We start from the raw sequence: 51998 nt of genomic DNA, 5'->3' as shown, positions 1-51998 counted from the left end.
AGCCGACGGTGCGGGAGAGGTCGGCGCCGTCGACGACCTGTTCTTCGCGGCCGTGACCCTCCAGATCCACGGTGACGTCGCTCGCCCCGCGCCAGCGGGCCACGGCCAGCGCCAGCGCCGTCAGCAACACGTCGTTGACTCCCGCGCGAAACGCGGCGGGCACCGTCGTCAGCAGCGGCTCCGTCCACCGGGCCGGCAGCGACGTCAGCCACTCCCGCTCGGTGTCGGCGGTGTCCACCGCCGGATCCAACGCCCGCTCGCCGAGCCGCACCTCGGACGAGGGCAGCTGACGCTTCCACAGGTCGAGCTCCGCACCGACGCGACCGGGGTCGGTCGCCGCCGACTGCAACTGTCGCGCCCAGGTGCGGAAGGACGTCCCCACGGGGTCCAGCGTGATCGCGGCCCCGGTGCCGGCCTGCTCCCACGCCGACGCCAGGTCCGGCAGCAGGATCCGCCAGGACACCGCGTCCACGGCGAGGTGGTGCACGGCGACCAGCAGCCGACCGTTCACGTCCGCCCCCGCATCGAACCACACCGCCCGCACCAGACGGCCGTCCTCAGGCGAGAACCACCCGCGCACGGACTCGCCGTGCGTCTCGATGAGCGCCGCCAGACCGTCCCGCCCGACGCCCTCGGCATCGACGCGCAGCAGGCACTGCGCCGCGTCCACCGCACCCCGCGGCTCCACGGTCCAGGCGAGGCCGGACCCGGTGCGCAGCAGCCGTGAACGCAGCACGTCGTGATGGTCGACGACGGCTTGCAGCGCCCCGGTGAGCCGCTCCACGCCGGCGCCGGCCGGCACCTCGACCACGGTGGACTGGTGGAACTGGCGCCACGGCCCGGCCGCGTCGGTGTCCAGCACGATGGGCGTCGCCGGCACCTCACCGACGCCGGCCCCGGCCTCCTCGACCAGGGCCGTGCGGGACGACCCGACGACCGCGGCCAGCGCCTCGACGGTCTTGTGGAGGAACACGTCCCGCGGACTGACCGCCACCCCCGCCTTGCGGGCGCGGCTGACGAGTTGGATGGAGACGATGCTGTCGCCGCCGAGGTCGAAGAAGCTGTCGTCGATGCCGACCTGCGGTACGCCCAGCACCTCGGCGAACACCGCGCACAGCACCCGCTCCACCTCGGAGCGCGGACCGCGCCCGGACCGGTTCGCCAGCGCGCCGAGGTCCGGCGCGGGCAGCGCCCGCCGGTCGACCTTCCCGTTCGCGGTGAGCGGCAGCGCGGCCAGCTCGACGAACGCCGCCGGTACGAAGTAGTCCGGCAGCCGGGACGCCAGGTACTCCCGCAGCTCACCGCCGATCGCGCCACCGGGCTCCACGGGCACCACGTACGCGGCCAGCATGGTCGCACCCGAGTGCTCCAGCGCCACCACGGACGCCTGAGCCACGCCCGGATGGGCGGTGACGGCGGCTTCGACCTCCCCGAGCTCGATCCGGAAGCCCCGCACCTTCACCTGGTCGTCGGTGCGGCCCAGGAACTCCAACTGGCCCTGTTCGCTCCAGCGCACCAGGTCGCCGGTGCGGTACATGCGTGATCCTGCGGGGCCGTACGGGTCGGCGACGAAGCGCTGCGACGTCAGGTCCCGACGGCCCAGATAGCCTCGGGCCAGCCCGCCGCCGGCCACGTACAACTCGCCGACGACGCCCCGGGGCACCAGATTCAGCCCGGCGTCCAGGACCTGCACCCGCACGCCCCCGACCGGGCGCCCGATCACCGGCCGGACACCGGAGGTCACCACGGTGGACGTGGCGTCCACGGTGGTCTCGGTGGGGCCGTAGAAGTTGTGGACGGCCAGGCCGTCCAAGGCCGCGAGTCGCTGCCACAGCGCCGCTCCGAGGGCCTCACCACCCACGACGAGCACCTCGGGGCGGCCCTGACCGCCCTCGAACAGGCCCGTCTCCACGAGGTGCTGGGCGAACGACGGAGTGACGTCCAGCAGGTTGATCCCGTGCGCACGGGCGTAGCTGCCGAGCGCGTCCGGATCGCGCCGGGTGTCGTCGTCGACGAGGTGCAGCTCGTGGCCCGCCCACATCCACAGCAGCTCGTCCCACGCCGTGTCGAAGCCGACGGCGGCCGTGAGCGCCACGCGGAAGCGGTCCCGTCCGCTGCGCTCCAGGCAGCTGCGGAAGAAGTCGACCCGATGGGCCTCAAGGAGGTTCACCACGCTGCGGTGCTCCACCACCACCCCCTTGGGGCGGCCCGTGGAGCCGGAGGTGTACATCAGATACGCAGGGTGGGACGACAGCAGCGCCGAGGCGCGTTCGCCGTCGGTCAGATCGCCCGCGTCCAGCGCCGCGAGGCGCGCCGCGGTCTCGGCGGCGTCCACCTCGATCCGTCGCGGACCGCCACCCGCGGACAGGTCCGGGGTCGCCGCGTCCGCCACCACCGCGACGGGCGCGGCGTCCGCCACCACGTACGCCAGACGCTCCACCGGCTGCCCGGGGTCGAGCGGCAGATACGCGGCGCCGGACTTCAAGACGGCGAGCAGCGCCACGACCAGCTCGGCCGAGCGGGGCAGGGCGAGCGCCACCGTCCGCTCCGGACCTGCACCGTGCTCGATGAGCAGCCGAGCCAACCGGTTCGCCCGCTCGTTGAGCTGCCGGTACGTCATGGACGTGGAACCGAAGACCAGCGCCGTGTCCTGCGGACGCGCCGCCGCCGTCTCCTCGAACAACCGCGGCAGCGTCACCGGGGAGGTCGTGATCGCGCCACCCCGGCCGGCCGCGAGGAGCCCGGCGCGCTCCTCGGCGTCGAACAGGTCGACGTCGTCGATGATCACGCGGTGATTGGCCGCGACCGTGGTGAGGATCCGCACCAGCCGCGCCAGCAGGCCGCGCACGCTCTCCTCGTCGTACAGATCGGTCGCGTACTCCAACTCGCCGTGCAGACCCGCGGGCGCACCGTCCGCGCCGTGGCTCTCGGCGAGGCTCAGCGTGAGGTCGAACTTCGCGACCGTGTTGGCCTGCCGGTACTCCTCGACGACGAGCCCGGGCAGGTCGACGCCGGGATATTCGCTCGTCTCCCACGACAGCATCACCTGGAACAGCGGATGCCGGGCCAGCGAACGCACCGGGTCCACCAGGTCCACCACCCGCTCGAAGGGCAGCTCCTGATGTGCGTAGGCGGCCAGGTCGGCCCGCCGGACCCGCCGCAACAGCTCGGCGAACGAAGGTCGGCCCGAGGTGTCCGTGCGCAGCACGAGCGTGTTGACGAACACGCCGACGAGGTCGTCCAGCGCCTGGTCGCCCCGCCCGGCGACGGGGGTGCCGATCGGGACGTCCGAGCCCGCGCCCAGACGTGACATCAGTGTCGCCAGCGCGGCCTGCACCACCATGAACACGGTCGCGTCGTGACCCCGGGCGAGGCGGGACAGCTCCGCGTGCAGCCCGGCGTCGAGGGCGACGCGGACGCTGCGCCCGCGGTGCGACGCCGCAGCGGGCCGCGGCCGGTCCGCCGGCAGCGTCGCCTCCTCGGGGAGTCCGTCGAGCGCCTGCGCCCAGTACGCCGCCTGCCGGGCGATGACGCTGTCCGGCGCGTCCTCACGGCCCAGCGCGTCCTGCTGGGCGACGGCGAAGTCCGCGTACTGCACCGGCAGCGGGGTGAGGTCGGGGCGCTCGCCGCGGCAGCGCGCGGCGTAGGCGGCGGCGAGGTCGGTGGCCAACGGCCCCATCGACCAGCCGTCGGCGGCGATGTGGTGCAGGACCAGGGCGAGGACGGCCGTGCCTTCGCCGGTCACCCCGAGCCAGGTCCGCAGCGGGGGCTCGACGGTGAGGTCGAAGGCGTGCCCGCAGACCGCGGTCAACAGCTCCGGCAGCTCCTCCTCGGTGGTGTGCACGACCTCCAGCTCGCCGGCGCGGTCGGTCACCAACTGCCGCGGCTCGCCGTCCGTCTCGGGGAACACGGTCCGCAGGCTCTCGTGGCGGGCCACGACGTCCGCGACGGCGGCGCGCAGCGCCTCGTGGTCCAGCTCGCCGGCGAGTCGCAGCGTCAGCGGCATGTTGTACGTCGCGCTCGGCCCCTCCAACCGGTTCAGGAACCACAGCCGGCGCTGGGCGAACGACAGCGGAACGCTCTCGGGGCGCGCCACCGGCACCAGCGGCGCCCGGCGCGCCGTGCCCGGGGCACACCGCGCCGCCAACGCGGCGACCGTCGGCGCCTCGAAGACGGACCGGACGGACACGTCGGCGCCCAGGGAGGCACGGATCCGCCCGATGAGCCGGGTCGCGGACAGCGAGTGCCCGCCGAGGTGGAAGAAGTTGTCGTCGACCCCGACGGAATCCACCCCCAGGACCTCGGCGAAGGCGTGGCACAGCAGCCTCTCCACCTCGGTGCGCGGACCACGGCCCGACCGCGGCAGGGCGGCGGCGAAGTCCGGCTCGGGCAGCGCCTTGCGGTCCACCTTGCCGTGCGGCGTCAGCGGCAGCTCGGGCAGCCGGACGACGAGGGGCACCATGTGGTCCGGCAGCCGCTCACCGGCGTGGGCGCGCACCTCGGCGACGTCGGCCCCGGTCACCGCGTAGGCGACCAACTGCCGCTCGCCCCGGGCGTCCTCGCGTACGACGACCGCGACCTGTGCCACGGACGGATGGCTGCCGAGGACGGCCTCGACCTCGCCCAGCTCGATGCGGAATCCGCGGATCTTGACCTGGTCGTCGGTGCGGCCCAGGAACTCCAGCTCGCCCTCGCCGCTCCAGCGCACCAGGTCGCCGGTGCGGTACATGCGCGCACCCGCCGGGCCGTACGGGTCGGCGACGAAGCGCTCACCGGTGAGCCCGGGACGGTCCAGATAGCCGCGGGCCAGGCCGGCGCCCGCGAGATAGAGCTCTCCCGCGGTCCCCGGGGGCACCGGCCGCAAGGACGTGTCCAACACCCGCGCGCGCATCCCCGCGACCGGGCGGCCGACGACGGGCTGGGAGCCCGGCGTCACCCGTGCGTAGGCGGCGTCGACGGTGGACTCCGTGGGGCCGTAGAAGTTGTAGACCTCCCGCGGGCTCGCCGCGAGCTGCTCCCACAGCGGCCCGGGCACGGCCTCGCCGCCGACGACGAGCACCCGCGGGCACGGGCCGTCCAACAGCCCCTGGGACACCAGGTACTGGGCGTAGCTGGGCGTCACGTCGAGCAGGTCGACCGCGTGCGCCACGGCGTAGCGGTGCAGGGCGTCCGGATCGCGCCGGGTGTCGTCGTCGACGAGGTGCAGCTCGTGGCCCGCCCACATCCACAGCAGCTCGTCCCACGCCGTGTCGAAGGCGATCGAGGCGCTGAGGGCGACGGCGCAGCGCCGGCCCGCCGACGCGGTGGCGAAGAACCCCGCGCGGTGCGCCTGAAGGAGGTTCACCACGCTGCGGTGCTCCACGACGACGCCCTTGGGGCGGCCGGTGGAACCGGACGTGTAGATGGTGTACGCCACGTCGACGGGGCGCAGCGGGGCGGTGCGCTGGGCGTCGGTGACGTTCTCGTCGGACAGCGCGGCCAGCTCCGGGAGGTGGTCCAGCACGACGGTCCGCGGCGCCGCGCCGCCCAGTGCGTGCACCGTGTCGACGGTGGCCAGGGCGAGCGCCGGCCGGGCGTCCGCCAGCATGAAGGCGATGCGCTCCGCCGGGTACTCCAGGTCGATCGGCAGATAGCCGGCACCGGACTTGAGGACGGCGAGGAGCCCGGTCAGCAGTTCACCGGTGCGCGGCAGGGCGAGGGCCACCAGGGAGCCGGGGCCGGCGCCGTCGGCGATGAGGCGGCGGGCGAGCCGGTTGGCCCGGGAGTTGAGTTCGGCGAACGTCAGGGGGCCGTCAGCGCCGACCGACGCGATGGCGTCGGGGGTGGCGGTGACCTGGGCCTCGAAGGCGTCGACGAGCGTGCCGGTGGACAGCGGAGGTACGCCCTGTTCCTGCCAGCCGTCCAACTGGTCGCGTTCGGCCGCGGTCAGCACGTCCACGGCGGCGACGGCACCGGCCCCGCCCGCGCGCACCAGCCGCCCCAGCACCTGGACCAGGCGCTCCAGGTGGGCGGTGAGTTCCGGCGCGGCGTAGAGGTCGGGGTTGGCGTGGAGGTCGATCTCCAGGCCGTTGCCGTCGCCCCGGTCGCACACAATCACGGCGAGATCATCGACGGGACCGATGGACAGGTTCTGCGCCCTGGCCGGTGCACCGTCGAACCTCAGGTCGTAGTCGAAGACCATGATGTTGACCGCGGGCCCGATCAGGTGCTGCTCGTCCCCGACCATGGCCAGATCGCGCCGTAGGTCCTCGTAGCGGTACCGCTGGTGGCGCAGCGCCGCCCGCATCTGGTCGGCCGTGCGCCGGCCCAGTTCGGCGACGGTCGACTCCGGGCGCACCGCGAGGCGCAGCGGCACCTCGTTGGACGCCATGCCGGGCGTCCTGCGTGCTTCGGGGCCGGTGCGGGCCGTGACCGGCAGCCCGAGGAGGACGTCGTCGGAGCCGGTCATCCGGCTCAGGTACAGCGCCACGGCGCCGACCAGGACGGGCTGCCAGGGCAGCCGCATCTGTCGGGAGACGGAGCGCAGTTCGGCCACGTCGTCCGCGGCGATCCTGCTGCTGACGCGCCGTACGCCACGGGCCCGCGCACGCCGTCCGTCGGTCAGGCCCACCGGCTCGGGCCGATCGGCGAAGAGGTCGTTCCAGTACGCGCGGTCCTCCTCGAACCGCGGGGACGCCCGGTACTCCTGCTCGCCCTCGACGAGGGTTTCGAGCGGCGCGAACGGGGCCGCGCCGACCGGCTCACCGCGGACCAGCCCGGTGTAGACCTCGGCCACCCGTCGGGCCACGAGCGAACCGGTGAAGCCGTCCATCACCAGGTGGTGGTACCGGTGGAGCCAGATGTGGCGCTCGGGGGAGAGCTGGAGCAGCGCGAAGGTGAACAGCGGGCCGACCGCGGGGTCGATCACGCGCTCGGACTCCGTCTCCAGCCAATCCTCGGCCGCGGCACCCGGGTCAGCTGCGCCCGTGAGGTCCACTCGTTGCAGTTGCACCGAGACGGCCGGCTCGATCACCTGGACGGGACCGCCGGCCCCCGGCTCGAACCGGGCCCGCAGCGCCGGAGCCTCGTCCACCACCTGCTGGAGCGCCCTCTGGAGCACGTCGGCGTCGACCGCGCCATCGATCTCGAAGTACTCGGCGATGTTGTAGGCGGGATTGGCCGGATCCAGATGTTGTGCGTACCAGATACCCGCCTGGGCCGATGTGAGTCGAAGGTGATGGCTTGGCCGAGCAGACACTAATTCCCCCTACGGCGTGCGCTTGAAAAAATTCATGCGAAAACCAAACCCGGCCGCCCAGGAAAGGGCGTGGCAAGGAATTGGTGAAAATTAAATGAGCAATGGAGAAACCGTGGCGCAGTGGGGCACGTCAGGTGCACGACAAGCGCCGGGCGCCGTGGGGGCGCGGCGGTCCACGTCGTGATCTTCGATGCGGTCGGAGGCGTGAAATGGCGCCTGAAGCGGCGTCAGTGCCTTGGAATCACATGCTGCCTGGCCTCGTTGATGCTCTATCTACGGGAAGAGCAACAAGATGGCGTCACCTTACACACAACCAAGAACCCCCTTACACGGCAGCCTCGATGGTCAATCGCGGCTGCCCCGTGGTGTCACACCATGCGGTCAAAGAAGCGTGAGAGCGCATCATGACGGTCGTCGAGCGCAACGCTTCGGGCAATGACCCCGTCACGCTAGGCGCCTAACGATCAATCGTGCAGTGACCCAGCCCACAGTGGCTGAATTTAAACACGGTTGCTTCCTCATCCATTTGTCTGCGAGGATCGCCACCGCACCAGGGGACACGGGGATGGCTGACCGGCAGGCGTGAAATCGTAGGGACCCGCCATAGCGGATCGGGCTCGTACGCCTGTCGAGGAACGGCCCCCATCGGCGTGCCCCAGACCCGGTCGGGTCCAGCCGTCGCACGCACCCATCCGTAGGAGTAAGGCGTGAACCAGCCCGTGAAGGCGCAATCAAGATCATCTTTGCGGGTGTTGGTGAGCTTGCTGGCGCCGTTCCGCTTCGTCCTGCTGGGGGTCTTCCTCCTCCAGCTCGCCGCGCACGGGACGGCCCTGGTCCAACCGCTCGTCGCCAGCCGGGTCGTCGAGGGCGTGCAACAGGGCGGGAGCCTGATCGGCCCGGTCGTGGTGCTCGGCAGCCTCGCCGCGATCGGCATGGTCCTCAACTACGTGGGCGTGTACGTGCACGGGCGGGTCGGTGAGAGCTTCGTCCTGCGCATCCGGAGCCAACTCGCCCGCAAGCTCTTCGGCGCCCGCGTGCCGAAAATCGAGAGCAGCTCGACGGGTGACGTCCTGTCACGCGTCGGCGCGGACACCACACTGCTCCGGCAGACCGTCATCAGCAGCACCGTCGAGCTGCTCATCGTCCCCTTCACCATCGTCATCGCGGTCGTCCTCATGGTCGTCATCGACCCCGTGCTCGCGGTGACCGTGGTCGTCATGCTCGCCGTGGCCACCGTCGTCGAGACCTGGGCCTTCCAACGGGTCAGCGAACAGACCGAACGCGCTCAGAGCTACCTCGGCACCATGACGGGCGTCATGCAGCGGGTGCTGCTCGCCTTCCGCACGGTCAAGGCGTCCCGCACCGAGAAGCACGAGGCCGAAGCCTTCGACAAGGAAGCCCGCGGCTCCTATCGTGCGGGGATCAGCGCCGCACGCACCGAAGCCGTCGCGGACACCGCCGCGCTCGGCTCGGTCGAGGTCACCTTCCTGCTCGTCCTCGGCATCGGCGCCATCCGCGTCAGCGCCGGGGAGATGAACATCGGCGACCTGGTGGCCCTCCTGTTGTACGTGGTGTACATCCAGGAGCCGGTGGGCTCCCTGGTGACCTCGGCCGGTCAACTGTCAGAAGGTCTGGCCGCCGCACGGCGGGTGGACGAACTCCTCCAACTGGAGTCCGAAGCCCCCGCAGCCGCACGGGCCGCCCACCGGACGTCCGACCCGGACGCCGAGCCCGGCGTCCGACTGGACGGCGTGACCTTCGGCTACTCCAACCGGACCGTCCTCAAGGACGTCACCATCGACGCACCCAAGGGACTCACCGTCCTGGTCGGACCTTCCGGCACGGGCAAGACGACCGTCCTCAGCCTCATCGAACGCTTCCTCGAACCCGACGGCGGACGCATCCTGCTCAACGGTGCCGACATCCACGAGATGGACCTGAGCGAACTGCGCGAACGCGTCGCCTACGTCCAACAGGAAGCGCCGCTCCTCGGCGAGACCATCCGAGAGGCAGCCTCCTACGGCGCACCCGACGTCGACCCCGACCAACTCGCCGTCATCCTCAAGTCCGTGGGCCTGACGGACTGGATCACCGGCCTGCCGGACGGCCTCGACACCGAGGTGGGGGAGCGCGGCCTGCACATCTCCGGCGGACAGCGCCAACGGCTCGCCGTCGCCCGCGCCCTGTTGAGGCCCAGCGAGGTCCTGCTGCTCGACGAGGCGACGTCCCAACTCGACCCGCACAGCGAACGCGTCCTGCTGGCGTCCCTCGCCGAACACGCCGGCGACAAGGTCGTCATCGCCGTCACCCACCGACTGCCCATCGCCCTCCAGGCGGACCAGGTCATCATGATGGAAGGCGGCCAGGTGCACGCCGCGGGCCGACACGACGAACTGCTGGCCACCGACGCCAAGTACCAGGACCTCGTGGCGGCGGCGTCGTGATCCGCAAGGTGAGGAACATCGCGGGTGCGGTGCTCGCCGCCTTACTGGTCGCCGCACCGAACCCCGTCACGACGGGACGCGGCGCGGACGACGGCGTCGCCATCCGCTACACCGAACTCGGCGTGCCCCACATCAAGGCCGACACCTACCACGGCCTGGGCTACGGCTACGGCTACGCAGCCGCCAGGGACAACGTCTGCGTCCTCGCGGCCACGTACCTCACCGTCGGCGCCGAGCGCTCGCACCATCTGCCGGCCGACGCCGCACCCGAGGACGGCGCGGCGGACGCCGCCTTCGCCCGAGCGCGCACCAACCTCGACAGCGACCTCTACTACCAGCACGTCAACGACTCCAAGGTCGTGGAGAACGCGCTGCGCGGCCCGTCAGCGCCCCGCAGCGAAGTGCGCGACATCGTCCGCGGCTACGTCTCGGGCTACAACCGGTACGTGAAGGACAGCGGGGTCGACGGGATCTCCGACCCCTCCTGCCGCGGCGCCGACTGGGTGCGCCCGATCTCCGAAATCGACTTCTACCGACACTTCCACGCCCTGGCCACCGTCAGCGGCCACGGCTCGATGATCAGCGAGATCGTCTCCGCCGCCCCCGGCGCCCGTCCGGCGGCCGACGCCCGGCCGGCCGCCCCGGAAGAGCCCCGGGCCGCGCTCGGCAGCAACGCCGTCGCCGTCGGATCCACCGCCACCCGCACCGGCCGCGGCATGCTCCTCGCCAACCCGCACTACCCCTGGCAGGGAGCGGAACGCTTCTGGCAGGCCCAACTGACGGTGCCGGGGAAGATGAACGTGTCCGGCGCGAGCATCCTCGGCATCCCCCTGGTCCAGATCGGCCACACCGCGGGCGCGGCCTGGAGCCACACCGTCTCCACCGCCGCCCCCTACGGCCTGTACCGACTGCGCCTCAAGCCAGGCTCGCCGACGACGTACCTCGTCGACGGCCGACCGGAACGCATGACCGCGCAGAAGGTCACCGTGCGGGTGAAGAACGCCGACGGCAGCATGTCCCGGGTCCAACGGACCCTGTGGTCCACCCGCTACGGCCCCCTCACCTCGGGCGCCGGCACCGAAACCCTCCCCTGGGGGAAGGACACCGCCCACGCCGTACGCGACGCCAACCGCGGCAACCTCCGCGGACTGAACACCTGGTTCGAACTCGGCCTGGCCCACAGCACCGAAGACATCAGCCGGGCACTGTCGAAGCACGTGGGACTGCCGTGGGTGAACACCGTGGCCACCGACGACTCGGGCAAGGCACTCTTCGCCGACATCCAGGCCGTCCCCCACATTACCGACGACCTCGCCGCCCGCTGCGGGGTGAACCCCGACGCCTTCGACGCCACCGGCATCGCCGTGCTCGACGGCTCACGTGGCAGCTGCGCCTGGGGCAGCGACCCCGACGCCCCGCAGAGCGGCATCTTCGGCCCCTCCCGGCTCCCGCAGACCGTTCGGCGCGACTACGTCGCCAACTCCAACGACAGCCCCTGGCTGACCAACCCGAAACAGCCGATGACCAGCTATCCACGAGTCGTCGGCGACGTGCACACCGAGCGCACCCCGCGTACCCGCAGGGGCATCACCGCCGTCGAGGAACGCATCGGCGCCGGACGGAAGATGTCGACCGAGGCCCTACGGGAAGCCCTGTTCGACAACCGCAGCATGATCGGTGACCTCACCGCACAGGGGTTCACCGACCTGTGCACCGCACTGCCCGGCGGCAAGGCACCGACCTCGGCCGGCGGATCGGTGCCGGTGGACGAAGCCTGCGACGTACTCGCCGACTGGGACCGCGCCTTCACCGCCACCAGCGCGGGATCCCTGCTCTTCAACACCGTCTGGACGAAGGTGACGGAGGCCGCGGCACCCGACGTGTGGAAGACCCCGTTCGACCCCGAACACCCGGTGACCACCCCGCACACGTTGGACACGTCCCACCCCGCGGTGCGCACCGCACTGGGCGACGCCATCGGTGAACTGCGCGCAGCACGCATTCCGTTGACGGCTCCCATCGGCGAGCGCCAGTACGTCACCCACCAGGGCAAACGCATCCCCGTACCTGGGGCCGACGAGCCTCTCGGCGTACTCAACATGATCGTGAACGCCCCCGATGACCAGGGCGAACCCGACATCGTCCATGGATCGAGCTTCATCCAACTCGTCACCTTCAACGGTACCCAGTGCCCCGACACCGAGAGCCTGCTGACCTACTCGCAGTCGACCAACCCCGTGTCCGCACACCACGCCGACCAGGCCGAACCGTTCGCCGAGGGGGAGCTGGTACGTGAACGCTTCTGCGAGTCCGACATCCTGAGGTCACCCAAGCTGCGCACGGTGCGTCTCTCCCCGCACTAGCTAGGCCCGCTCTTCCGGATCTTGCCGGGCTCGCGTGCCCTGGCACCGCTCCCCCTGGGCCTTCGGCCCGGGAGGTACCCCCACGCCGCGTTGTCGGCGGTCGCCAATAGCCCCCTGTGCCCTGCGGGCACGGTGGTACCCCCACCGCATTGGCTCCCTCCTCCGCCTTGAGATCCACGGCACCAGACCCCTCCCCCTACGCCCGGAGGGCGTGGGGGCACCCCCACCCTGATCCAGCCCGATCCGTAAGACAGGCCCGAACCCGAAACCAGCCCTCATGACCGGCCCGCACCGACCCAAGTGTCAGTGGCCCGTGAGCAGAAGCGGGGCAAACGCCCGTATCATCACTGCGCCAAGACCCCGTCCGGAGCCCCGCGCGCCCCTTAACTCGATGACGGGTGCCCGGCGCGCCTCCGGTGGCCAGTGATTCAAGGAGAAAGATGTCCGACAACACGACGTCGAGCACCGAGTTGAGATCCCAGTACATCAACCAGGTGGCCAGCGACCTGGAACGCAACACCAAGGAGCAGGAGCGGATCACGGCCGAGATCACCGCGCTCCAGGAGCAGTTGACCACCCTGCAACACGACCACACCGTACTGGTCAACATGCAAGGTGCCCTCGGCGTCCCCGCGAAGGCGACGGAGCCCGCGGAGAGCGGCAAGGCCACCGTGCCCGCGCCCCGCAAGCGCAGCACCGCGGCTTCCGGTACCCGCAAGGCGGCGAAGAAGTCCCCGGCGGCACGTCCCGCAGCCAAGGGCGCAGCCGTGAAGAGCGCAGCGCCCAAGGCTGCCGCGCCCAAGGCTGCGGCGTCGAAGGGTGCAGCTAAGAAGGGTGGAGCCGCGAAGGAGTCAGCGGCGAAGAGCGCTGTTCAGCCGACCCTGGTCGAACTGATCCGCCTTCACCTGGTGGAGCAGGGCGAGCCGCGCTCCGCGGCCGAGGTCACCGCAGCCCTGAGCAAGGTGCACCCCGACCGCACCATCAAGGCGACCGTGGTGCGCACCACCCTCGAAGGGCTCGTCGCCCGGAACCTGGCGCACCGCAGCAAGCAGGGCACCTCCGTCTTCTACACCACGCCCGACTCCACGCAGCAGCAGGAGTCCGCTGCCGCCACCGGGCCCGAGGGCAAGCCCGAGGCGTCCGCGGAGTGACACCGCGCACATGAGGCAGTCGAGCTCACGGGGCTTCGCCCGGTGGGCTGCTGCCGGTCGTCCGGCCCGTGGTCGTGGTGCCGTCCGCACGCGACCGCACCGGCCCGGACCGGGCCTCCTGCGCCTGGCCGCCGTCCGTGATCGGCGGCGACCCGGCGACGACGGGAGGGGAGTTGCGCGTCTTCCACGCGATCCACAGCCCCAGGATCACGGTGAGGGCTCCCGCGAACAGAGCCAACTCCTCGAACGTCCGCTTCACCCAGCCGTAGGAGTCGACGAGCCAGCCGAAGGCCCCGTCGTCCCGCGGCGCCTCCTCGACCTTCGCCTGCGCGACGACGGGCGGCTTCTCGTACAGCACCGTCTCCGTGCCTTCGTAGTACGACGTCACGGTCAGCGCGAGGTTCACCCGTCCGGCCTTCTTCGGCGTGACCTCCCAGAGCCAGGCCGTCGCCTCCTCGGCGTCACGGCCGTCCGTCACCGGTTGGCGCCGGGAGGAGATGAGCGTGCAGGAGGCGGCGCCCGAGCAGTGGAGTTTGACGGCCACCTGACCGCCGACCTTCACCTTCGCGCTGGCTCGGCCATCCTGCTGCGACGCCCGCCACTGACCGAACACCTCCGCGCGGAAGTAGGCCGGCTCCCCGGCGGTCAGCGTCAACGACGCGGGCTCGGTATAGACCAGGTCGCCGGTGAAGAGTTCGGCGCGAGCGCGGTCCAGCTTCTCGACGAAACTCCGATCGGTGCGCTGCGGCGCCGCCCTTCCGTCCTGCGACGACGGCGAGGTCATCCACTGCACCCCGAGGGGGACGACGGCGAGCAAGGTGCCCACGACGACCAGGACGCGACTGAGACGTAAGGGGGCGACGACGGACCACGACCGACCGAGCCGCCGTCTTCTTCGCGCAGCGCCAACGGGACTGCGCGGGTGTTCGTCGTCTTCGCCCGGGTGAACCATGCGCCCCCTCTGCCGGATCCTGGCCGGCGGGCCGATCAGCGTCCGTGACGCATTTTACGGTCCGTGCCGCTCCGCCCGTCGTCTCGTCGCTGAACCCGAGCGTCGTGAAGCATCCGTGCCCACTACGGAACGATTCCGGCAGTTCGGACGTGTCGGACAAGGCGGTGCCGTGAATTCCAGCCATGTGCGGATCGTGGCCCCGACGTCGCGACGCCCCGGCGCTTCCCGCAAGAACTTCACACAGGTGATGCTCTCGCGGTGGAATCTTCACCTCCATGATCAATGAGTCGTGACGGACGGTGAGGCCGTTGCCTAATGCACCTTTATGGCCTGCGAAGACGTGTCCATATGCCAGCCAACCGACGGTCGCGCACTTCTGTGGTCGGCCCGACACGGGTAGTCATGATCGCCGCGGCCCCGCGACTGCCAGGGGGCCGCTTCGGCCACGTACCTCCCGGAGGTCCATCCGTCATGTCCAGACTCACGCGTCGCCAGGTGATCGGAGTCGTCGCCGGCGCGGCGGCGGGCACGGCGCTCGTCGGCGCCGCCACCGCGAGCGCCGACAGCGCACCGGCCAGGGCCGCGGCACCCGGCGGCAGCCCCGCGCCCTTCGACGAGGTCTTCCAAGGCCGCCGCATCCAGGGCACGGCTGCGAAGGCCCACGCCCACGCCGACCACGGCACCGGCTACCGCGTCATGATCGACGGTCGCGAACTCCACGTCATGCAGCACGGCAAGAGCGGCTGGAGCAGCTCGATCAACCACTACGAGAGGTTCGAGAACCCGCTCGACGCCGCCCGCACCGCGGTCGTCACGCTCAAGGGTGCCGACGTCGTCCCCTTCTATCCCACCGTCTGAGCCGGGAGCAGCCGCCATGACCGTACGGAAGAACCAGGCGACGCTCACCGCCGCCGAGAAGAAGGCGTTCGTCGACGCCGTGCTCGAAGTCAAGCGCATCGGCGTGTACGACGAGTTCGTCGCCGCCCACCGGCTCCGGTTCTCGCTCGACATGAACACCGGGATATACGTGGGCCACTTCGGCCCCTCCTTCCTGCCCTGGCACCGCAAGTACCTCATCGACTTCGAGAAGGCGCTCCAGCAGGTCAACCCGGCGGTGTCGATCCCGTACTGGGACTGGACCGTCGACAACACCGCCGCCTCGTCCCTCTGGGCTCCGGACTTCCTCGGCGGCACCGGCCGCGCCCTGGACGACCAGGTCATGGACGGCCCCTTCGCGTACTCCGCCGGCAAGTGGAACATCACGGTCCTTGCCGACTCCGACCCCTTCCTCAAGCGCAACCTCGCCTACCGGGTTCCCACCCTGCCGACCCGGGCCGAGGTCGACGCGGCCCTCGCCATCCCCACGTACGACTCCGCCCCCTGGCGCGACGCATCGGCGGGCTTCCGTTCCGAGCTCGAAGGCACGTCGGGCTATCTGAGCATGCACAACCGGGTGCACAGCTGGGTCTGGGGGCAGATGCAGACGAGCGTCTCCCCGAACGACCCGGTGTTCTGGCTGCACCACGCGTTCGTCGACAAGCTCTGGGTCGACTGGCACGCACTCCACCCCACCAGCGCCGAGTACCTGCCCGCCGGGACCACGCCCGACGTGATCGACCTGAACGACCCGATGCCGCCCTGGACGAACGCCACCCCGCAGAGCGTCCTGGACCACACCCCGCACTACACGTACGCCTGACCCGGCTCCGCTCCCGCTCCCGCACGCCGCGGGAGCGGGAGCGGAACGCGCGGACGCCGCCGTTCGACTGAAGCGCCGTCACGTCGGATCGCGCGAACGGCCCGGTTGCCGATCCCGCCTCCGACGTTCCTGCATGATCACCAGCCGGATAATCGCACCCATCGCGAAGGGTCTGGCATGTACGGCAACAAACTCGCCCACACGGGCATGGGCACGGTGGCGATCGACGGACTGACCGTCGCGGGGGAGTGGCTGGTCGTGGTGGCGGCGCTGCTGGTGGTCACCGGCACCCTGCTCGTCCGCCTCGGCTTCCGCCGCGAGCGGCCACAGCGGTGATCGACGCACCAACGCCCCTGCTCCCGCCCCCACTCGTGCCGGTCGTCGGCCGGCACTCCGGCGTCGTGATCGCCGCTGCGGCACTCCCCCTGCTCGTCGCCGCCGTCTGGGCCGCGCTGCGCGGCATCGAGGCGGCCGGCTGACCGAAGGGCCGGGGCTGGCGCACGCCTGGCTGTGGGCACCGGTCGGCGCGCTCCTGGTCGTGCAGACCGTCCTGTTCGCCTGCGAACGCCCGCACCGCGCACAGCAATCCGCCACCGAATCCTGGCACGTCGCGGTCCTCATGCCGGTCTACAACGAGGACCCCGCCTATCTGCGCGCCGCCCTCACCGCACTCGCCGCCCAGACGCGCCGCCCCGACGCCGTCCACGTCGTCGACGACGGATCGGCGCACGACTACACCGAGGTGCGCACCTGGTGGACCGAGCACGCCCGCGCGGCGGACATCCGCACCACCTGGCAGCGCACCGCGAACCAGGGCAAGCGCCACGCCCAAGCGCAGGCGCTCAAGAGGGCCGGGACCCCGGACATCGTGGTCACCGTCGACTCCGACGCCAAACTCGCCCACGACGCCATCGACGAGATCCTCCAGCCCTTCGCCGACCCCCGCGTCCAGGGGTGCGCAGGACTCGTCCTCGCCGCCAACCACCGCAACACCCTGCTCTCCCGCTTCACCGACCTCTACTTCGTCGCCAACCAACTCGTCGACCGCTCGGCGCTGTCCCCCTCGGCGCGGTCACGGTGTCCCCGGGCAGCCTCGCCGCGTACCGCGCGGCCGTACTGACCGACAACCTCGACACCTACCTCACAGAGCGCTTCCTCGGGCGCCGCGTCCAGTTCTCCGACGACTCCCTGCTGACGCTCTTCGCCCTACTGAGGGGGCGCGTCGTGCAACAGCCCACCGCGGTCGTGCTCACGGCGATGCCCGAACGACCGGGACACCACCTGCGCTGGATACGCGGCTCCACCATCCGCTCCCTGTGGCGCGCCCGTTACCTCCCCCTGAGCCACCCCGCCTTCGTCGTCCAAGTCCTGCGCTGGTTCCGCCAGTTGCTGTGCACCGGCGCGATCTGCTGGCTCGTCGTCCTCCACCTGCGCCACGGTACGGCCCCCTCGCCCTGGTTGATCGCCGTCCCGCTGGCCCTCGGCTACGCCCAGGCCCTGCGCTACCTCACCGTGCGCCGCGACGACGAGACCTCCACGTACCAGATCGCCACCTGGCTGCTGACGCCCCTGGCCCTGCTGTGGGCCGGCACGGTGCTACGGGCGGTGCGCTGGTACGCGATCGCCACCTGCGGCAACACCAACTGGGGCACCCGCGCCGCCGGCCCCGAGGTGTCCCTCACACCCGGCTGAGGTCACCGCCCGCCCGCGCCCGAGCCCGGTCGACGCACCACGCACCCAACCCCACCAACACGGCCGCGCCCGCCGCGTACACCGGCAGCCACAGGGTCGTCGTCGCGGACAGACAGTCGGCGACGGCGGCCTGACTCCCGGACTCCTGCGCCTGGGCCAAGGCCGCACCGTCGCGACCGGCCAGGTCCCCGAGCTGCGCCTCCGTCCGTACGCTCTCGTACGCACCCAGCAGCGGACAGCGCGTCCGCGTGCCGGGCATCGGGAACAGCCACGCCCAACGCTGCATCATCGGAGCCAGTGCGATCGCCACGCACAAGCCGACGACCAGCGAAAACGCCACGAGATTACGCACGTACCCAGACCGCAGCCCCGGAGCCCACTCCGGCAGCCGGTACAGGGAGAAGACCACCACCAGCAGCGTGATCCCGATGTACGTGGCGAACCACTGCCACGACCCCTGCGCGAACGTCGCCGCCAACACGGCGGCGAGCGCGATCCCGATGACCCCCGGCTGCCCGGTGACGCCGCGCCCCGTGCCGGCGCCCGCCGAACTCCGTGCCCCTCGGCCGCTGTGATCGACCACGGTCCCTCCTGCCTGGTTGCGGCTCCCAGCATCCAGACGCCCCGCCCGATCACCCGCCGCCATGCCGGACCGGGCCACCAGCCTGGCCCGATCGGCGGCGCCCCCGGCCGACCTGTGACTACGTGCCGGCCCGCCCCGCCGGCGCGTGGGCGAGGTCGAGCAGCATCGTGTCCGAGGACCCCTCACGTCCCACGGCGAGGAAACCGCGGGTCATGTACAGGCGCACCGCCGCGTTGCCGTCCTCCACACTCAGGCTCAGCCCCTCGACGGGCTGCTCGATCGCGGCCTTCACCAACGCGTCCAACAGAGCGCTGCCGACGCCGCGCCCCCGGTACGCGGGCACGACGCCGAGGGTGAGCTCCGGCACCCCCGGGCCGACGTATCCGTACCCCGGGTCGTCCGCCGGAAAGACCCGCGCCCAGGCCGCGCCCACCAAGCTCCCCGCCGCGTCCTCGGCGACGACGCCGAAGTCACCGGGTCTCGACCAGTCGGTGACGTAGTGCGCGATGTGCGGCGTTCCGAGCAACTCGTCGCGGGTGAACCGGGGCCGGTCCCAGTTGAACGCCGCCAGCAGCATCTCCGTCAGGAAGTCGGCGTCCTGCGCCGTCGCGGGGCGCAGCCGTGTGCCGCCACCGGGTGTGTTCGTCGTGCCCGTCATCGCATCTGTCTAACAACGCAACGCGTCGCCCGCCACCGAGTATCCACCCCCGGCCGCGTCCGCCCGGGGCCGCGGCTTTCGCCGAACTACTGACAGACGCTGCCGCGTTTGCGACCATGGCCGACGCACCTCGAACGTTGCGTTGCGTACGCGCGGACCGGCCTCCACGACCTGCGCGCCGTCACGATCAGCGGACACGGAGGCGGGATGCCGACAAACGGGGGGATGCGGATCGGTGCGCCGCGGGCGCGGAGGTCCGGAGCGGTCGTCACGGTGTTCTGTGTCCTGGTGGGCTGGCTGCTCACCGCCCTGGGCGAACCCAGAGCGGCGTCCGTACTCGAACTCGACCCCGGCCTGGTGTGGCTGGCCAGCGACCCGCCCGGCCTGTTCACCTCCGTCGACCCCTCCTCCGCCCGGCCCGTGGCCCACGTTCCCTTCCCCGAAGGCGCGTTGGGCAGCGGCGGGCGCGTCGAGATGCACCAGGGGGACGATCGGGCGGTGGCACAACTCGTGCCCGGGCGTGAGCAGGGAAGACCAGGCAGCGCGGTGGTCCTCGACAACCGGCTGCTCGCCACCGACCCACGGGTGCTGCGGCTGCCGCTGCGAGTGTCCGTCGCCGCTTCCGGTACGAACGTGTTCACGCTGGACTCCGTCTCGGGCCGGGTGGCGGTCGGCGAGAGCCCGCGCGTTCCCCGGGCCGAGGACTTCGCGCTGGGCGGCCGGATCGGCGCCGTGGTCGAGGACGGAGCAGGGGGACTGTGGGCGCACCTGCCGACGACCGGGGAGGCCCGCAGAGTGGGGCGCAGCGGTGTCGACGGGACCGTCAGGGTGTCGCAGCCCGGTCATGACGTGCGACTGGTCGGCGGTGGCGGCGGGACAGCGGCGGCCGTCGACACGAAGGCCGGCACGTACGCCGTCCTGACCGGAGGTGACCGCGGCGGCCCGGTCTCGCTGCCGCTGGCCGCCGGTGAGCGCGTGGCCGCCGTCGGCCCCGGGGCGCGGGGTCGCCTGCACGTCGTGGCGGAACCCACCAACACCCTGGTGACCGTCGACACGGCGACGGGCCGTGCCGCGGCCCGATTACGGCTGCCGGACGAGGAGGGAGGGCAGTTCGGCGACCCGGTCGAGCACGGCGGGCGCATCTGGGTGCCCGACCGCGGCACGGGGCGGATTCTCGCGTACGGCCCGGGCACCGGGCGCGGCGGCGAAGCCGCCCGACTGGCCGACGGACCCGCCCCCGGGCTCACGGCCTTCGCCCGCGGCGAGTGGATCTGGGCCAACGATCCCGGCGGTCCGCTCGCGATGGTGGGCGACGCCAGGGAGGTGCGGGTCCTGCGGAAGTACCCGAAGGAGCGGCCGGCACCGTCCGCCTCGCCCAGCGCGTCGCCCTCCTCGACGCCGTCCGCGTCGCCCAGCGCGTCGCCGTCACCCGCCCCGAAGCCCACGGCTGAGCCGACCCCCTCCCGTACTCCGAAACCCAGTGCGAGCGGCGCGTTCGCCCCCGTTCTGACGGGCACGCTCGCCGCACCGGCCGGCCGGCTGAGCTTCGCGCCCGACGGCCGGGCCATCGCGGTGCACACACCGGCGAGGGACCGGATCGACGTATGGGTCCGCCGGGGCACGGGCTACGCCAGGAGTGGCAGCGTGCCCCTGTTCGGGGCCTCGGAGTCATTCGGGATGGAGTTCACCCCCGACTGGCGTTCGCTGTTCCTCGCGGTGGCCAACGGCGACGTCGGCGTCTACGACATGACGAATCCCCGCGCCCCACGGGTACGCCACCACTGGCCGACGTTCTTCGTCCCCTCAGGGGCAGTGACGCACACGGCGGTGGACGCGGCCGGCTCGCTGATGGCGATGGCCACCACGGACCGTTCGGCACGGGGCGAGCTGACCGTGCTGGACTTCTCGGACCCCGACTCCCCTCGGCGCATCGACACCGGAGCTGCCGTCGGCGGTCCGGGGGTGCTGCTCGCCAAGCCCGTGTTCAGCCCCGCGGCACCGCTCCTCGCCGTGCCCGTCATGAACATGGGCCGTGAGCCGTCCCTGGTGCTCGTGGACCTGACCGAACCCCAGGCCGCGCGCACCCACACCACGTCCCTGCGGACCTCCGTGGTCCCGGACTTCACGGCCGACGGCCGGTGGATGGTCGCCAGCGGCACGAACGGGGCCCTCTCGGTGTGGGACGTCTCCAACCCGTCAGCTCCGAAGGAACGCCCGGTGCCCGGTGCCACCACCGCCGGAGCCGTGGCGATCAGCCCGGACGGGCGGCTTGTCGCAGCCGGCCCCGCGCCCCAGCAACGCGGACCGGTGACCATGTGGCGCCGAACGACCGACGGCGGCTTCCGCAAGCTCGGCACGGTCCCCGGTGGCGACGAGGCCGTCCGGACCGTGGCCTTCGGCGAGGGCGGCCGGGTGCTGGCGTTGGGTACGGACAAGGACGTGCGCCTGTGGAGGATGCGGTGATCGATCGGCACGGCAGGTCAACGGACGAGGTACTGACGGGCTTCCGCGACCGCTTCGACCTGGCTGCCGATGCCCTCGGCCACGTGCTGCGCGGCAAGGACGCCGTCGTGCGGCACGCGTTGGTGTGCCTGCTCGCCGAAGGACACCTCCTGATCGAGGACGTTCCCGGCGTGGGCAAGACGTCCCTGGCCCGTGCACTCGCAGCCGTGTTCGGGGTGTCGAGCGGGCGCGTCCAGTTCACCCCCGACCTGATGCCGTCCGACATCACCGGCGTTCAGGTGCACCGGGGCGGCGGCGCCTTCGTCTTCGTGCCCGGGCCCGTCTTCGCGCACGTGGTCGTCTGCGACGAGATCAACCGCGCCTCGCCCAAGGCACAGGCCGCGCTGCTGGAAGTGATGGAGGAACGTCAGGTGTCGGTCGCGGGGGAGACCCACCGGGTGCCGACCCCCTTCATGGTCGTCGCCACCCAGAACCCGGTGGACTTCGCCGGCACCTACCCCCTGCCCGAAGCCCAGGTGGACCGGTTCCTGATGCGCGTGGGCATCGGCCCGCCCGACGTGGCGACCGAGAGCGAGATCCTCGCCAGGGAGCACCAGGAGCCGTTGGGGGCCGCGTCCGTGACCGGCGTCCTCGACGAGGACACCCTGGTCGAGATGATCGCAGCGGCGCGCCGGGTCACGGTCGCCCCCGAACTCCACCGCTACATCGCCCTGCTGCTGCGGGAGACCCGCTCCCCGGAGCACCGCGACACCCTCCGACTGGGCGCCAGCACCCGCGCCGGCCTCCAACTCCTGCGGGCCGCCCGGGTGCACGCCCTCGCCCTCGGCCGCTACGGAGTCATCCCCGACGACGTCAAAGACCTGGCGATGCCCGTCCTGGCCCATCGGCTGCTGCTCACCGACCGGGCCGTGATGTCGGGGGTGAGCGGGGCGGAAGTGCTGCGGAAGATCCTCAAGACCGTGCCGGTGCCGCGGTGAACCGGCTCCGGTCGCTCCCCGTGCCCACGACCCGCGGAACGGCGCTGCTGCTCTGCTCCCTCGCCCTGGGCGCCGCCGCACACACCCTGGCGACCCCGGTGCTCGCGGCGCTGGCGGCCTGCGGCCTGCTCGCCGTCCTGACGGCGCTCGGGACCCTGGTGGCCGCTTCGACGGGTCGCCGACGAGCGGTGCGGGTGCGTGTGGAACACGCAGTGGTCGAACGCGGCGAGCCCCTGCGCCTCCTGCTCGCACTGCCCGCCGGGCCGCGCTGGCTGCCCGCCCCGGAAGTGGGCCTGGCCTCGCCCGCGTTCGGCCGCACGGCCGTGCCCGCCGAGCCGACGCCCGGCCCGGCGGAAGCCGGCTACCCGCTTCCCACCACCCGCCACGGTCCCTTGCGCATCGACCCCGTGACGGTGCGCCGCGTCGACCCCCTGGCGCTGGCCCGTACCACCACGGTCCTCGACACTCCGCTGACCGTGCTGGTGCTGCCCCGCGTCCTGCCCGTGCCCCTGCGTGACGTCCGCCGCGCCCCGGCCCCCGACGGACGCGCCTGCGCGCTGTCCGCACCGGACGGTACCGAGGTCGAGCCGTACGCCCTGCGGGAGTACCGGCCAGGTGACGACGTCCGACGGGTGCACTGGGCGAGCAGCGCACGGACCGGCACGCTCCTGGTGCGTCAGGACACCGCCCTGGACACCCCCAGCCGCTACCTCTGGCTGGACGCCCGCCCCGGCGCCTACCGGTCGGCCGAGGCGTTCGAGGAAGCGGTCGACACGGCGGCGTCGCTCGCCGTGGACGCCGTCCACGGCGGGGAGTCCGTACGCCTGTGGACCTCCGCCGGCGCCGACCTGCACTGCCCCGCAGGACGGCCGGCCGCGGCCCGGGTGGTCGACTTCCTGCTGCGGGTCCCTCTCGACGAGCGGGACCCGCGCACTCCGCCTGCCTCGCCCATGGCGCCGATCGCCGCCCGCGGCCTGCTGACCGTCCTGACGGGGGACGCGGACTCCGCGCTCCCTCTGCCCGGCCGGCCTCCGGGCCACGGACGCGCCGTCGTGATCCACCTCGGCCCCACGGCCCCGGACGGCCCTGGCGGCTCTGACGGGACGTCGGGCCACACCACGGATCGACGGGACGGCACGGGGTTCGAGGGCGGAGAACCGGTCCGCCACCGGCACGCCGCGGACGCCGCCCGCGCGCTGCTGCTGTGGAGCGTGGCCGCGCGCACCCACACGACGATCCGGAGCGGGAACCTCCGGAGCGGGCGCTGATGACCGGGCCGCGTCGAGCCGCGCCGTCCCACGCCGTCCCGGTGCCGTACGTGCGACTGCTCGCCGTGTTCGCGGCGGCAGCCTCCTGCGGCTTCGTCTTCCACCAGGCCGTCGGACTCCGGACGCTGCTGGTGCCCGTCACGATCGCAGCACTGCTGCCGGTCCTGCTGCTCCTCCTCGTCCGACGACGGCTGCGACCGCTGGAAGTGACCCTGCCGCTGTCAGCCGTCCTGTGGCTACCGGCCGCCGCCGTCACCGTCCACGGCGCGACGTCCCCGGCCGGGGTGCCGACTGCCGTGTCCGACGCCCTCGACGCGGCGGCCCAAGGATGGGGCACGCTCCTGGACACCCCCGTGCCCACCGAGGCTGACCCCGTCCTGACGACCGTGCCCTTCACCCTCACCTGGCTGGCGTCGGCCGCAGGGGCCGAGCTGGTCCTCAGGACACCGGGCATCGCCGGGGCGCTCCCGGGGCCCGCCGCCTTCGTGTGCGCGGTCGCGGCCTGCCTCCCCGGCAGGGGCACGCTGGTGCCACAGGCCCTCGTGCTCGTCGCGGCCGCGACCGTGCTCCTCGCGCCGGGACCCGCACGGGCGCCAGGGGCCGCCGCGCGCCGCACCGCAGTACGGCGCCGGCTGCACGCGGTGGCGTGGACCGTCCCGGTGGGCGCCGTCGCCTTCGTCGCCGTCGTCAACCTGTGGCAGCCCGGCAGCGCCCCGTACGACCCGCGTGACCACCGGGCCTCCCGCACCCGCACGCTCACCGCGGGCCACCCCATGGCCCGACTCGCGGACTGGGAACGCCACCCCCGCCAGGAGCTGTTCCGGGCCTCGGCCGCACCGCCCGGTCGCTGGCGCTGGGCCACCCTCAGCGCCTACGACGGGCTGCAATGGTCGCCCTACGGCCCCTTCACCACGGTCGCCGGCCCCCTGCCCCCACCCGACGACGACACCCCGACACCCCCGAGCGATCCGCTGCGCCTCCAGGTGGAACTCACCGGACTCACTGGACCCTTGCTGCCGCTCCCTGAACGGGCGTTCGACCTCGCGGCCCCAACCGGGACCGCCTACAACCGGCACGAGCACGCCGCCCTCGCCCCCGGCGAACAGACCCGCTACCGCGTCAGTGCCGTACGGGCGGAGCCCCCTGCGCCCGCGACCCTGGCGCGGCAGGCCCCGGCCAGCGGCGGGAGCCATCTGGAACAGGCACGGCAGACTCCCGTCACCGTCCCCGCTGCCCTGACCGAGTTGGCCGACCGCACCCGCAGCGCCGCCCCCTCCCCGTACGGCCGGCTGACCGCCCTGCGCAACGCGCTGCGCGACGACGGCTACGTACGGCTGCGGGGCGCGCCCTACGCCCAGTCGACCGGTGCGCTCGCCCGCTTCCTGGAACAACGCCGGGGCACGGCCGTCGACTTCGCCGCCGCCTTCGCCCTCGCCGCACGTCTGCACGGCGTACCCAGCCGCATCGTCATCGGCTTCGACACCGGCGGCCAGCGGAGCACGATCGTCGCGGGCGACGCCCGCGTGTGGGCCGAGGCCGCCCTCGCCGGTGCCGGCTGGGTGCCCTTCGACCCGGCGCCGCCCACCACCGTGCAGGACACCGACCACCCGCCGCCCTCGGCCGCAGCCCGGCCCGACGCCCCCAGCCCGACGCCCTCCGGCCAGACCCCGACGACCGGCGAGACACAGCAGAGCCAAGCGAGCGGCACCACCCCGCACGCCCCGAAGACCGCCGTCCCCTGGCTGAACGTCGCCCTGTGGTCCCTCATCGGCCTCCTGGCGCTCGCCACAGCCGTGCGGACGGCCACCGTCCTCGTCGGGCCCGCGCTGCGACAGCGCCGGGGCCGCCGGTCGCCGGCCCCCACCACCAGAGTCCTCGCCGCCTGGCACGAAGCCGTCGAGGACTACCGGTACAGCGGAGCCGCCCCACCCGCACGCAGCGACACCTACGTGGAATCGGCGCGGACCATGGCAGCGCACCGCAACCCCGCCACCGAACCCGCCGCCGTCGCACTCGCCCTGCTCGCCTCCCGCGCCCGCTACTGCGAACCCGCCCCCGCAGGCACCGGTACGCCACCGGGGCCCGGTGCCTTGGACGCAACCGACGCCGAACTGGCCTGGCTGTACCAGGAGTCGATCCGCGCGCAACTGCTGCCCGGACGGACGCGGGCCAGAGCCGTACTACTCCGCCTGGTCCTGCCCCGTAACGCCAGACGACCGAAAGCAGCCTCCGACCGACTCCCCGCCCGCGCCGCGAGGACGGGGGAGGGGACACACCGATGAACGACGCCCTGCCCGGCCTCGCCACCCCCGGATCACGGGCGCTGCTCATCGGCACCGCCGGCACCGCCGACCCCGACGAACTGCCGCCCGTCGACGCGGTGCACCGCACCCTCGCCGACCTGCGGGAGGCGCTGCTGACCCACTGCGGTCTGCACCCGGAACGCCTGGACGTCGTGGTCGACCCGACCGACCCGGCAGCCCTCGCCCGCGCCGTCGCCCGAGCGGCACGGGCCACCACCGACACCCTGTTCCTCCACTACGTCGGCCACGGTCTCGTCGGCCCCCGCAACGAACTGCGCCTCTGCACCCGGTCCACCACCGGGGCTCAGGACGAACTGCGCTTCACCACCGTCTCCTTTGCCGACCTCCTCGACGTCATCCGGCCCCACCGCCCCGATCGACTCGTCGCCGTCCTCGACTGCTGCCACGCCGAACGCGCCGCCGACGAGCCCGTCACCGGCCTGCGCCACCACTACCTGCTGCCCGCCGCCGCCCGTGATCAGGCCGCCCTCGCCCCACCCGGTCGAGCCCACACCACCTTCTCCGGCGCCCTGATCGACCTGCTGAACGACGGAGTGACCGGAGCGCCGCACCTGCTCACCCTGGAAGACGTGCAGCACGCCCTGACCGGCCGGGGCATGAGCCCCCGGGCCCGGCTGGACTCCACCAGCGCGAGCTTTCCCCTCGCCCGCAACACCGCCCCCACCGTCACCCCGCGGGAAGTCCGTGCGAACCGGGACAGCGGAACGTGCCCCTACCCCGGACTCGCCGCCTTCGACGAGACCAACCACCGCTGGTTCCACGGACGCCAGGGCCTCGTCGACGACCTGCTGCACACCGTGACCAGACCTCCGCACCCGGACCTGCCGCTGATGCTGCTCGGCGTCTCCGGCGTCGGCAAGTCCTCCCTGCTGCGCGCCGGTCTCCTGCCCGCGCTGCGCCGAAGCTCACCGGACGCCGAACGCCCCGCCCGGACCTGGACGACGGTGCTGGTGACCCCTACCGGGCGCCCTCTGCGCGTCCTCGCTAACGCCCTTGCACCGCTCACCGGCGCGGACGGCCCCGCTCTCCAACGCCAGCTGACCACTGCTCCCACCCGGGTCGCCCGCGCCCTGCACCGCCCCGGGACGGCCGTCCTGATCTGCGTCGACCAGTTCGAAGAGGTCTTCACCCTCTGTGACGACGAAGCCGAACGCACCGCCTTCCTCCGCGCGCTGACGACCCTCGCCGGCCCGGCCGCGGCCCCCGGCCCCGTGTCCGGCTCGACCACCGGCCCCCGCACCACACTCCGCGTACTGCTGTGCGTCAGCGCCCTGTACTACGCCCAGTGCGCCGAACGCCCCGAACTCACCCGTGCCCTGTCGCACCAGCAGACCGTGGTGCCACCGCTGGACGCCGCAGGCATCCGCGCCGCCGTGCTCGACCCCGCCCACCAGGAGAACCTCCGGGTCGAGGACGGCCTGCTCGAACTCGTCCTCGCCGACCTCGGTCACGACCGCAACGGCTGGCACGGCCCGGACCCCGACACCGGACCACCCCGGCCTGCCCAGGGGGCACTCGGCTCCACGGTCCACCTCGCCCAAGCCCTCGCCGCCACCTGGCAGCGGCGCGAACACGGCACCCTCACCGTCCGCGGCTACCGCGCCACCGGCGGCATCGTCGGCGTCCTCACCGCCACCGCCGACGCCGTCTTCGCCGACCTCACCCCCGACGAACGCATCCTCAGCCGCCACCTGCTGCTGCGCACCGTACGCCCCGGCCGCCCCCTCGAAGGCGTGCCGCCGACCCGCCAACCAGTAGACCGGCACGCCCTGGTACGGGAACTCTGCGGCCCCGACCCCCAACGCCGCGCCACCGCCGACGCCCTCGTCGACCGCTTCCTGCGCGCCGGTCTGCTCGTCCCCTCCGGCGACCTCGTCCAACCAGCCCACGACACCCTCCTGCGGGACTGGCACCTGATGCGCGGATGGCTCGCCGACGACCCCCACTGGCGACTGCGCCACGGCCAGGTGCGTGCAGCGACCGAGGCGTGGCGGGTCTCGGGCGAACGCGCCGACGACCTCTACCGGGGACACACCCTGGCCGAAGCCCTGGACCTCGTCCGCGACCGACCACGGCTCGACGTGGGGGAGGACGTGGCGCGGTTCCTCGACGCATCGGTACGCAGCGAGCGCCACGGCGCGCGTCGGCACCGGCTGCGCGGGCGGCTGGGGCCGGTGCTCGCCGTCGCCACCGCGGGCAGCCTCGTCGCGGCGGTCGTCCTCGGCACGACGGGAACGCGCGCCCAACGCGACGCCACCGCCGAACGGGAGACCCGACAGGCCCGCGACCAGGCCCGTGCCGCCATGGACCTGCGGGACCTGGAGCCGGCGCACGCCGCCCGGCTGGCCCTCGCCGCACGGCACCGCGGCGGCGACGAAGCGTGGTCGGCCCTGATCTCCCTGTCCCGAGGTCCGCACCCCCTGCCCCAAGCAGCCACGGCCGCGACGCGCCTGCCCGCGGTGACGGCCGCGTCCTTCGCACCCCGGGAACCGCTGGTGGCCCTGGTGACCGGAGGCCGCGTACGCCTGTGGAGCACCGTCACCGGTCGCGGCATCGGCACCCTCACCCCGCGCGGCGACCGGCGCACCCCGCTCGACGTGGCCCACTCAGGAGACGGCCGACGCGTCGTGGTGCTCACCACCGGCCCCGGCGGAGCCGAGGCACACGTCTGGGATGCCACCTCCGTGGAGGGACAGCCCGCCCACGTCCTCGCCGTGCGCCCCTCCCCGGGGGAGACCTGGAGGGTCAGCCTGTCCAAGGACGGCTCCACCGTGGCCGTCACCAGCGAGGAGGCCACCGAACTCCTGCCCGTCACCCCCGCCGGCGAGCGTCGCATCCTTGACGGCGAGAGCCTCGCGTACGTCGCGGGCGGCACCCTCCTCGCCGGACTGGACCGCGACCGTCGGCCCACGGTGCGCCAGGGCACCCGATCCGCCGTCCCGCTGCCGGGCGCCACCGGCAAGTACGTCGGACTGCCCGCCGTCGCCCCCGACGGCACCGCACTGGCGGCCCGGCGCGCGGACGGCACCGTCGACCGCTGGCAGCTCGACAGCCCCACCGTCCTCCGGATGGACCCGCTCACCTCCACCGCCACCACCGGGCTCCTGGAATTCTCCGGCGACAGCCGGTTCCTGGCCGTGTCCGAAGGCAATGGCCGAGTCGCGCTGTGGGACGCCCGAGTCCCGGCCCGGCCCACCCTGACGACGGTCCATGAGTGGCGCTCAACGCCGAAGTTGCTGCTGTTCGGCCCGCCATCCGCCCCGGGCCATCCGGCGCTGTTCGTCTCCGACGGCGTGACGAGCGGCCTGTGGAGTGCGTTGCCGTTGCGCCAGCCGGCCGCCCGCACGGAACTGCCCGTACCGGGTCCCGTCGCGAGCGCCTTGTCCCCCGACGGCACGCTCGTCGCGGTGGGAACCCACGAGGGCGCGGTGCGGATCCGTGCCGCGGCCGGCGCTGCCGAACCCGTCGACCTGGGTGGCGGCACCGGCAGCCCCGTGACGGACTTGGCGTTCCTGCACGACGGGCGCACCGTGATGGTCGTCCGGGGCAAGGGCGTGGAACTGTGGGACGCGGAGGACGGCGCAGCGTCCCGCCCCCTGGCCACCCTGCCCGGCGTACGGGCGGCTCCCGCGGCCGGTGCAGCACGGCTGCTGGTCTCCACGCCGGAGCGAAGGGTCGTGCTGTGGGACACCGACCGTCCCACGAACCCACGCCGCATCATGGACGTCGCAGCCGCCCCGCCCCTCCCCACGGAACCGGTCGCCCTCTCTGTCGACGGCACCCTCGCATACGCCGGAAAGTGGTGGGATCTCACCCACCCCACACCGCGCGCCGTTTCCGGTACGCCCACGACGGCGGCACGAGCCGTCCCTCTTGCCTCCGCGGCCCCGAAGCCGGCCGCGGACCAGCAGCGGCTCGTCACGGGCGGCGACACCACCCTGCTGGTGGGAGCCAGCAACGCCGCCGAGGACGTACGCAAGTCCGAAGGACGGGAACGTGACGTCACCGCACCCGGTACGACCGTCACCGCCGCGGCCCTCACCCCCGACGGATCCCTGCTGGCGCTCGGCGACGCACGCGGCAGCGTCCGGCTCGCACGCCGGACCGCGACCGGCGACTGGCACACGATCACCACCCTCCCCGCCCGGGAGGGCGCCATCACGGCCCTGGCCCTCACCTCGAAGGCCGACCTCGCCGTCGCCGCGGCGGACGGCACCGTCCTCGTCTCCGCACTCGCCCCCGACCACCTCGCCACCGCCCTGTGCAGCCGGCTGCGCACCCAGACCCCGCCGGCAGCCTCCGACCTGCCGGAAGTCGCCGGTCCGTCGAACGAACAGCTCTGCGGCGACGACTAGACGAACCCATCCCCCGCCCCTGCAACGGAAAGGCCGACAGCACCGTGCGCCTGATCTTCTCCACGGCGTCCCCGGACGACATCACCCCCGACGACTGGCGGGACCTTCGCTCCCGACTGGAAGCCGAACCCGACCTGGGCCGCATCGAGGAACTGCGGCGCCCCGTCGCCCGGGGCGAGCTGGGAGCCGACCTCTACGGCCTGGCGATCGAACTCGGCGTCGTCACGGTCGCGGTCCTCGGTGTCGCCCTGGAGTCCTGGCTCCGCTCACGGACCGGGCGCTTCACCGTGACCTGGGAGAGCGACGAACCCAACGGCCGCAACACGATCACGGTGGAAGCCGACAACACCCACGGCGTGCGCGCGGCCCGAGCGGTGGTGGAGGACCTGACACGCGCCCTCGAAGGTTTCCGTAGCCCCGATGCGCCGACGCCGACCGAGCCCCCACCGTCACCGCCCTCCGCTCCGGCAGACCCTTCCGACCGACCCGACGACCCCGACTCGTCCGACACGGAACCGTCACGTCATGGCGATACCGACCGATGAGTTTGATCAACTGGGGCAGTCCTATCTGTCACGATGAACCGTCCGAGGAGGAGCACGTGCCCCAGTTGCTGAGAGTGCAGAACTTCAACGTCTCGACGGACGGTGTCGGAGCCGGCGAGCACCAGAGCCTTGAGCGTCCCTTCGGCGACCTCGACCCCGAGAAGCTGTTCGCCTGGGCCGGTGCCACCGCGAGCTGGCCCCGGCGCACCGAGCCCGGTGGCACCCGGGGCCTCGACGACTACTTCACCCGCGACTTCGCGCACAACATCGGTGCCGAGATCATGGGCCGCAACAAGTTCGGCCCCCAGCGCGGGCCCTGGCAGGACCACGAGTGGCGCGGCTGGTGGGGCGACGAGCCCCCGTTCCACACCCCGGTGTTCGTGATGACCCACCACGAGCGGCCGTCGTTCACACTCTCCGACACCACGTTCCACTTCGTCTCCGGCGACCCGAGCGCGGTCCTTGAACGGGCGCGCGACGCGGCGCAGGGCAAGGACGTCCGGCTCGGCGGCGGCGTCACCACCATCCGTCAGTTCCTTGACGCCGACCTCGTCGACACCCTGCACGTGGCGGTCGCGCCGGTGAAGCTCGGGCCCGGACTGCGGCTGTGGGAGTCCCCCGAAGAACTGCTCGACCGCTACCACCTGGAGGTCGTCCCCAGCTCAAGCGGCGTGGCCCACCACCTGTTCTGGCGCAAGTGAAAGGCCCCCGGGCGCCAGCTCAACCCCGTTGGCGGGTGTTGATGCGGGCGGCCCGCCGGGTGAGGTGATCGCGTTCGGCGAGGTTGGGCGCCCGGCAGGCGGCCTCGGCGTACAGCCGTGCCGCAGCCTGGAGGTCGCCGTCGCGTTCGTGGAGGTACGCGGCCACCGCGGCGTGACGAGGGACGGACGGGTCCACCAATGCCAGGGCCGCCAGCCCGGCGCGCGGCCCGTCCGCCTCGCCGACGGCCACGGCACGGTTCAACCGGACGACCGGGCTGTCGGTCAGCCGCACCAGTTCGTCGTACCACTCAACGATCTGCACCCAGTCGGTCTCCTCCGCGGTGGGCGCATCGGCGTGGAGCGCGGCAACGGCTGCCTGCGCCTGGTACTCACCCAGTCGGTCGCGCGCGAGGGCCGCCTGAAGGACTTCGACGCCCTCGGCGATCGCAGCGGTGTCCCAACGGTCGCGGTCCTGCTCGGCGAGCGGCACCAGCCTGCCGTCGGGCGCGGTCCGAGCCGCGCGACGGGCGTGGTGCAGCAGCATGAGCGCGAGCAGCCCCGCGACCTCGGGGTGGTCGATCCCTGCCACGAGCTGCCGGGTCAGCCGGATCGCCTCCGCGGCGAGGTCGACGTCGCCCGTGTAGCCCTCGTTGAAGACGAGGTACAGCACCCGCAGCACGGTCGCGACGTCACCGGGCTGGTCCAAACGGACGTGGGTGACGGTGCGCTTCGCACGGCTGATGCGCTGCGCCACGGTCGCCTCGGGCACGAGGTACGCCCGGGCGATCTGCCGGGTGGTGAGCCCGCCGACGGCGCGCAGCGTCAGCGCGACCGCGGACGACGGCGTGAGCGACGGATGGGCGCACAGGAAGTAGAGCTGCAACGTGTCGTCCACCGCGGGCGCGAGCCCCGGCGGCGGCTCGTCGTCGACGAGGTCCTCACGCCTGCGGCGGGCGGCGTCCGCCCGCTGCGCGTCGAGGAACTTGCGCCAGGCCACGGTGACCAGCCACGCCTTCGCATCCCGCGGCGGGTCGGCAGGCCAGGTCCGTACGGCCTCCATCAGCGCGTCCTGTACGGCGTCCTCGGCCGCCGCGAAGTCGGCTCCGCGGCGGACGAGGATCCCGAGCACGCCCGGCGTGAGGCTTCTGAGCAGCGCCTCGTCCATCGACGGAGTCACTCGGTGATGCAGGGCGCCGCGCCGAGGAACGGGCGTACTTCCAGCCACTCGTGAAGGGGCCTCCCACCCGCCCCGGGCGCCGCCGACAGCTCTCCGGCCAGCTCGACGGCGCGCTCGCTGCTGTCGACGTCGATCACCATCCAACCGGCGATGAGGTCCTTGGTCTCGGCGAACGGCCCGTCGGTGACGGGCGGGCGGCCCTCCCCGTCGTACCGGACGAACATCCCCTCAGGAGCGAGTGCCTGGCTGTCGACGAACTCGCCGGTCTCCTCCAACCGTGCAGCGAAGTCCTGCATGTACTGCACGTGGGCCGAGATCTCCGCGGGCGTCCACCGGTCCATCGGCACGTCGTTGACCGAGGCCGGAGCGCCACGGTAGTGCTTGAGCAGCAAGTACTTCGCCATCGTGTTTCTCCCTGAGCGCTGGTGCGACCCATTGTGGTCGCCTTCACTACGGGGACGGAGCCAGGCACGGATTCTCGACATCACCGCCCGCACCTTCCTCACCCGAGCGGACGAGCCCGCCCGGGGGACGACCGAGCGGCCACGGGGGACGCCCCGGTCGACCACACCGCCACCGACCTCCCAAAGGGCCACGTGATGAGGAGCGACGAGCACGAGCGAGCCTCCTGCCCAGCGCTGGCCCGGATCCCCCCGCCCCCTGAGCTGCGGCGGAACCTACTGGAGCCACGAGGGCGGAGACGGCGGCCACGTCACCCTCAACGGAGTCACCGAGGACGGCAGACGAAGCGCCGCGGTCTCCATGTCCGAAGCTCGCGGCGACACCCTTGAGCACGTCCTGGAACAGGAGAACGCGGCGAGCACACTGATCGGCCACGCGCTGTGCGCCCGGTGAGCGGTCCCATCGGCGCGCATGCCCTGGGAAGGCTCGGAGACGGATCAACCACGGGGTCAAGCCCCCATCGGCGGGGCGCAGGTCAAAAGCCCAGGCAGCCCGTCAGGCGATCCACACGAGTAGCCCCTGCCGAAGGCGGGCCGTCGTCTGGAAGAACGCCCTGAGGTCCTGGTAGGCGATGGCCGTGTCGTCCAGCCGTTCCCCGGGGTCGGACCCGGAGTACGGATAGATCCCCGCATCCGCGAGCTCAGCTGGCGCGACTCCCTCCACGAGACCCTCCGGGGTGATCGCCCCCATGGCCCGGGCAGCGGCCTGCACCTGCTCCGGGCTGATGGTGCGAGGCGGTCCGTACCCCCAGTCGTCCGCGCCGGGAAGCTCTTCCTCGCCGTGCACCACGTTCACCTCGACCCCGCGGAGCTTGAGCAGGTACTCCAGCGCGTGCCACATCTTCCCGGTGCTGTGCAGACGGCCTCCGGCGACGGGCGTTCCGTCGCCCGGATCCGCGGCCAAGTGCTCCTCGACGAAGTCCCAGGCCCAGTCGGGTTCCTGGATCGCCCGCTCCCATTCCGCGGGGGCGAGGCGGGCGTACTGTCCGATCATGCTCATGGGCGGATCGTAGGTGCTGCCACTGACAGCTCCCGCTGCTCCGGACGATCAAGCCCGGTCGGCCGGGAAGACGCACGGCGACAGTCGAGCCCCCTCGTCCTCAGCGTCCGCTGCGCCGTCAGCTCCCGGCCGGTGGCGATGGATGAGGTTCGGTACGCACGTGCGTACGCACCCCCTGCACGCTGAACAGGATGAGAAGCTCGACCGCGCCGCCGTCGGCACTGCCCAGCCAGTGAGGCAGGGACGTGTCGAACTCGGCTGCTTCACCGGGCGGCAGTGTCAGATCACGCTCGCCGATCACCAGCCGTAGACGCCCGCTGAGCACGTAGAGCCATTCGAAGCCCTCGTGGGTCTGCGGGGTCGGTTCGAGCGGTTTCGGCAGTGCGGGAATGATCATCTTGAACGCGTGCACCCCGCCCGGCCGCCGGGACAGCGGGACGAACGTCATCCCGAACCGCTTGATCGGCTTGAGGTGCATCCGCGGGTCGCCCGTGCGTGGGGCACCCACGAGGTCGTCCAACGGAACGTCGTAGATACGGGCCAGGGGGAGCAGCAGTTCGAGGCTCGGCCGGCGTAGCCCGCTCTCCAGCCGGGACAGGGTGCTCTCCGAGACACCGGTCGTCGCCGCCAGCTCGGCGAGGGTGATGCCGCGGTCACGACGCAGCGCACGAAGGCGGGGCCCCACCGCGTCGAGTACGTCGTCGTCCGTCTTGCGATCCATCAGGCCATCTTGCCGTAACCGCAAGAATCCGTGCCACGCCATGGCGCCTTGGCAAGACTGACGCACGGCCGGACCGCACCGCTCCCAGCACCCGCTGGGACCCTCACCCACACGTTCAAGGAATCCGGCCGACACCCATGCCACGTGAGCGTCCTCCGCGAACTCTTCGGCGGCAAATCACCGGCCACCGAGCCACCTTTCCGGAACGGGAACACATGATCACAGCACCCCAGCAGCTGCCGCGCCCCGTCCACCGATCCGCGCGCACGGTGGCGATCGTCGTGCTCGCCCTGCTGCTGACGATCGCCACCGCGGCCTGTTCCACACCGTCGGCAGACGGCGACGTTCCCGCCCACGCCGCAGCCACCCAGAACGACCCCCGGTTCACGGACACCTTCCGGCACGAGTTCGCCGACGTCGACGGCGTCCGCATGCACTACGTGACCGGCGGCAGCGGCACACCGGTCGTGCTGGTCCACGGTTGGCCGCAGACCTGGTACGGCTGGTGGCCGATCATGCCGGAACTCGCCAAGCACCACACCGTCTACGCCGTCGACCTGCCCGGGCTGGGCGACAGCACCGGCTCACCGACCGGTTACGACAAGGCCACGCTCGCGCGGTACGTCCACAAGCTGATCGCGGATCGGCTCGGGATCCGCGACGCCCGTGTCGTCGGGCACGACTTCGGCGCCGCGGTGGCATTCCAGTACGCCAGCCAGTTCCCCGCCGACACCGCCCGCCTCGGCTACCTCGACCTGCCGCTGCCGGGGCCCGCGATCGACGCGCCCACCTACCGAACACTGAGCTGGCACATCGCCTTCCACTCCCAGCGGCGAGTGCCCGAGACGGTCGTGGGGGACGACGTCCGTGAGTACCTGGCACTGTTCTACCCTCAGGTCTCCTTCGGCGGCACGGCGTTCGGCGGGACCGCCACCCGGTCTCCGTTCACCACCACCGAAGTCAACGAGTACGCACGCACCTACAGCCGACCCCAGGCCCTGGCGGGCGGCTTCGAGCTCTATCGCGCCCTCGACAAGGACGTCCGCGACACAGTCGCGGCAGCACCCGTACGTGCTCCGGCCCTGCTCATGACCGCTCAAGGGCAGCTCGACGCGATCCGGGGCACAGTGGCCCCGCGCATCACCAACGTCGTGCGGGCGACGGACGTCCCGAAGGCCGGCCACTGGCTCGTCGAGGAGAACCCTCAGTTCGTCACCGCCGAACTCCTGCGGTTCCTTGATGGATGACCATCCGCGCAGGCGATGGGGGAAGCCGTTCGGCGCAGGCCCGCACCAGACCGACATCCACCTGGCCGGAAGGCCGTCCACCACCACTCACAGGAGCTCTTGACCATGCACGCGTACGACGTCACCGTGACCACCTCCGCCCCGCCGGCAGTCGTCTGGAAGCTGTTGGTCGACGCCGCGAGCTGGCCGCTGTGGTCCAAGGTGGACAGCCTGGACACCACCCGCTCCGTCGGCCTCGACCCCGGCGGCGACGACGGCGTCGGCGCAGTCCGGGCCTTCCGGACGGGGCGCACCGTGACCGGGGAGCGGCTGACCGAGAAGGTCGAGCAACGCCTCCTGGCCTACGAAGACGCGTTCATCTCGACGATGCGCAACTATCGCGCGCGCATCGAGCTCACACCGACAGCGAGCGGAGGCACGGTCATCCACTGGCACGGCACGTACGAGACGAGCTGGCTGCTGCGCTGGATCATGCCGCGCTACCTCCAGAAGTTCATGCAGGGCATGGCGGAAGGTCTGGCCCGTTACGCCGAGGAGGGCAAGCCGGCTTCGTGACGTCCCACGCCATCTGTTCTGGCTCGTAGCGCACTTGATGCATGCGGCGGGCTTATCCTGCTGCAATGTTCGGTGCGGTTGGCTCTGGCGCATGAACTTTGCAGGGAAGTGGAGAGCAGGAGCAGGGCGTCGTCGGGCGCTGGTGACCATAGGGACCGGAGCAGCCATGGTGCTGGCGGGGGCGGCTCCCGCGTCAGCCATCAGTGGCGGTGAACAGGCCGCCGAGGTGTATCCGTTCATGGCGTCGTTGCAGGAACGCGCTGATGGCGAGCACTTCTGCGGCGGCACGCTCATCGATCGGCAGTGGATCGTCACCGCCAAGCACTGCCTGGTGGACGTCGACGGAAACCTCAAGTACCCCCGGTCCGTCCAGGTGCGGCTGGGCAGCAACAACCGGACCGAGGGAGGCGAGGTCCGCCGTGCGGTGCGGTTCGAGGCGACGCCGGGAGCCGAGATCTCCGGGCAGGACGTAGCGTTGATCAAGCTCGACTCCCCGGTTCGGGCCACCCCCGCGGCGCTGCCCCAGAGCGAGCTGGACCCCGGTGACGGGGTACGCACGATCGGTTGGGGCGACCATGAGATTCCGGAGCCGGGTAATCCCTGGCTTCCGTTCCCGACCATGCTGCGACAGCTCGACACCCACATCACCGACCCAGAACGCTGCAAGGGGTTCAGCGGCGAGCCGATGGCCCCGAACGAACTGTGCGCAGCTGCCCTGCCCGGCAAGGGCAAGTGGCCGCAGACCACCCGCGCCGGCGATTCCGGCGGCCCGCTGCTGACCGAGAAAGACGGCACCTGGACCGTGCACGGAGTGGTCTCGCGCGGCACGGCACCAGAGCAGAACGCCATCTTCGGCTCCGTCCATGACGCACGGAAGTGGATCGTTCACGTCACGTCCCGGTGCTGAATTCCAGGGGCGGCGGGCTTGGCCACGGGCCTCGCGCGGGTTTAGCCCAAGGCTACTGCGGTGCACTTGGGTAAGCCCATCTCCTGGGATCTTTAGATGTTTTTCCGGGCCCTACTGAAGGGCGGCCTGCTCCCGGCGGAGCAGCAGAACGCCCTGACCACGACCGTGTCGATCGACTCCCAGCGGCCGGAGTACCGCTACGGCCTCGGAATCCTGTCTGCTCGGCTTTGCTGTGGCTGGGTGGTTTGGGGTTGTGGTGGAGGGATTTGTGGCTTTTGGTTTGTGGTGTTGGTTACCGGGGGCGGGTGCTATTCGTTGGTGCTGGGTTTCTGTGGCGGCTGGGTGACGGGGGGAGTGGTGTGGTGGTCGAGGTGGTGTTTGCGGGTAGCTGCCGCGAGCGATCTGTCCTTGCGGGGAGGGCTCTGCCTGGTCCGTGCCGGGGTGGTGTTTCCTCGTGTTCACTGCGGGTTCTACGGCACCGCGAGTGTGTCATCAAGGGGGCTGCCTGAGCATGTCACGCCCTGGTAGCCAGCTGCCGCCCGATCCTAATCTGATGTCATGACGGATAGCCGCTTACTTGGGGTTCCGCACGTCCCTGCTTGTAGTCACCGCCGCTTACTTGGGGTTCTGTGTGTCTCTGCTTGCAGTCATCCTTTTCATCACCGTCGGTTTTATCGCCGCCCTCGCCGTGGTTGAGGCTGTCTACGGCCTGTCGGTTGTCTTTCACTTCTCGGGTTTTAACTGGTGGGCTGGCAGCCTGTGTCTGGGTAAGGGACGGTGTTTTCAGGGGCGGTGGTGTCTCCCTTCTCTGGGGAGGTCGTTTCCTGAACCTGGGCGACGTCCGGGTGAACGGCCAACTGATCGCCTGGTCCAACGACGTCGGCGTCATGTGCCACGGGTACCGGCGCGCGAATTACTGTGGTGCATCGTACGAGTTGAGGAGCGGCTACCGCATCAATCTGCCCGGCAAAGAGTACGACACCGCCTCGTCCGTGAGGTGTGGTGTCTGAGCTCGACTCCGCCGGGGATTTCGGGTCGGCTGAAGCCGATGTCTGGGAGTTCGCCAAGGGACAGAGGGAGTAGTTGTTTGGTGGAGGCGGCGATTACCGGACGCGGTCCGGGTGGTCACCGAGCACATGGTGACGCTTGGCTGCGTCGAGCGCAGGCATCACGGAAGTGACTGACCGCTGCGGAACACGGCTGCGCGCCCTCCTCGCCACGCCCTGAAGCCGCTGGAGGAGACCGGGTTCCGCGCCTGGCTCGGTCCGCGGTACGCGGCGAGAGCAGGCGGCCCGCCGCTGCGTCGCAGCATTACGTAGACATTGTTGAGTTGCCCGATGGCCTGGGTCGACGTGTGTCGGGTGTCGTCGAGGAGGTTGCCGCCGCCGTGGCGGTTCCGGAGACGTGACCCCCTGGATTCACGCCGTTCCGGCGTTTGCGCCGGGTAACTCCGTCACGTCGTTCTTCCCGTGACGGGGGGCGCCGGTCATGTACGTCCGCACCGAGCAGAGCCCCGTACGCATCCATCCGAAGGGTTCCTTGTGTCGCATTCCCTCACGACGACCCCGCCCATGGCCGTGTCCGCTGTGGACGGCGGTTTCGTTCCGCTGCCGTACACGCCCAACTGCCGTCGGCTCCTGCGGGACGCCGACCACCTGCTGATCGGGGTGAGTCCCGGCAACGGCTACTTCAGCATCCCCACCCTCACCCGGATGTTCCGCTGGGCCTGTGCCTCTTTCGAGCGGGTGGACGTCATCGTTCCCGACCGTTCCCTGGCGTCCAACTACCGCGCGCAGGGCTATGCGGAGCAGGCGGCGCGGAAGAAGGCGCGGACGGAGGTGTCCTGTGTCCGCAGGCGCATCCGCCGTGCCTGGGAACGCAGCGAGGTCCCCGAGGAACTCCAGCGTACTCACCTGCTGTCCGACCTTGCGCAGTGCGATGCCTACCGGCACCTGCACGCGCGTGTGCAGGACGCGCTGACCACCGACGAACGGGTCCGTGCCATCTGCCGGAACATATCCGCCCGTGCCGTCCCGACGACGTCAGCGGGCACCGGGACGGCAAGGGAACCCGGGGCTTCAGCCGGGCGGTCCGAGGACGGCGCCGCGATGCCGGGGGCTTCGGGCAGCGATGCCACTGCCCTGGCCCTGGAGTACCTCATCGACGAGCTGCCCTTCTTCATGAACACCCCGAGCATCCTCGGCGTCCCCTCGTCATTGGTCAGCTACCACGCGCCCGTGGGGTTCGCCGATCTGCTCTACACCGAGGCCGGTCCCCTGCACGCCGCGGCGAACCAGGGCTTCATCCTCCTTGAGGACCACGCGTCACAGCACTGACCCGACCGCACCCCGCACCCTCACCGGTACCGGTATCGGCGGACCCGCGCCCCGTCAGGAGGAGCGGGCCGCGCCTCGTACGCGAAGGAGTGTTGCACTGTGACCACTGCACCAGGCCCCCTCACCTTTCCCTTCCACGACTGGAGTCAGGAGCTGTCTGCGCACCACAGACGACTACGTGAAGCCGATGCGCCGGCTTGCCCCGTCGTCTCCGAGTACACCGGGGACCAACTGTGGCTCGTGACCCGGTACGCCACCGCGAAGCGGCTGCTGGAGGACCCGCGGTTCAGCTCGACGGCTGCGATGGCTCCCGGCGCGCCCCGTCAGGAGCCGGTGGAGCTGCGTGCCCCTGGGACGACCGGTGACGGGGTGTCGGTGCTGAGCGAAGCGGGCCTGCGTTCGGTCTTCACCGAGGGGCTCGGGGAGCGCGCGGCCCGGCGCCACGAGCGGTGGCTCCGCGATCGGGCCGACGCACTGCTGGGCGCCCTCGCCGAGCGTGACGGCCCGGTCGATCTCGCGGCGGACTTCGTGTTGCCGTTAGTGGTGGGGATGACGTCCCGTGTCCTGCTCGGTGAACTCAGCGCTGAGGAAGCCGCACTGCTCCGCGACCGGACTGATCTTGCGTTGCAGTTCTGCGGGGCGACCGCCGAGGAACAGCGCCAGGGCCTGATCGACATCCACCGGTTCTTCACCACCCACGCCCGCCGGCTGGCCGGGGGCCCCGGCGACCACCTGCTGAAGCGGCTCGCCGAAGCCCCGGCGAAGGCCGGCCCGCTCAGCGATGCCGCGCTCTCCGAGATCGCCGCGCTTCTGCTGATCGCGGGATACCCCACGACCTCGGGGTTCCTGTGCGGCGCTGTGATCACCCTGTTGCGCCACCCGGAGGTCGTCGCTCGGCTGCACCGTGACCCCGAGCTGATCCCGGGCACTGTGGAGGAACTCCTGCGCCACACGCCGCTGTCGACCGGGGCTGCCAAACGGATGGCCATCGAGGACGCGGACATCGACGGCGTGCCGATCCGGGCGGGAGAGGTGGCGATGGTCTCGCTGGAGGCCGCCAACCACGACCCGGACGCCTTCGGCGACCCCGACAGGTTCATCCCGGAGCGCCAGGGTCCGGGACACCTCGGCTTCGGCCACGGCCCGAACTTCTGCCCCGGGAACCGCCTGGCCCGCTGCCTGATCGACGCAATGGTCCGCGCGGTGTCCCACCAACCCGGCCTCCACCTGACCGTGGGACCCGAGGAGATCCGCTGGCACGAGGGCCTCTTCTTCCGCCGCCCGAAGACGATCCCAGCGTCTTGGTGACACGCACGCGGCGGCTCGTGGCAGGCGTCCGTCACCGTGCCGGTTGCTGGGCGACCGGCACGGGCGGTGTGTGCGTCGAAGAGGTACGGGCGTGACGAACGAGGCCCCGGGCGCCGTCAGACGGTCGACCTGACGGCGCTGTGGACTTTGACCGTCCCGTACGGACGCGGAGGCCCTCGCTCGCACGGCCGAGCGGCTGCGGTGCTTCCAGGACGCGTTCATCAAGGGGACCGACGCCGCTCAGCATCGAGCTCGCGCCCTTGTCAGGGCCGCCCGGCTCTCATTATCTTGATGTCAAGATTCTATGGCGGGGGGAGAGACGTGACCCAGACAACGCTCGGATACTCCTTGAACGGCCTGCATCACATACAGCTTGCGATCCCTCCGGGCGCTGAGGAACTCTGCCGAGAGTTCTGGGGCGACACCCTCGGCATGACCGAGCTCGAAAAGCCGCCAGCGCTCGCAGCTCGCGGTGGATGCTGGTTCCGAGGCGGTGGCCTGGAGGTCCACCTGGGCGTCGAAGAGGACTTCCGCCCGAACAGGAAGGCGCATCCGGGCATCCTTGTGACCTCGCTCCAAGCTCTCGCCCAGCGGTTGGAAGACGGGGGAGTGAGCGTCACCTGGGATGACCACTTTCCTGGCTACGACCGCTTCCACACGTTCGACAAGCTGGGCAACCGACTCGAATTCCTTGAGCCTGTCCGAGAGCCCTGACCTTCACGTCAGTCGTTCCGTGATGCCGGGCGGCTGGCCTGGCCGGAGACCGCAGGTTTCAACGGGGCGTGCGAGCGGCGAAGGTTACGGCGTCGTCGTCGTTGGGACGGGTGGCGCTGGTTCTCGCGGCCTGTGGCGCACCGCTGCCCACATCGTTCTGGGACGGGCTGGCAGGTGCCCCAGCTGCGGGTGCGTGAAAGGGTGAGCACACGGCGTTACTTGGCTCCCACGGTCACGCGCTCGGCTGCCTCGCCCTCTGCCGGCGAGCATCCCGCCCCCCACCCGCTTCAATATCCGACCGGTAGCACAACGACTCGAAGCGTCGTTTGTGTTCGGCCGGCGCCGCTATAGAGCCGGCGGCATCGCAATAGAGCCTGGCGGCGTCGCTACAGGGCCTGGCGGCGTTGCCGTCGTGCGTAGACCACCCCGACGACCGAAAGCGCCAGGAAGAGCAGAGCGGCCCCACCCGAGACCATCGCCAGCACGGTGGCGCCGCCGCCCCCTGTGTCGTCCTCCCGGGCGGCGGACCTCGGGTCTTCGGCGTGGTACCGGACGGCCATCCGGTCACCGACGGAGCCCTTCCCGCCGCCACTACCCACAGGCAGATCCGACACCACGGTCTGTCCGTCGACTTCGAACGCGACCTGACAGTTCCCGATCATGCACGACCCACTCCTGTGCAACGTCGCGGAGGCCCGTTCCCCTCCCTGGAACGAACGGAGATGCTGGGCCGCCGGAAACATCACCAGAGCCGAGAACACCCCCAGCAGCAGCGCGATGACCAGCGACACCACCAGGGCCGTCCAAGGCCTCAGGGCCCCAGGCACCACGTCCGGCCGGCCCGCACGGGAGGTACCCGCGGTGTGCGTGCTGCTCAAACCCTTCACCCCCGTTTCAGCTCGCTTCGAAGCCGGGCGCCACACCCCACGTGTGGACCGCACCTCGCCCCTGCCTCTGAACAGGGTAAAGAAGGAGACGGCCTGACCTCACGTGCTGATGTCGGCACACCGGCCATGGCCTCTGCCCGCCGCCGGCAACGAAGACAGGTGGAGCGACGTCAGGCGGAAGGGCGGGCTGCCCCTACCCAGCCGGCTTTCCCCTCCTTCACCGCCGCACGGCGGGATGTATGTTGGGTCGGTTCGGTGACGTTGCCCCCGGCCTCTACGCCCAAGCCGTCTCCCTCGGTTCGGCCCCTTCGCCTGTTCCTGTTGCCATCGAGCCTTGCCGAACCGGGCCAGGTCTTCCTCGTTCAGCTGTACGCCACGTGCGGCGAGCGCTTCCTCGACACGTTCCACCCGACTCGTGCCAACAACGGGATCAACCCCCTGCTCCATCAGCCAAGCAAGAACGACTTGATTCCTTGTGGCCGAGAGCTCATCAGCGATCTCCTCCAGAACACCAAGTACCCCGTCAGTTCCGGAGTGATCGTAGGCGGCGGGGAATGACTTGTCCGCCCACACGTACGAACCCCACAACAACGATGTGTACGACCACACAGCAAGCCCTTCAGACCGCTCTGATCTGGCCCCACCGGGCGTCGAGCGGTGGGACGGTCGTGGTGGGCCACCGCGTGGGGGCGATGCTGGATGGAGTTGTCGAGGGAAGAGCTGTTCCCGCGGATCCGCCGTGACTCGTGGCAGGAAGTCGATGCGGGCGCTGGCCCGCAAGTACGGCGTGCACCGCCGGCTCGTACGCGAGGCTTGTCGTCGCCAGTGCCCAGGCCGCGGAAGACGCCGGTGCGGCCCTCGCCCCGGTTGGATCCGTTCAAGGAGACGATCGACGAGTGGCTGCTGGGGGATCTGGAGGCGCCTCCGAAGCAGCGGCACACGGTCCAGCGGATCTTGAACGGGCTGCGGCAGGAGTGCGGGGCGGAGATCGCCTACACCACGGTCTGGGACTACGTCTCCCATCGGCGGCGGGAGATCGCCGAGGCGGCGGGGGCGGCACCGGCGGCGGGGTTCGTGATCATCCGCCACCACCAGCCGGGCACGGACGCCGAGGTCGACTTCGGAGAGGCATGGGTGGACCTGGCAGGCGAGAGGACGAAGTGCTTCGTCTTCGCCCTGCGTCTGGCCTACTCGGGCAAGGCGGTGCACCGCATCACCACGTCCTGCGGCCAGGAGGCATTCCTGCATGGCCACGTTCACGCCTTCCGCACGCTGGGCGGCGTCCCGGGCGGTCACATTCGTTACGACAACCTCTCGCCGGCGATCTCGCGGGTGATCCACAAGAGCCGGTCACGGGACGAACCCCCCCCAGGTGTACGGAGTTCCGCCAGCACTACCCGTTGACTGAACTACTGGGGACGTCTTAGCAGGTCAGTGACCCTTTGGCGGGATCGTCGTTGGGCTGGCCGTGGAGTCATCGAGAGACCTGTCGGTCCTGTCCGTGCCCTTGATCGGCGAGCTGGTGGCCACGGACGATCCGTGGGAGCCCTACCGGCTCGTCGGTCCGGAGGGGACGCCGGTTGAGGGAGTCGCTGCCTTCCTGCGGGACCTCCAGGCGGCCGGACGGCCAGCGACAACGGCTCGTTCCTACGGGATGGACCTGCTGCGCTGGTTCCGCTTCCTTTGGGCTGTCGACGTGCCGTGGGATCGCGCCGAGCGCATCGAGGCCAGGGACTTCTCCCGCTGGCTGCAGATCGCTGGGCAACCGTCCCGTCGGCACTGGCGGCGCCCGGACCAGGCTGGCCGGTGGACTGCCGGCGGGAAGCCGTACGCCACGTCGGTCCGTACGCACAGCGAGACGGTGCTGCGGACCTTCTACGACTTCCACCGCGATGCCGGCACCGGGCCGGTCCTCAACCCGTTTCCGCTGGACCGCTCACGGCGGGGGCGGCGAGCGCACGCTCACCGCAACCCGATGGATCCGCCGCGCAACGAGCGCATCGGCCTCTACCGGCCGAGGCTGCCGCAGCGAATTCCTCGCAGCGTCCCGGACGCGGAGTTCAACGAGATCTTCGCCCGGCTGCCCTCTCACCGTGACCGGGCCCTGGTTGCCTTCTACGTTTCCACCGGTGCCCGGGCCAGCGAGTTACTGTCCGCGTGGCAGGTCGGGGTCGACCCGGGCCGCCAGCTGATCAGCGTGGTCCGCAAGGGCACCGGCGAGATCCAGGAGCTTCCGGCCTCGACGGATGCGTTCGTCTGGCTGCGGCTCTATCAGCTGGAGCTGGAGGATGCGATCCCGAAGGGGCGACGGCTTCCTCTGTGGTGGACGTTGCGCAACCCGTCACGGCCGCTGACCTACCACGCGGCACACCGGATGTTCGAGCGGGCCAACAACAAGGCCGGCACCGCGGCGACACTGCATGCCCTACGGCACACCGCCGCCTACCGGATGGCAGAGGACCCCGGCCTCCCACTCACCGATGTCCAATTCGTCCTTGGACATGCGCAGTTGACCACTACCCAGATCTATCTCACGCCCCGCAAGGAGGAGGTCATCCGGCGGCTGCTGGCCCATCATGCCGAGCAGACGAGACAGGCCGCCGCTCGCACCGCACCCGCCGCGGCCCCTGGCTACTCGACCGAGTCGCTGGACGTGCTGTTCGGGACGGCCCGCTGATGATCATGACGCTGGAGACCGCGCAGGCCACGGCGGCTTCGCCGCCGCGGCCGGTCACGGAGTTCCGAGCACGGCCGCGGGAGGACGCATGGCCCGCGACGGGGCAGAGCCGCGAGGAGGTCTGGAGCCGCCTGGCCACCGAGCCCTTCGCCCCAGCCTGCGACAACAACGGTCGCAAGTTTGGGCTTGGCCTACTGCTGGACTGGCTGGCCGATCAGCCCGGCGCCACCTGGCAGGAACGTTGGCTGGCCAGCGGCGCCGACGACGACGGCGCCAACTGGCGGGAGATCCCGCTGCGTTGGATGCGTGAGCGCGGACACGAGGTCCCCTGGCGCCAGGAGTCCTTCTTCCGGGCGGTGCACCCCGCTCTTTGCGCCGACCTCGTCCGGCCTTCACTGCCCTGGCTGATCACCTCGTCGCTTCGCAGCAGCGCGCTCGTCGGCATGCTCGCCCAGCACCGCGACCCGACCGGCTTCGCCCGGCTGCGGGAACGCTGCGCTACGGATCCGAGCGTCAACACGGCCGCGGCGACCCGCACCGCCTACCGCGCTGCCCAGATCCTCGTCGCCAAGGGCGGCATCATCGCCGACATCGTCCCGGGCGACGTCCTGGAGCTGCTGGACATCGAGGCCGAACTACGCGGCACCTCCGTCGGAGCCACCCACCTGTTCTATCGGGTCCTGCACGACCTGGAGGTCTTCGACGATGAGGCCCCGGCGACGCTGCGCGAACTGCGAACGGGCGGACAGCGCACGCCCGAGGAGCTGATCGACCGCTACGGCATCGCCTGCCGCCCCGTTCGCGACCTTCTCGTCGACTACCTGCGAGAACGCCAGCCGGCACTGGACTACAACAGCCTGGATGCGCTGTCCTACTACCTGGCCAAGCTGTTCTGGTCCGACCTGGAACGGCACCACCCGGGCATCGACAGCCTGCACCTGCCGACCGACGTCGCCGACGCCTGGAAGCAGCGGCTTCGCACCACCACCAAGACCGTCCGCACCCCGGACGGCCGCCGGTTCACCACCGAGGCACCTCGGATCAACTACCGCGAGTGCCTCACCCCGGTGCGGGCCTTCTACCTGGACCTGGCGCACTGGGCCGTCGAAGATCCCGCCCGCTGGGCCGGCTGGGTCGCCCCCTGCCCGATCGGCAGTGAGGAGATCAACCGCAAGAAGGACAAGCGGCGCCGCAAATCACGGATGGACGCCCGCACCCGCGAGCGTCTGCCCGTGCTGCCGGTCCTGGTCCGCAGTGTCGACCAGCGCCGCAAGGACGCTGCCACCGTGCTGGCCGCCGCCCGCGACGCTGCACCGGGCGAGACGTTCACCGCCGCCGGGCACACATTGGTACGCGTTGCCCCGCACCGGTCGGCGACCGCCAAAGTGCTGGCCGAGGACCCCGTCACCGGGCACCGACGCGACCTCGGACGCGGAGAGGACCACGCCTTTTGGGCCTTCGCCATCGTCGAGGTGCTGCGGGCCACCGGCATCCGGGTCGAGGAACTCACCGAGCTCTCCCACCACAGCCTGATCCAATACCGACTGCCCACCACCGGCGAGCTCATCCCGCTCCTGCAGATCGTTCCGTCGAAGACCGACACGGAACGGCTCCTGGTCGTCAGCCCCGAGTTCGCCGAGGTCCTCTCCACGATCATTCGCCGGGTCCGCGACAAGAACGGCCGAGTCCCCCTGGTCCCCGCCTACGACCACTACGAGCGCACCTGGCTGCCGCCTGCACCGCTGCTGTTCCAGCGACACCGCGGCTACGAGAACCGGGCGATCAGCTCGGGCGCTGTCCGGAAGATGCTCACCACTGCGCTCGCACACACCGGGCTGACGGACTCCGTCACCGGCGGCCCGTTGCACTTCACACCGCACGACTTCCGCCGGCTGTTCATCACCGACGCCGTCCTCGGCGGCCTGCCCCCGCACATCGCCCAGGTCATCGCCGGACACCAGGACATCAACGTCACCCTCGGCTACAAAGCGGTCTATCCCGACGAGGCCGTCCAAGCCCACCTGGCCTTCCTGGCCCGTCGACGAGCCATGCGGCCAACCGATGAATACCGCGTCCCGACCGACGAGGAGTGGACCGAGTTCCTGGGCCACTTCGAGCGGCGCAAGGTCTCCATCGGCACCTGCGGCCGCTCGTTCAGCACCCCCTGCATCCACGAACACGCCTGCGTCCGCTGCCCGATGCTCTGGCCCGACCCCGCCCAACGCGACCGTCTGGTGGAGATCCGCGACAACCTTCACGCCCGCATCGCGGAGGCCGAGCGCGAAGGCTGGCTCGGCGAGGTTGAAGGACTGCATGTCAGCCTCGCCGGCGTCGAGGACAAACTGGCCCAAATCAACAGGCGTCGCAACCATCGGGCCGTCGTCAGTCTCGGCATCCCCACCCCGCAACCAGCCTCCACAGCCCTGCCGCCCCGGCCATGACTGCCCACCATAATCAGGAGGAGCAGGGAAGAAGTGAGCTGCAACAATCAGCAGATGACCAGCCAGGAGATCCTCTTCGACTGCCGGCGCCACGCTGATCGTGGCGTGCTCGAAGTCGTCCCGTGCATCGACGGAACACCCCTTACCGACTTGGTCGACCAGTTCGAGATGAACGCTGGAATGCAACCAGCCGGAGACGCCTACGGAGGTCTTATCCCGCAGTTCTTCCGATTCGGCCCGCTGGAAGACCATTTCCATGGACGTTCCACCGGCGATGGGGCCCAAGACGCCCGTGCTCGGCTGTGAATGCGGTGAGTGGGGATGCTGGCCGCTGATGGCCGGCATCACAGTGACTCCTGACCACGTGACCTGGGACTCCTTCGAACAGCCCCACCGCAAGACACGCGACTACTCGGGGTTCGGCCCGTTTCGGTTCGACCGCCTTCAATACGCTGACGCCGTGAAGATCCTGACTGCAGCACTGGGCTCTGACGAGACGTGAGCACATCTCATCGACTCATCACGGGAGGAGGAAGTCGTGTTTGACCACGTCATCGGGCTAAGCCCCGAGGACGCCGCACGCTGGACCGATCTGGTCGAGCAGTCCCGACCAGTCCTTGAGAGCGACGGAATGGAGGCTGTCCAGACCCTCCTGGCCGAGCGCGGTATGAGCATCATCCCGGCGATCGCAATCACTCGGGCGCTACTTGGGAGTGCCGAGACACCGCTTCGAGTCGCCATCGACATCGTGGCCACAAGCAAGGCCCGACAATAAGTTCAGAGAATTCGGGATCACCCCCTCCTACTGCGAGCCGGGACTTCACGGCGCCCATGAGAAGGGTGGAGTGGAGGGTCAGGTCGGCTACTCCCGCCGCAACCACCTCACGCCCGTTCCCCGCGTGGGCTCGCTGGACGAGCTGAACACGTCCTTCGCCGAGTTCGAGCGGGCGGAGGAAGGCCGGCGGATCGGGATGCGGATCCGCACGATCGGCCAGGACTTCGCCCGTGAGTCCGTGCTGCTGATGCCGCTGGCCGCAGAATTCCTTCGAGACCGGCGTCGTGTTCACCCCGCGGGTGGACCGCTACGGGATGATCGCGGTGAGGGCCTGCCGCTACTCGGTTCCGGCCCGGTTCATCGGCCGCACCGTCCGGGTCGTGCTCCGCTCCAGCGGACCGCCTCCGACGCGGCGATCGACACCACCTGCCGGGTCCTGCGGCTGCCCGCCATGCGAGCCCAGTTTCCCGACCTCGTCGCCCGCGCCGAACGCGAACGTCTCTCCTACCGAGGGTTCCTGGCCGAGCTGCTGATGTCCGAATGCGAGGACCGCGACCGACGACGCTCCAAGCGACGGATCCGGGCGGCCGGATTCCCCCGCCGGAAGTGGCTCTCCGACTTCGACTACAGCGCCAACCCCAACGTCGTCCCGGCGGTGGTCAACAACCTCGCCACCTGCGATTGGGCCAAGAAGGGTGAGCCGCTCTGCCTGATCGGGGACTCCGGCACCGGCAAGTCCCACCTGCTGATCGGGCTCGGGACGGCGGCGGCCATGGCCGGCTGCCGCGTCCACTATGCCCTGGCCGCCAAGCTCGTCAACGAGCTCGTCGAGGCCGCCGACGAGAAGCAGCTGTCCAAAACGATCGCCCGCTACGGGCGCGTCGATCTTCCCTGCATTGATGAGCTGGGCTATCTCGAGCTCGACCGGCGGGGCGCCGAGATGCCGTTCCAGGTTCTGACCGAGAGGGACTAGAAGACAGCGTGGCCATCGCTTCGAACGAATCGTTCGGAGGCTGGACGAAGACGTTCACGGACCCGCGGCTCTGCGCGGCCATCGCCGACCGGCTCACCTGCAACGGCACCATCATCGAGACCGGCACCGAGTCCTACCGCCTCGCCCAGACCAAAGCCAAGCAACAGGCGAAGCAGTAGCCCTCACAGATGACCGGTCGCCCTCTGGATGTGGATCACGGCTTCCGGCGACCTCGGCGATCGAGGTAGTCGACCAGTTTCGCTTCGCTGCGGCGCAGCCGAACCGACTCGTCCTCAGGCAGAGAGCCCAGCGCATCGACGAGGACACGTGTTCGGGGAACGTGGACCACCGCACTGGAGTAGATCCGGCACCCGGAGCACCATGCCAAGCCGACGCACCGCTCGAACATCGAGGACTCAGGCGGATAGAGACGGAACTGGTAGGAGTGGACGGCGGTCCCGCAGGCAGTGCAGCTTCGGCAATCACCGTCCTCGACCGTGTCCCAGGTCGCCACCTTGCCCCAGTGCCACCGCCTTGCCGGTGCTCTTCAAGTCGTCATGCGCAGCATTCTCGCTCATGGCCCATCAGCCCACCTCAATAGCCCCACGACTACCATGGCTGGCCCTGCTGAGACCGGAACCCGGAGCCAGTTCAGGCCGGAACAAGGACCGCTTCAACCACCGACGTGGGGCCGGCCCAGACCGAAAATCTGGGACCATTTCACGCCGTTAACACCAGGGAGGTCCCCCCCATGCTCCGCCTGAGGGTCCGTCCCCCCTGTGCCCGCAGTGCACGCAGGGGGAGATCTACGCACCAGACCCCGCCAAGTGGCTGCGTAGCTTTCAACGAGTGTCGTTTGTCGATAAGTTCGGATGTCAGCCGAGCGCGTGTGAGCCTGTGAATGTCGGCGAGTTTCGATGTCACACGGGTGCCCGGACAGAGCGCCGGTAGGTCGCTGGCGTGGTTGGGTAGCACGTGACCTTGAGGGAGGGCATCCGTGCACCAGGCCGTCCGGGGATCTGTCTCAGGTTCAGCGGATAGCGATCACCCGGTGCGGGAGGTGTCCAGCCGGTCCGATGCCCGGCAGGGTGGGGGTATGACGGTGGGATTCAGTGGCGCTGTGGCCGAATACTACGCAAAGTTCCGGCGTGGGTATCCTTCCCAGGTTTTCGACGCGTTGGAAGAAGCCTTCGAGTTGTCGGAAGCCGATGTCGTGCTCGATGTGGGGTGCGGCACTGGTCAGCTCGCCCTTCCCCTCGCTTCCCGGGTTCGTTCCGTGGTGGGGGTGGACCCCGAGCCGGACATGCTGCGGCTGGCCCGGGACGCCGCCGATGCCCAGGGGATCCGGAACGCGACCTGGGTGCTTGGCGCCGATACCGATGTCCCAGCGCTGGGTGCGCTGTTGAGCGAGCGGTCGCTGGGGTTGACGGTCATCGGTCAGGCGCTGCACTGGATGCAGCACGATGAGCTCTTCCGTGCTGTGTCGCCGCTGCTCCGTGTGGGTGGAGGCATAGGGGTGATTTCGAATGGGACGCCACTGTGGCTGCAGGACAGTGCATGGTCCCGCGCGCTGCGCGGTTGTCTGGAAGGGTGGCTCGGCACCACGCTGGAAGCGTCCTGCGGCACCAGCTGTCTGCGTACTCGTCTGGGTGCACCATCGGGTACGAATCTATGTGCACCACGGCTCAGGCCACGTCGGTGTCCCGCTCGATGGCCTGGAGGCGGTTCTTGAGGCGGTAGCTGTTGCCGTTGATGGAGACGACCGCGCAGTGGTGCAGGAGGCGGTCGAGGATCGCGGTGGCGAGGACCTCGTCGCCGAAGACCTGTCCCCATTCGCTGAAGGTCTTGTTCGAGGTCAGGATGATCGAGCCCTTCTCGTAGCGCTTGGAGATCACCTGGAAGACCAGGTTCGCCTCGGCGCGTTCGAGAGGCTGATATCCGACCTCATCGACTACGAGAACACTGGGCCGCAGGTAGGTGCCGAGTTTGTTGACCAGCCGTCCAGTGGCTTCGGCGGTCTTGAGGTTGCGGACCATGTCGTCGAGGGTCGTGAAGTAGATCGAGTAGCCGGCTCGACAGGCCGCGACAGCGAGGGCGACAGCGATGTGGGTCTTGCCGACTCCGGGCGGTCCGAGGAGGGCGGCGTTGGCCTTGGCCTCGATGAAGGAGAGTGTGGCGAGGTCTTTGACCTTGCGAGGGTCGAGGTCGGGCTGGAAGGCGAAGTCGTACTCGTCGAGGGTCTTGTGGTGCGGCAGCTTCGAGGTCCGCAGTCCTTGACGGAACCGGCGGTCGTCGCGGACCGCGAGCTCCTCTGAAGAATCCGCTAAGGATCACTGTCTGCGCAATGCGCTGAGCTGCTAATCCAGTGATCGTTTCAGGATTGTCAGTCGTTGTGTCGTATCTGGCT

The 51998-nt window shown here is 70.8% G+C and carries 37 protein-coding genes and 3 pseudogenes; 29 read left to right on the top strand and 11 right to left on the bottom strand.

Going from position 1 to position 51998, the window contains the following annotated elements:
* A partial coding sequence (locus AB0E05_RS33485) for an amino acid adenylation domain-containing protein (RefSeq protein ID WP_361970815.1) occupies positions 1-7237 on the bottom strand: 7237 nt, incomplete at its 3' end.
* Positions 7238-7944: 707 nt separating this feature from the next.
* Here AB0E05_RS33485 and AB0E05_RS33480 point away from each other — a divergent pair.
* The 3 genes from AB0E05_RS33480 to AB0E05_RS33470 all read left to right on the top strand — a co-directional run bounded on the left by AB0E05_RS33480 (position 7945) and on the right by AB0E05_RS33470 (position 13195).
* Positions 7945-9681 (top strand): ABC transporter ATP-binding protein, encoded by a 1737-nt coding sequence (locus tag AB0E05_RS33480; protein WP_361970813.1) that lies wholly within the window; start codon positions 7945-7947, stop codon positions 9679-9681.
* A complete protein-coding gene (locus tag AB0E05_RS33475; RefSeq protein ID WP_361970811.1) occupies positions 9678-12044 on the top strand; it encodes a penicillin acylase family protein in 2367 nt (788 codons plus the stop codon). Before AB0E05_RS33480 ends, AB0E05_RS33475 begins: the two co-directional genes overlap by 4 nt.
* A 440-nt stretch (positions 12045-12484) precedes the next feature.
* Positions 12485-13195, top strand: coding sequence for a hypothetical protein (locus tag AB0E05_RS33470; RefSeq protein WP_361970809.1), 711 nt, complete (start codon positions 12485-12487; stop codon positions 13193-13195).
* A gap of 25 nt (positions 13196-13220) precedes the next feature.
* Here the strand turns inward: AB0E05_RS33470 and AB0E05_RS33465 are convergent, their stop codons facing one another.
* Entirely contained in the window at positions 13221-14021 is an 801-nt protein-coding gene (locus tag AB0E05_RS33465) for a hypothetical protein (protein WP_361970807.1), read from the bottom strand.
* Between the two features lie 597 nt (positions 14022-14618).
* Between AB0E05_RS33465 and AB0E05_RS33460 the strand changes: the two genes are divergently transcribed.
* The 6 genes from AB0E05_RS33460 to AB0E05_RS33435 all read left to right on the top strand — a co-directional run bounded on the left by AB0E05_RS33460 (position 14619) and on the right by AB0E05_RS33435 (position 17538).
* A complete protein-coding gene (locus tag AB0E05_RS33460; RefSeq protein WP_361970805.1) occupies positions 14619-15005 on the top strand; it encodes a tyrosinase cofactor in 387 nt (128 codons plus the stop codon).
* Between the two features lie 16 nt (positions 15006-15021).
* Entirely contained in the window at positions 15022-15846 is an 825-nt protein-coding gene (locus tag AB0E05_RS33455; RefSeq protein ID WP_361970803.1) for a tyrosinase family protein, read from the top strand.
* A 177-nt stretch (positions 15847-16023) separates the two neighbouring features.
* Entirely contained in the window at positions 16024-16182 is a 159-nt protein-coding gene (locus tag AB0E05_RS33450; protein WP_361970801.1) for a hypothetical protein, read from the top strand.
* Complete coding sequence (locus tag AB0E05_RS33445; protein ID WP_361970799.1) at positions 16179-16325, top strand: hypothetical protein; 147 nt, start codon at positions 16179-16181, stop codon at positions 16323-16325. Before AB0E05_RS33450 ends, AB0E05_RS33445 begins: the two co-directional genes overlap by 4 nt.
* A gap of 59 nt (positions 16326-16384) precedes the next feature.
* Positions 16385-16966, top strand: coding sequence for a glycosyltransferase (locus AB0E05_RS33440; RefSeq protein WP_361970797.1), 582 nt, complete (start codon positions 16385-16387; stop codon positions 16964-16966).
* The gene (locus AB0E05_RS33435; protein WP_361970795.1) at positions 16924-17538 is read left to right on the top strand and encodes a hypothetical protein; all 615 of its coding nucleotides are present in this window, start codon (positions 16924-16926) and stop codon (positions 17536-17538) included. Before AB0E05_RS33440 ends, AB0E05_RS33435 begins: the two co-directional genes overlap by 43 nt.
* On the opposite strand, the gene AB0E05_RS33430 is transcribed toward AB0E05_RS33435, so the two are convergent.
* Together AB0E05_RS33430 and AB0E05_RS33425 are read right to left on the bottom strand one after the other, a co-directional pair.
* Complete coding sequence (locus AB0E05_RS33430; RefSeq protein ID WP_361970793.1) at positions 17525-18121, bottom strand: hypothetical protein; 597 nt, start codon at positions 18119-18121, stop codon at positions 17525-17527. The genes AB0E05_RS33435 and AB0E05_RS33430 overlap by 14 nt on opposite strands.
* 118 nt (positions 18122-18239) lie before the next feature.
* Positions 18240-18779, bottom strand: a complete 540-nt coding sequence (locus AB0E05_RS33425; RefSeq protein WP_361970791.1) for a GNAT family N-acetyltransferase — start codon at positions 18777-18779, stop codon at positions 18240-18242.
* 207 nt (positions 18780-18986) lie between these two features.
* On the opposite strand from AB0E05_RS33425, the gene AB0E05_RS33420 reads away from it, so the two are divergent.
* From AB0E05_RS33420 to AB0E05_RS33390, 7 genes are read left to right on the top strand one after another with little or no spacing between them, the layout of a single operon-like run.
* Complete coding sequence (locus AB0E05_RS33420) at positions 18987-21242, top strand: hypothetical protein (protein ID WP_361970789.1); 2256 nt, start codon at positions 18987-18989, stop codon at positions 21240-21242.
* On the top strand, positions 21239-22219 hold the full coding sequence (locus tag AB0E05_RS33415; protein WP_361970787.1) for a MoxR family ATPase: 981 nt from the start codon (positions 21239-21241) through the stop codon (positions 22217-22219). Before AB0E05_RS33420 ends, AB0E05_RS33415 begins: the two co-directional genes overlap by 4 nt.
* Positions 22220-22239: 20 nt before the next feature.
* Complete coding sequence (locus tag AB0E05_RS33410) at positions 22240-23487, top strand: DUF58 domain-containing protein (RefSeq protein ID WP_361970785.1); 1248 nt, start codon at positions 22240-22242, stop codon at positions 23485-23487.
* Positions 23487-25769, top strand: a complete 2283-nt coding sequence (locus tag AB0E05_RS33405; protein ID WP_361970783.1) for a transglutaminaseTgpA domain-containing protein — start codon at positions 23487-23489, stop codon at positions 25767-25769. Before AB0E05_RS33410 ends, AB0E05_RS33405 begins: the two co-directional genes overlap by 1 nt.
* Positions 25766-30166: a hypothetical protein gene (locus AB0E05_RS33400; RefSeq protein ID WP_361970781.1), complete on the top strand. Its 4401-nt coding sequence runs from the start codon at positions 25766-25768 to the stop codon at positions 30164-30166. Before AB0E05_RS33405 ends, AB0E05_RS33400 begins: the two co-directional genes overlap by 4 nt.
* Before the next feature lie 44 nt (positions 30167-30210).
* Entirely contained in the window at positions 30211-30711 is a 501-nt protein-coding gene (locus AB0E05_RS33395) for a hypothetical protein (protein WP_361970779.1), read from the top strand.
* A gap of 56 nt (positions 30712-30767) precedes the next feature.
* On the top strand, positions 30768-31412 hold the full coding sequence (locus AB0E05_RS33390) for a dihydrofolate reductase family protein (protein WP_361970777.1): 645 nt from the start codon (positions 30768-30770) through the stop codon (positions 31410-31412).
* Between the two features lie 19 nt (positions 31413-31431).
* Here AB0E05_RS33390 and AB0E05_RS33385 read toward each other — a convergent pair whose 3' ends face one another.
* From AB0E05_RS33385 to AB0E05_RS33370, 4 genes are all read right to left on the bottom strand, one after another.
* Positions 31432-32577 (bottom strand): DUF6596 domain-containing protein, encoded by a 1146-nt coding sequence (locus AB0E05_RS33385; RefSeq protein ID WP_361970821.1) that lies wholly within the window; start codon positions 32575-32577, stop codon positions 31432-31434.
* An 8-nt stretch (positions 32578-32585) separates the two neighbouring features.
* The gene (locus tag AB0E05_RS33380) at positions 32586-32993 is read right to left on the bottom strand and encodes a YciI family protein (protein ID WP_361970775.1); all 408 of its coding nucleotides are present in this window, start codon (positions 32991-32993) and stop codon (positions 32586-32588) included.
* A 553-nt stretch (positions 32994-33546) separates the two neighbouring features.
* Positions 33547-34050, bottom strand: a complete 504-nt coding sequence (locus AB0E05_RS33375; RefSeq protein WP_361970773.1) for a YfbM family protein — start codon at positions 34048-34050, stop codon at positions 33547-33549.
* 118 nt (positions 34051-34168) lie between these two features.
* Complete coding sequence (locus AB0E05_RS33370) at positions 34169-34771, bottom strand: XRE family transcriptional regulator (RefSeq protein ID WP_361970819.1); 603 nt, start codon at positions 34769-34771, stop codon at positions 34169-34171.
* 215 nt (positions 34772-34986) lie between these two features.
* On the opposite strand from AB0E05_RS33370, the gene AB0E05_RS33365 reads away from it, so the two are divergent.
* The 6 genes from AB0E05_RS33365 (at position 34987) to AB0E05_RS33340 (ending at position 41838) form a co-directional block, all read left to right on the top strand.
* Positions 34987-36018, top strand: a complete 1032-nt coding sequence (locus AB0E05_RS33365) for an alpha/beta hydrolase (RefSeq protein ID WP_361970771.1) — start codon at positions 34987-34989, stop codon at positions 36016-36018.
* A 105-nt stretch (positions 36019-36123) separates the two neighbouring features.
* Entirely contained in the window at positions 36124-36573 is a 450-nt protein-coding gene (locus AB0E05_RS33360) for an SRPBCC family protein (RefSeq protein ID WP_361970769.1), read from the top strand.
* 166 nt (positions 36574-36739) lie between these two features.
* The gene (locus tag AB0E05_RS33355; protein ID WP_361970767.1) at positions 36740-37480 is read left to right on the top strand and encodes a serine protease; all 741 of its coding nucleotides are present in this window, start codon (positions 36740-36742) and stop codon (positions 37478-37480) included.
* Positions 37481-39051: 1571 nt separating this feature from the next.
* Complete coding sequence (locus AB0E05_RS33350; protein WP_361970765.1) at positions 39052-39816, top strand: tRNA-dependent cyclodipeptide synthase; 765 nt, start codon at positions 39052-39054, stop codon at positions 39814-39816.
* A 99-nt stretch (positions 39817-39915) separates the two neighbouring features.
* Positions 39916-41124, top strand: coding sequence for a cytochrome P450 (locus AB0E05_RS33345; RefSeq protein WP_361970763.1), 1209 nt, complete (start codon positions 39916-39918; stop codon positions 41122-41124).
* Between the two features lie 321 nt (positions 41125-41445).
* Positions 41446-41838, top strand: a complete 393-nt coding sequence (locus AB0E05_RS33340) for a glyoxalase (protein ID WP_361970761.1) — start codon at positions 41446-41448, stop codon at positions 41836-41838.
* 386 nt (positions 41839-42224) lie between these two features.
* On the opposite strand, the gene AB0E05_RS33335 is transcribed toward AB0E05_RS33340, so the two are convergent.
* Both AB0E05_RS33335 and AB0E05_RS33330 read right to left on the bottom strand, forming a co-directional pair.
* The gene (locus tag AB0E05_RS33335; protein WP_361970759.1) at positions 42225-42716 is read right to left on the bottom strand and encodes a hypothetical protein; all 492 of its coding nucleotides are present in this window, start codon (positions 42714-42716) and stop codon (positions 42225-42227) included.
* A gap of 336 nt (positions 42717-43052) precedes the next feature.
* Positions 43053-43352, bottom strand: a pseudogene (locus AB0E05_RS33330) (aldo/keto reductase); the annotation flags it as partial.
* 222 nt (positions 43353-43574) lie between these two features.
* Here AB0E05_RS33330 and AB0E05_RS33325 point away from each other — a divergent pair.
* The 7 genes and pseudogenes from AB0E05_RS33325 (at position 43575) to AB0E05_RS33295 (ending at position 51323) form a co-directional block, all read left to right on the top strand.
* Complete coding sequence (locus tag AB0E05_RS33325; protein ID WP_361970757.1) at positions 43575-44129, top strand: hypothetical protein; 555 nt, start codon at positions 43575-43577, stop codon at positions 44127-44129.
* Between the two features lie 97 nt (positions 44130-44226).
* Positions 44227-45402: a tyrosine-type recombinase/integrase gene (locus tag AB0E05_RS33320; protein ID WP_361970817.1), complete on the top strand. Its 1176-nt coding sequence runs from the start codon at positions 44227-44229 to the stop codon at positions 45400-45402.
* Positions 45403-45407: 5 nt separating this feature from the next.
* Positions 45408-47843, top strand: coding sequence for a site-specific integrase (locus AB0E05_RS33315; protein ID WP_361970755.1), 2436 nt, complete (start codon positions 45408-45410; stop codon positions 47841-47843).
* Positions 47844-47897: 54 nt separating this feature from the next.
* Positions 47898-48149 carry a hypothetical protein gene (locus tag AB0E05_RS33310; protein WP_361970753.1) on the top strand — a complete coding sequence of 84 codons (252 nt, stop codon included), beginning with the start codon at positions 47898-47900 and terminating at the stop codon, positions 48147-48149.
* 232 nt (positions 48150-48381) lie between these two features.
* A complete protein-coding gene (locus AB0E05_RS33305) occupies positions 48382-48618 on the top strand; it encodes a hypothetical protein (RefSeq protein WP_361970751.1) in 237 nt (78 codons plus the stop codon).
* Positions 48619-49033: 415 nt separating this feature from the next.
* Positions 49034-49770: pseudogene (gene istB / locus AB0E05_RS33300) on the top strand (IS21-like element helper ATPase IstB).
* 917 nt (positions 49771-50687) lie between these two features.
* Positions 50688-51323: a class I SAM-dependent methyltransferase gene (locus AB0E05_RS33295; protein ID WP_361970749.1), complete on the top strand. Its 636-nt coding sequence runs from the start codon at positions 50688-50690 to the stop codon at positions 51321-51323.
* Here AB0E05_RS33295 and istB (AB0E05_RS33290) read toward each other — a convergent pair.
* Positions 51277-51906 (bottom strand): annotated as a pseudogene (istB, locus tag AB0E05_RS33290) (IS21-like element helper ATPase IstB); the annotation flags it as partial. The gene AB0E05_RS33295 and the pseudogene istB (AB0E05_RS33290) sit on opposite strands and share 47 nt — an antisense overlap.
* Positions 51907-51998: the final 92 nt, after the last annotated feature.

The sequence above is a fragment of the Streptomyces sp. NPDC048057 genome (assembly GCF_040653095.1).
Lineage (GTDB): Bacteria > Actinomycetota > Actinomycetes > Streptomycetales > Streptomycetaceae > Streptomyces.
The sequence above is the reverse complement of the archived record's forward strand: the minus strand, read 5'-3'. Positions and strand labels throughout refer to the sequence as shown.

Bases quoted from the DNA above. Each gene is read 5' to 3' on its own strand.
- AB0E05_RS33470 (WP_361970809.1), top strand. From the start codon at position 12,485: ATGTCCGACAACACGACGTCGAGCACCGAGTTGAGATCCCAGTACATC.
- AB0E05_RS33460 (WP_361970805.1), top strand. From the start codon at position 14,619: ATGTCCAGACTCACGCGTCGCCAGGTGATCGGAGTCGTCGCCGGCGCG.
- AB0E05_RS33455 (WP_361970803.1), top strand. From the start codon at position 15,022: ATGACCGTACGGAAGAACCAGGCGACGCTCACCGCCGCCGAGAAGAAG.
- AB0E05_RS33450 (WP_361970801.1), top strand. From the start codon at position 16,024: ATGTACGGCAACAAACTCGCCCACACGGGCATGGGCACGGTGGCGATC.
- AB0E05_RS33425 (WP_361970791.1), bottom strand. From the start codon at position 18,779: ATGACGGGCACGACGAACACACCCGGTGGCGGCACACGGCTGCGCCCC.
- AB0E05_RS33420 (WP_361970789.1), top strand. From the start codon at position 18,987: ATGCCGACAAACGGGGGGATGCGGATCGGTGCGCCGCGGGCGCGGAGG.
- AB0E05_RS33405 (WP_361970783.1), top strand. From the start codon at position 23,487: ATGACCGGGCCGCGTCGAGCCGCGCCGTCCCACGCCGTCCCGGTGCCG.
- AB0E05_RS33400 (WP_361970781.1), top strand. From the start codon at position 25,766: ATGAACGACGCCCTGCCCGGCCTCGCCACCCCCGGATCACGGGCGCTG.
- AB0E05_RS33385 (WP_361970821.1), bottom strand. From the start codon at position 32,577: ATGGACGAGGCGCTGCTCAGAAGCCTCACGCCGGGCGTGCTCGGGATC.
- AB0E05_RS33380 (WP_361970775.1), bottom strand. From the start codon at position 32,993: ATGGCGAAGTACTTGCTGCTCAAGCACTACCGTGGCGCTCCGGCCTCG.
- AB0E05_RS33375 (WP_361970773.1), bottom strand. From the start codon at position 34,050: ATGAGCATGATCGGACAGTACGCCCGCCTCGCCCCCGCGGAATGGGAG.
- AB0E05_RS33370 (WP_361970819.1), bottom strand. From the start codon at position 34,771: ATGGATCGCAAGACGGACGACGACGTACTCGACGCGGTGGGGCCCCGC.
- AB0E05_RS33365 (WP_361970771.1), top strand. From the start codon at position 34,987: ATGATCACAGCACCCCAGCAGCTGCCGCGCCCCGTCCACCGATCCGCG.
- AB0E05_RS33360 (WP_361970769.1), top strand. From the start codon at position 36,124: ATGCACGCGTACGACGTCACCGTGACCACCTCCGCCCCGCCGGCAGTC.
- AB0E05_RS33355 (WP_361970767.1), top strand. From the start codon at position 36,740: ATGGTGCTGGCGGGGGCGGCTCCCGCGTCAGCCATCAGTGGCGGTGAA.
- AB0E05_RS33350 (WP_361970765.1), top strand. From the start codon at position 39,052: ATGGCCGTGTCCGCTGTGGACGGCGGTTTCGTTCCGCTGCCGTACACG.
- AB0E05_RS33315 (WP_361970755.1), top strand. From the start codon at position 45,408: ATGACGCTGGAGACCGCGCAGGCCACGGCGGCTTCGCCGCCGCGGCCG.
- AB0E05_RS33310 (WP_361970753.1), top strand. From the start codon at position 47,898: ATGACCAGCCAGGAGATCCTCTTCGACTGCCGGCGCCACGCTGATCGT.
- AB0E05_RS33295 (WP_361970749.1), top strand. From the start codon at position 50,688: ATGACGGTGGGATTCAGTGGCGCTGTGGCCGAATACTACGCAAAGTTC.